This is a genomic window from Flavisolibacter ginsengisoli DSM 18119 (genome assembly GCF_900129295.1).
GTDB lineage: Bacteria > Bacteroidota > Bacteroidia > Chitinophagales > Chitinophagaceae > Flavisolibacter > Flavisolibacter ginsengisoli.
Window position 1 is genome coordinate 57,672 of the sequence record NZ_FQUU01000007.1, and the last position, 57,671, is coordinate 115,342.

Annotated in this window: 60 protein-coding genes (1 of these 60 only partly in view); 24 read left to right on the plus strand and 36 right to left on the minus strand. The window is 40.6% G+C overall.

All coding sequences use genetic code 11. The features are described 5' to 3' along the window. Positions 1–113: 113 nt before the first annotated feature. Complete coding sequence (locus BUA53_RS09635) at positions 114–2,033, plus strand: AAA domain-containing protein (protein WP_072835170.1); 1,920 nt, start codon at positions 114–116, stop codon at positions 2,031–2,033. A 100-nt stretch (positions 2,034–2,133) separates the two neighbouring features. Here the strand turns inward: BUA53_RS09635 and BUA53_RS09640 are convergent, their stop codons facing one another. Further along, positions 2,134–3,477: a serine hydrolase gene (locus BUA53_RS09640; RefSeq protein WP_072835171.1), complete on the minus strand. Its 1,344-nt coding sequence runs from the start codon at positions 3,475–3,477 to the stop codon at positions 2,134–2,136. Between the two features lie 88 nt (positions 3,478–3,565). Further along, positions 3,566–5,074 (minus strand): sensor histidine kinase, encoded by a 1,509-nt coding sequence (locus tag BUA53_RS09645; RefSeq protein WP_139256399.1) that lies wholly within the window; start codon positions 5,072–5,074, stop codon positions 3,566–3,568. Between the two features lie 371 nt (positions 5,075–5,445). Here BUA53_RS09645 and BUA53_RS09650 point away from each other — a divergent pair, with 371 nt between their 5' ends. Further along, positions 5,446–6,837, plus strand: coding sequence for a tryptophanase (locus BUA53_RS09650; protein WP_072835173.1), 1,392 nt, complete (start codon positions 5,446–5,448; stop codon positions 6,835–6,837). An 82-nt stretch (positions 6,838–6,919) separates the two neighbouring features. Here the strand turns inward: BUA53_RS09650 and BUA53_RS09655 are convergent, their stop codons facing one another. Next, on the minus strand, positions 6,920–7,423 hold the full coding sequence (locus BUA53_RS09655) for a YMGG-like glycine zipper-containing protein (protein WP_072835174.1): 504 nt from the start codon (positions 7,421–7,423) through the stop codon (positions 6,920–6,922). 202 nt (positions 7,424–7,625) lie between these two features. On the opposite strand from BUA53_RS09655, the gene BUA53_RS09660 reads away from it, so the two are divergent. After that, complete coding sequence (locus BUA53_RS09660; RefSeq protein ID WP_072835175.1) at positions 7,626–8,174, plus strand: DUF1415 domain-containing protein; 549 nt, start codon at positions 7,626–7,628, stop codon at positions 8,172–8,174. Between the two features lie 52 nt (positions 8,175–8,226). Here BUA53_RS09660 and BUA53_RS09665 read toward each other — a convergent pair whose 3' ends face one another. Then, on the minus strand, positions 8,227–9,228 hold the full coding sequence (locus tag BUA53_RS09665; RefSeq protein ID WP_072835176.1) for an acyl-ACP desaturase: 1,002 nt from the start codon (positions 9,226–9,228) through the stop codon (positions 8,227–8,229). Between the two features lie 270 nt (positions 9,229–9,498). On the opposite strand from BUA53_RS09665, the gene BUA53_RS09670 reads away from it, so the two are divergent. The 4 genes from BUA53_RS09670 (at position 9,499) to BUA53_RS09685 (ending at position 14,270) form a co-directional block, all read left to right on the plus strand. Next, entirely contained in the window at positions 9,499–10,128 is a 630-nt protein-coding gene (locus BUA53_RS09670; protein ID WP_072835177.1) for a pseudouridine synthase, read from the plus strand. Between the two features lie 86 nt (positions 10,129–10,214). Further along, a complete protein-coding gene (locus BUA53_RS09675) occupies positions 10,215–11,963 on the plus strand; it encodes a hypothetical protein (protein ID WP_139256400.1) in 1,749 nt (582 codons plus the stop codon). Positions 11,964–12,037: 74 nt separating this feature from the next. Next, on the plus strand, positions 12,038–13,093 hold the full coding sequence (locus BUA53_RS09680) for a calcium:cation antiporter (protein WP_072835179.1): 1,056 nt from the start codon (positions 12,038–12,040) through the stop codon (positions 13,091–13,093). A gap of 133 nt (positions 13,094–13,226) precedes the next feature. Continuing rightward, the gene (locus BUA53_RS09685) at positions 13,227–14,270 is read left to right on the plus strand and encodes a 3-oxoacyl-ACP synthase III family protein (RefSeq protein WP_072835300.1); all 1,044 of its coding nucleotides are present in this window, start codon (positions 13,227–13,229) and stop codon (positions 14,268–14,270) included. Positions 14,271–14,357: 87 nt separating this feature from the next. Here the strand turns inward: BUA53_RS09685 and BUA53_RS09690 are convergent, their stop codons facing one another. Beyond that, entirely contained in the window at positions 14,358–14,870 is a 513-nt protein-coding gene (locus BUA53_RS09690; RefSeq protein WP_072835180.1) for a PepSY-like domain-containing protein, read from the minus strand. Positions 14,871–15,361: 491 nt separating this feature from the next. Between BUA53_RS09690 and BUA53_RS09695 the strand changes: the two genes are divergently transcribed. From BUA53_RS09695 to BUA53_RS21220, 3 genes are all read left to right on the plus strand, one after another. Continuing rightward, a complete protein-coding gene (locus BUA53_RS09695; RefSeq protein WP_139256401.1) occupies positions 15,362–16,738 on the plus strand; it encodes a vanadium-dependent haloperoxidase in 1,377 nt (458 codons plus the stop codon). A 195-nt stretch (positions 16,739–16,933) separates the two neighbouring features. Continuing rightward, complete coding sequence (locus tag BUA53_RS09700; protein WP_072835182.1) at positions 16,934–17,410, plus strand: hypothetical protein; 477 nt, start codon at positions 16,934–16,936, stop codon at positions 17,408–17,410. Positions 17,411–17,519: 109 nt separating this feature from the next. Beyond that, positions 17,520–17,756 (plus strand): hypothetical protein, encoded by a 237-nt coding sequence (locus BUA53_RS21220; protein WP_072835183.1) that lies wholly within the window; start codon positions 17,520–17,522, stop codon positions 17,754–17,756. Positions 17,757–17,762: 6 nt separating this feature from the next. Here the strand turns inward: BUA53_RS21220 and BUA53_RS09710 are convergent, their stop codons facing one another. From BUA53_RS09710 to BUA53_RS09720, 3 genes are all read right to left on the minus strand, one after another. After that, positions 17,763–19,031, minus strand: a complete 1,269-nt coding sequence (locus tag BUA53_RS09710; protein ID WP_072835184.1) for a glycerophosphodiester phosphodiesterase — start codon at positions 19,029–19,031, stop codon at positions 17,763–17,765. A 58-nt stretch (positions 19,032–19,089) separates the two neighbouring features. Continuing rightward, positions 19,090–20,583, minus strand: a complete 1,494-nt coding sequence (mqo, locus tag BUA53_RS09715) for a malate dehydrogenase (quinone) (RefSeq protein ID WP_072835185.1) — start codon at positions 20,581–20,583, stop codon at positions 19,090–19,092. A gap of 140 nt (positions 20,584–20,723) precedes the next feature. Continuing rightward, on the minus strand, positions 20,724–21,161 hold the full coding sequence (locus BUA53_RS09720; RefSeq protein WP_072835186.1) for an SWIB/MDM2 domain-containing protein: 438 nt from the start codon (positions 21,159–21,161) through the stop codon (positions 20,724–20,726). Positions 21,162–21,260: 99 nt separating this feature from the next. Here BUA53_RS09720 and BUA53_RS09725 point away from each other — a divergent pair, with 99 nt between their 5' ends. Further along, the gene (locus BUA53_RS09725; RefSeq protein ID WP_139256402.1) at positions 21,261–21,479 is read left to right on the plus strand and encodes a hypothetical protein; all 219 of its coding nucleotides are present in this window, start codon (positions 21,261–21,263) and stop codon (positions 21,477–21,479) included. An 11-nt stretch (positions 21,480–21,490) separates the two neighbouring features. Here the strand turns inward: BUA53_RS09725 and BUA53_RS09730 are convergent, their stop codons facing one another. Then, a complete protein-coding gene (locus tag BUA53_RS09730) occupies positions 21,491–22,006 on the minus strand; it encodes a DUF4142 domain-containing protein (RefSeq protein ID WP_072835188.1) in 516 nt (171 codons plus the stop codon). A 261-nt stretch (positions 22,007–22,267) separates the two neighbouring features. Here BUA53_RS09730 and BUA53_RS09735 point away from each other — a divergent pair, with 261 nt between their 5' ends. Both BUA53_RS09735 and BUA53_RS09740 read left to right on the plus strand, forming a co-directional pair. Then, positions 22,268–22,726 carry a YdcF family protein gene (locus tag BUA53_RS09735; protein ID WP_245793081.1) on the plus strand — a complete coding sequence of 153 codons (459 nt, stop codon included), beginning with the start codon at positions 22,268–22,270 and terminating at the stop codon, positions 22,724–22,726. Between the two features lie 311 nt (positions 22,727–23,037). Next, a complete protein-coding gene (locus BUA53_RS09740) occupies positions 23,038–24,897 on the plus strand; it encodes a transketolase (RefSeq protein WP_072835189.1) in 1,860 nt (619 codons plus the stop codon). 90 nt (positions 24,898–24,987) lie between these two features. Here the strand turns inward: BUA53_RS09740 and BUA53_RS09745 are convergent, their stop codons facing one another. The 3 genes from BUA53_RS09745 to BUA53_RS21225 all read right to left on the minus strand — a co-directional run bounded on the left by BUA53_RS09745 (position 24,988) and on the right by BUA53_RS21225 (position 27,371). Further along, entirely contained in the window at positions 24,988–26,448 is a 1,461-nt protein-coding gene (locus BUA53_RS09745; RefSeq protein ID WP_084079963.1) for an FAD-binding oxidoreductase, read from the minus strand. A 301-nt stretch (positions 26,449–26,749) separates the two neighbouring features. Further along, entirely contained in the window at positions 26,750–27,145 is a 396-nt protein-coding gene (locus BUA53_RS09750) for a hypothetical protein (RefSeq protein WP_072835191.1), read from the minus strand. Between the two features lie 76 nt (positions 27,146–27,221). Continuing rightward, entirely contained in the window at positions 27,222–27,371 is a 150-nt protein-coding gene (locus BUA53_RS21225; protein WP_175546051.1) for a hypothetical protein, read from the minus strand. A 146-nt stretch (positions 27,372–27,517) separates the two neighbouring features. Here BUA53_RS21225 and BUA53_RS09755 point away from each other — a divergent pair, with 146 nt between their 5' ends. Beyond that, positions 27,518–28,111 carry an MFS transporter gene (locus BUA53_RS09755; RefSeq protein ID WP_072835192.1) on the plus strand — a complete coding sequence of 198 codons (594 nt, stop codon included), beginning with the start codon at positions 27,518–27,520 and terminating at the stop codon, positions 28,109–28,111. Between the two features lie 23 nt (positions 28,112–28,134). Here BUA53_RS09755 and BUA53_RS21435 read toward each other — a convergent pair whose 3' ends face one another. Continuing rightward, complete coding sequence (locus BUA53_RS21435; protein ID WP_217652971.1) at positions 28,135–28,275, minus strand: hypothetical protein; 141 nt, start codon at positions 28,273–28,275, stop codon at positions 28,135–28,137. A 661-nt stretch (positions 28,276–28,936) separates the two neighbouring features. Further along, positions 28,937–29,617 (minus strand): hypothetical protein, encoded by a 681-nt coding sequence (locus BUA53_RS09765; RefSeq protein WP_072835194.1) that lies wholly within the window; start codon positions 29,615–29,617, stop codon positions 28,937–28,939. A 412-nt stretch (positions 29,618–30,029) separates the two neighbouring features. Here BUA53_RS09765 and BUA53_RS09770 point away from each other — a divergent pair, with 412 nt between their 5' ends. Then, positions 30,030–30,284: a hypothetical protein gene (locus BUA53_RS09770; RefSeq protein WP_072835195.1), complete on the plus strand. Its 255-nt coding sequence runs from the start codon at positions 30,030–30,032 to the stop codon at positions 30,282–30,284. Here the strand turns inward: BUA53_RS09770 and uvrA are convergent. Continuing rightward, the gene (gene uvrA / locus BUA53_RS09775) at positions 30,265–32,847 is read right to left on the minus strand and encodes an excinuclease ABC subunit UvrA (protein WP_072835196.1); all 2,583 of its coding nucleotides are present in this window, start codon (positions 32,845–32,847) and stop codon (positions 30,265–30,267) included. The genes BUA53_RS09770 and uvrA overlap by 20 nt on opposite strands. A 310-nt stretch (positions 32,848–33,157) precedes the next feature. On the opposite strand from uvrA, the gene BUA53_RS09780 reads away from it, so the two are divergent. Then, a complete protein-coding gene (locus tag BUA53_RS09780; protein ID WP_072835197.1) occupies positions 33,158–33,403 on the plus strand; it encodes a hypothetical protein in 246 nt (81 codons plus the stop codon). 25 nt (positions 33,404–33,428) lie between these two features. Then, positions 33,429–33,662, plus strand: coding sequence for a hypothetical protein (locus BUA53_RS09785; protein WP_072835198.1), 234 nt, complete (start codon positions 33,429–33,431; stop codon positions 33,660–33,662). Positions 33,663–33,798: 136 nt separating this feature from the next. Here the strand turns inward: BUA53_RS09785 and pepE are convergent, their stop codons facing one another. Both pepE and BUA53_RS09795 read right to left on the minus strand, forming a co-directional pair. Beyond that, entirely contained in the window at positions 33,799–34,536 is a 738-nt protein-coding gene (gene pepE, locus BUA53_RS09790) for a dipeptidase PepE (protein WP_072835199.1), read from the minus strand. A gap of 75 nt (positions 34,537–34,611) precedes the next feature. Further along, entirely contained in the window at positions 34,612–35,013 is a 402-nt protein-coding gene (locus BUA53_RS09795; RefSeq protein WP_072835200.1) for a hypothetical protein, read from the minus strand. 291 nt (positions 35,014–35,304) lie between these two features. Here BUA53_RS09795 and BUA53_RS09800 point away from each other — a divergent pair, with 291 nt between their 5' ends. Beyond that, a complete protein-coding gene (locus tag BUA53_RS09800; RefSeq protein ID WP_072835201.1) occupies positions 35,305–36,492 on the plus strand; it encodes a hypothetical protein in 1,188 nt (395 codons plus the stop codon). 30 nt (positions 36,493–36,522) lie between these two features. On the opposite strand, the gene BUA53_RS09805 is transcribed toward BUA53_RS09800, so the two are convergent. From BUA53_RS09805 to BUA53_RS09820, 4 genes are all read right to left on the minus strand, one after another. Then, positions 36,523–37,491 (minus strand): ABC transporter ATP-binding protein, encoded by a 969-nt coding sequence (locus tag BUA53_RS09805; protein WP_072835202.1) that lies wholly within the window; start codon positions 37,489–37,491, stop codon positions 36,523–36,525. A 129-nt stretch (positions 37,492–37,620) separates the two neighbouring features. Next, the gene (locus tag BUA53_RS09810) at positions 37,621–38,400 is read right to left on the minus strand and encodes a LytR/AlgR family response regulator transcription factor (RefSeq protein ID WP_072835203.1); all 780 of its coding nucleotides are present in this window, start codon (positions 38,398–38,400) and stop codon (positions 37,621–37,623) included. Next, positions 38,381–39,478: a sensor histidine kinase gene (locus BUA53_RS09815; protein WP_084079964.1), complete on the minus strand. Its 1,098-nt coding sequence runs from the start codon at positions 39,476–39,478 to the stop codon at positions 38,381–38,383. The genes BUA53_RS09810 and BUA53_RS09815 overlap by 20 nt, the downstream gene beginning before the upstream one ends. Continuing rightward, a complete protein-coding gene (locus BUA53_RS09820) occupies positions 39,475–39,900 on the minus strand; it encodes a hypothetical protein (protein WP_072835204.1) in 426 nt (141 codons plus the stop codon). The genes BUA53_RS09815 and BUA53_RS09820 overlap by 4 nt, the downstream gene beginning before the upstream one ends. 202 nt (positions 39,901–40,102) lie before the next feature. Here BUA53_RS09820 and BUA53_RS09825 point away from each other — a divergent pair, with 202 nt between their 5' ends. Both BUA53_RS09825 and BUA53_RS09830 read left to right on the plus strand, forming a co-directional pair. Continuing rightward, entirely contained in the window at positions 40,103–40,672 is a 570-nt protein-coding gene (locus BUA53_RS09825) for a cytochrome b/b6 domain-containing protein (protein WP_072835205.1), read from the plus strand. 688 nt (positions 40,673–41,360) lie between these two features. Then, positions 41,361–42,338, plus strand: a complete 978-nt coding sequence (locus tag BUA53_RS09830; RefSeq protein WP_072835206.1) for an SDR family oxidoreductase — start codon at positions 41,361–41,363, stop codon at positions 42,336–42,338. Between the two features lie 54 nt (positions 42,339–42,392). On the opposite strand, the gene BUA53_RS09835 is transcribed toward BUA53_RS09830, so the two are convergent. The 7 genes from BUA53_RS09835 to BUA53_RS09865 all read right to left on the minus strand — a co-directional run bounded on the left by BUA53_RS09835 (position 42,393) and on the right by BUA53_RS09865 (position 47,064). Continuing rightward, the gene (locus tag BUA53_RS09835) at positions 42,393–43,184 is read right to left on the minus strand and encodes a PRC-barrel domain-containing protein (protein ID WP_175546052.1); all 792 of its coding nucleotides are present in this window, start codon (positions 43,182–43,184) and stop codon (positions 42,393–42,395) included. A 79-nt stretch (positions 43,185–43,263) separates the two neighbouring features. Then, positions 43,264–43,452 carry a hypothetical protein gene (locus tag BUA53_RS09840; RefSeq protein ID WP_072835208.1) on the minus strand — a complete coding sequence of 63 codons (189 nt, stop codon included), beginning with the start codon at positions 43,450–43,452 and terminating at the stop codon, positions 43,264–43,266. Between the two features lie 85 nt (positions 43,453–43,537). Beyond that, a complete protein-coding gene (locus BUA53_RS09845; RefSeq protein WP_139256403.1) occupies positions 43,538–43,768 on the minus strand; it encodes a hypothetical protein in 231 nt (76 codons plus the stop codon). Positions 43,769–43,901: 133 nt separating this feature from the next. Then, positions 43,902–44,228: a hypothetical protein gene (locus BUA53_RS21025; RefSeq protein WP_217652972.1), complete on the minus strand. Its 327-nt coding sequence runs from the start codon at positions 44,226–44,228 to the stop codon at positions 43,902–43,904. A gap of 71 nt (positions 44,229–44,299) precedes the next feature. Further along, positions 44,300–44,890 (minus strand): YceI family protein, encoded by a 591-nt coding sequence (locus tag BUA53_RS09855; RefSeq protein WP_072835211.1) that lies wholly within the window; start codon positions 44,888–44,890, stop codon positions 44,300–44,302. Positions 44,891–44,971: 81 nt separating this feature from the next. Continuing rightward, complete coding sequence (locus BUA53_RS09860; protein WP_072835212.1) at positions 44,972–46,357, minus strand: hypothetical protein; 1,386 nt, start codon at positions 46,355–46,357, stop codon at positions 44,972–44,974. 59 nt (positions 46,358–46,416) lie between these two features. Further along, positions 46,417–47,064, minus strand: coding sequence for a YceI family protein (locus tag BUA53_RS09865; RefSeq protein ID WP_175546053.1), 648 nt, complete (start codon positions 47,062–47,064; stop codon positions 46,417–46,419). 550 nt (positions 47,065–47,614) lie between these two features. On the opposite strand from BUA53_RS09865, the gene BUA53_RS09870 reads away from it, so the two are divergent. After that, entirely contained in the window at positions 47,615–47,914 is a 300-nt protein-coding gene (locus tag BUA53_RS09870; RefSeq protein ID WP_072835213.1) for a hypothetical protein, read from the plus strand. Between the two features lie 80 nt (positions 47,915–47,994). On the opposite strand, the gene BUA53_RS09875 is transcribed toward BUA53_RS09870, so the two are convergent. Continuing rightward, positions 47,995–48,330: a hypothetical protein gene (locus BUA53_RS09875; protein ID WP_072835214.1), complete on the minus strand. Its 336-nt coding sequence runs from the start codon at positions 48,328–48,330 to the stop codon at positions 47,995–47,997. 209 nt (positions 48,331–48,539) lie between these two features. Here BUA53_RS09875 and BUA53_RS09880 point away from each other — a divergent pair, with 209 nt between their 5' ends. Both BUA53_RS09880 and BUA53_RS09885 read left to right on the plus strand, forming a co-directional pair. Then, positions 48,540–49,025 (plus strand): hypothetical protein, encoded by a 486-nt coding sequence (locus tag BUA53_RS09880; RefSeq protein WP_072835215.1) that lies wholly within the window; start codon positions 48,540–48,542, stop codon positions 49,023–49,025. Positions 49,026–49,424: 399 nt separating this feature from the next. Further along, positions 49,425–49,625 carry a hypothetical protein gene (locus BUA53_RS09885; RefSeq protein WP_072835216.1) on the plus strand — a complete coding sequence of 67 codons (201 nt, stop codon included), beginning with the start codon at positions 49,425–49,427 and terminating at the stop codon, positions 49,623–49,625. Positions 49,626–49,670: 45 nt separating this feature from the next. Here BUA53_RS09885 and BUA53_RS09890 read toward each other — a convergent pair whose 3' ends face one another. The 3 genes from BUA53_RS09890 to BUA53_RS09900 all read right to left on the minus strand — a co-directional run bounded on the left by BUA53_RS09890 (position 49,671) and on the right by BUA53_RS09900 (position 53,868). Further along, on the minus strand, positions 49,671–50,069 hold the full coding sequence (locus BUA53_RS09890) for a response regulator (protein WP_072835217.1): 399 nt from the start codon (positions 50,067–50,069) through the stop codon (positions 49,671–49,673). 116 nt (positions 50,070–50,185) lie between these two features. Beyond that, positions 50,186–52,624: an outer membrane beta-barrel family protein gene (locus BUA53_RS09895; RefSeq protein WP_072835218.1), complete on the minus strand. Its 2,439-nt coding sequence runs from the start codon at positions 52,622–52,624 to the stop codon at positions 50,186–50,188. 230 nt (positions 52,625–52,854) lie between these two features. After that, the gene (locus BUA53_RS09900) at positions 52,855–53,868 is read right to left on the minus strand and encodes a metallophosphoesterase family protein (RefSeq protein ID WP_217652973.1); all 1,014 of its coding nucleotides are present in this window, start codon (positions 53,866–53,868) and stop codon (positions 52,855–52,857) included. 386 nt (positions 53,869–54,254) lie between these two features. Between BUA53_RS09900 and BUA53_RS09905 the strand changes: the two genes are divergently transcribed. Further along, complete coding sequence (locus tag BUA53_RS09905; protein ID WP_072835220.1) at positions 54,255–55,031, plus strand: tetratricopeptide repeat protein; 777 nt, start codon at positions 54,255–54,257, stop codon at positions 55,029–55,031. A gap of 90 nt (positions 55,032–55,121) precedes the next feature. Here the strand turns inward: BUA53_RS09905 and BUA53_RS09910 are convergent, their stop codons facing one another. The 4 genes in view from BUA53_RS09910 to BUA53_RS09925 are tightly spaced (at most 58 nt apart) and all read right to left on the minus strand, a layout consistent with a single transcriptional unit that may run on beyond the window. Further along, positions 55,122–55,607 carry a hypothetical protein gene (locus BUA53_RS09910; protein ID WP_072835221.1) on the minus strand — a complete coding sequence of 162 codons (486 nt, stop codon included), beginning with the start codon at positions 55,605–55,607 and terminating at the stop codon, positions 55,122–55,124. Positions 55,608–55,665: 58 nt separating this feature from the next. Further along, positions 55,666–56,277 carry a hypothetical protein gene (locus BUA53_RS09915; RefSeq protein ID WP_072835222.1) on the minus strand — a complete coding sequence of 204 codons (612 nt, stop codon included), beginning with the start codon at positions 56,275–56,277 and terminating at the stop codon, positions 55,666–55,668. Further along, a complete protein-coding gene (locus BUA53_RS09920) occupies positions 56,264–57,529 on the minus strand; it encodes a glycerophosphodiester phosphodiesterase (RefSeq protein ID WP_072835223.1) in 1,266 nt (421 codons plus the stop codon). Before BUA53_RS09920 ends, BUA53_RS09915 begins: the two co-directional genes overlap by 14 nt. After that, a protein-coding gene (locus tag BUA53_RS09925) for a hypothetical protein (protein WP_084079968.1) crosses the window boundary here: on the minus strand, positions 57,526–57,671 show its end. Its footprint extends 586 nt past the window's final position; the window shows 146 of its 732 coding nt (coding positions 587–732); the start codon falls outside the window, past its right edge; its stop codon occupies positions 57,526–57,528. Before BUA53_RS09925 ends, BUA53_RS09920 begins: the two co-directional genes overlap by 4 nt.

Below are 57,671 nucleotides of genomic sequence, written 5' to 3' on the forward strand. Positions count from 1 at the left end.
AAGCTTTTTTTAGATCAACTCACCCAAGAAACTACAAACTACGAACTACAAACTACAAACTGTCGCGGCTCCCGACTCCAGACTCCAGACTCCCGACTTACTATATTTGCCTGATGGACTATTTTAAAAGGCTGCTCCATTTATTGAAGATAGAGAAGGAAGAGGATAAGGTTTCTTACCAGCAGTTAATAGAAAATCAATCGGTGAATGACCGTAGGGAGAATGGAATGACCTGGTATCCTGTAGCCATAAAAGATACTGAACTGGGTCATGGTGATTACCTGAGCGTGGAAGTGGAGCGGACCACACATACTGATATCATTCACCAGTTTCGGTTTGGGATGTCAGTGGCCCTGTTTTCCAATCATGATCCACGCCACGACCGCATTGAAGGCACTGTCACCTACATAAGCGGCAACCGAATGAAGTTCAGCCTGCGCACTGATGAATTGCCGGAATGGTCGCGCAATGGTAAGTTGGGATTGGATGTGGTTTTTGATGCCAACAGTTATTCCGAAATGGAGAATGCGCTGAAACAGGCACCATTAATTGCTGAAAAGCATGAAGAAGGTTTGTTGGTGCGCATTCTTACCGGCGAGAAAAAGCCTGGGTTCCATCCAAAGTTAGAGGCGCATGTACTACAACCTTATTTACAGCAATTAAACAGCACGCAACAACTGGCAGTGGAGAAGATCATTGCTGCGAATGAACTGGCTATTGTACACGGACCTCCCGGCACCGGGAAGACCACTACGCTGGTGCAGGCCATTAAATGCCTGGTGCAGCAGGAACATGAACAGGTGTTGGTGGTAGCACCCAGCAATGCAGCTGTTGACCTGCTCACCGAAAAGCTTTCAGATGAAGGCCTGAACGTAGTGCGTGTGGGCAATCCTGCAAGGGTATCAGAACGGCTCATGTCCATGACACTGGACAATAAAATAGCTTCCCACCCATCTGCCAAAGAGATCAGGCGATTAAAAAAGCAGGCATCGGAGTACAGGGATATGGCGCAAAAGTATAAGCGCAATTTTGGAAAAGAAGAACGTGAACAGCGCAAAGCATTGTTCAATGAGGCAAGGAACATCAATAAAGAAGTGGAACGCACGGAACAATACATCATTGATGATACGCTGGCTAAAGCGCAGGTGATCACCGCTACCCTTGTGGGTGCCAATCATTATACTGTCCGTAACAGGAAATACAAAACCGTGGTGATAGATGAGGCAGGACAGGCTTTGGAACCTGCCTGCTGGATACCGATCCTGAAAGCTAAAAAGCTGGTGATGGCAGGGGACCATTTTCAATTGCCTCCTACCATCAAGTCTGATGAGGCAGCAAAGGAAGGTCTGGCTAATACCCTATTGGAAAAAGCAGTCGCCCTGCATCCTGAAGCCCTGGTGTTGCTGGAAGAGCAATACAGAATGCATGAGACCATTATGGGCTTCTCTTCCAGGGAGTTTTATGAGGGAAGGTTGCAGGCGCACCCTTCGGTTGCCCGGCGGCTCCTTCTTGAAAATGATCAGCCCCTGATATTTATTGATACAGCAGGATGTGGCTTTGAGGAAAAATGGGAAGGGACCAGTATCAGCAATCCTGAAGAAGCAGGGTTTTTATTAAAGCAACTGCTGCAATTGATGGAAAACCTCCAACAGCAGAACCATTTGAGTAACCACCTTTCTATTGGGGTGATCTCGCCGTATAAGCACCAGGTGGAATTGTTGCGCCATACCGTCATGGAAGATTCGGAATGGGAGAACTACCGGGAGTACATAACCGTAAACACCATTGACAGCTTCCAGGGACAGGAAAGGGATGCCATTTTCATCAGTATGACAAGGAGCAATGCAGACAACAATATTGGCTTTCTTTCTGAGATCAGGAGGATGAATGTGGCCATGACAAGGGCACGTAAAAAGCTGGTTGTGGTAGGCGACAGTGCCACCTTATCACAGGCAACTTTTTATGCTGACTTTATTACCTATGCCCAACAAAATAATGCCTATATCAGTGCCTGGGAATTAATGGATTGGTAAGTAACAAAGTCCTGATGAATAGTATAAATGACTGCCCTGAAAGATATAGTAGCCTTATTAAAACTGTTTATGTGTTTGGCTTAATAATGTCAATAAGCAGCTATTTAATCTTTTTAATAGGGTTTATTCTCTTTCCCTGGAACAGTTTAGCTCCGGTCACCTTACCTGAAGCATCTTTTTCAAATACCAGTTCTGCATCTGCTTCTGCAATATAGAATGTATCCTCAGATTCCGGCTGCAATTCGGTTTTAGGCTGCCCGGTAGGTTCAGCCTGGAGTATACCGTTCACCAAACTTATCTTCAACATAAAATTGGGACCTATCTCATATTCGCCTTCATAGGCTTTAAGTTTTTCTACCGGCACCTGCACAAATTTGTGTTCTTTGGGCCATGCTACCGGCTGATTAAAAACGATGGCTGAAAGATTATTGGCGATATCCCCGGTGTGCTGGGAGCTGTTGTTACTCAAAACGATTACCACTACATCATCATCAGGGAAACGCCTGATCATAGAAGTATATCCAAAAATGCCTCCTCCATGCTGTGCCACCAGTTTTCCATATGCACTATCCATACCCCATCCCAGGGCATATTTTGACTGGAAGGGCGTGTATATCTTTTGCCATGAGGCTGGAGATAATAGTGCATGTTTTTGCAGTGACTGGTGCCATGCATACAGATCCTTTACACTTCCATATAAAGAGCCGGCTGAATAGGCAACAGTTGAATCAACTATGCCTGCTGGTTCAAACTTGTCATCCCTAATGAAATTATACCCAATGGTTCGGTCAGGAGAAGTATTGTGTGCGTAATCAAAACCTGCTGTTTTTAATCCCAGGGGTTCAAGTATCACCTGTCGCATGAGCTTTTCATAAGGAACCCCGCTGGCTTTTTCTATGATATAACCAAGCAGGGAATATCCAGAATTGCTGTAGCTGAATTGAGAACCCGGGGCAAATTCTAATGGCCTGTTATTAAATAGTGCAAATATCTTTTCCCTGCTTGCTGTCTTGACAGCCTCTGTTTTCATAAAATCACCATTATTGGTATAATTAAAGATCCCGGAGGTATGTGTAAGCAGGTTATAGATGGTCACACTATCTGCAAATGGTAATTCAGGGAAATATTTACTAAGCTTATCATTGATGTTCAGTTTTCTTTTCTCCTGCAAATACATGATTAGGGCTGAAGTAAATTGTTTGGTTATGGATCCATATTGAAACAGGCTGTTGGCATCAACCTTTGTTTTTTGCGCCACATTTTTATAACCGTAACCCTTCTCCAGTAATATCTTGCCCTTTTGGGCTACCAATACAGATCCATTAAAGCCTTTTTTTTGAGCGTAAACATTTACCAGTGAGTCCAGTGAAGGTGTGATAGACTGCGCAAGGCATGAAAAAGTATAGGAAACAAGTAGCGTGAGCATAAACAGGTGGCGACGCATAAACATATTTTTATAAATAGATAAGACGTAAGAAAATGAATGAGGTTACCTGAACCCTAATAAATATAAATATATTCCCGGGATTGAATCAGGCCATTATTTTTTGTTCCGGAGGAGATGCTGCAACATTTGAACTGATGTTATCAGGGAATAAGATAGTTATCGTCGATCCCTGGTCAATGCGGGAATTGGCCATTATCACACCTTTATGATTCTCAACGATCTTTTTACAGATAGCAAGCCCAATACCCGTGCCTGAGAATTTAGGACCCTGGTGAGCCTTTTTAAATACCTTAAATATGTTTTCTCTATGTTCCGGATCAAACCCAATTCCATTATCCTGGAAACTTATTTTCCAACAAGTACCATGTAGTCTATGAATACATTTGATTTTTTCGGCACTAATGCTGATGACTGGTTCTATATCCTGTCTGGAAAAACTAAGTGAATTGTGTAATAAATTGGTAAACAATTGTTCTATTTGATCAGGAATAGCAATGAGTTTTGGCAGCCTTGAATATTCTATCAGTGCGCCTTGTTTCTGAATATCCTCCTCCAGGTTTTTTAGCACTTTGGTTAAAATCGTATTGAGGTCTACCTCACTGAATTTTTCTTTTATATTCAAAGTAGAATATGCATAAACATCATTGAGCAAATTCTGCATGCGGACAATAGATTCATTGATCTTTTTAAAATATATCCTTGAAGTAGGTGAGAATTCCTCACCTTCTATTTCTTCTATCCTTTCATAAAATATACGGATCTTTCTTAGCGGTTCTTTAAGGTCATGGTTTACGATAAAATTGAAGGAGGAGAGCTCATCATTTCTTTTTTCCAATTCTTCATTTTGTTGAAAAAGTACCATGTTCTTATATTCCACTTCATATGTCCTTTCTTTCACTTTTTCTTCCAGGATCCCGGCAATGCTTTCCGACTTGTGTCTATGGTCACGTTCTTTTAGCATAGTAATGAATGAGGCAATCAGAATGATAAAGGAAAATAAGGATAAGAAGAAATTGATCTGCGATGCATTGGCTTCCTGTTTCTCCCAATTTTTAAATCGCTCTTTTAAAAGCCGGTCCTCGAGCTGCTGCATGTGAAGCACCTGGGCTGTTACTATATCCGAAAGGTATTTACCTCGGATAAGCAATTCATTGAGTTTCTGCTCCGGTATGGAAGGGAAGCTATTAAAGGCAAGATTTAGTTCATTAATTCTTGTGTGAGTAAGAAGGCGAATGCTCTTAAAATATTCCTCTTCTCCACCTTGACCAGATACAAGGGAATGCAGTTCTTGAATATATACAGGTATGGCAATGATTGATTTAAGATACTGCCTGGCGAAAGTGGTGTCCGAAGTAAGAAAATATCCTCTTGCATTTGATTCAGCATCCCTTATCCCGTTAAGCACCTGTTGTAATTTTATTTTAACCTCATAAGTATGAGTTACCCAATTAGATGAATTTTTCTGCACCTGGAATCTATTGGAAGAAAGAAGGCTCAATGCCAGCAATAAACTAGCCGTCACAAAAAAGCTTAACAGGGGCCAATTATATTTACGCTTTTTTTCTACCAGCATTGATGGTTCATTACGCAGCACAGGGAAAAGTTGCCTGCAAGATCAATATTGGTTGCGACCCCTCTGGTAACATTTAATTGCCTTTACTGCAGTTAATAAATAAATTCAAGCTTGATTCACATGTAAGGCGACCCTTCAAAAGGTAAGCAGATAGTATCAGATCAAATTTAGACATGCTGTATTACCAAACATATGATGGTAGTCAGTAAGTTGCTTTTATAAACATGCCCTTAAGCATATTTAAAGGGGCTGTGATCAAAATCATATGCCGGTTCTGAGAGAATAATTAATTTTGTTTATATGAACATATGGAAAAATATCATTAATAAACCCACCTAGGCCGCCTTCCTCTTGGTCAGTATTCCACTTTATTTTTTCATTTAATTTTCTACATGAGAACCATTATTGAACCGTTCCGGATCAAATCCGTTGAACCTATTTATTTCACGTCCCGGGAAGAAAGGGAACGCATTTTAGAAAAAGCTTTTTATAATCCTTTCCTGATAAGATCAAAAGATGTGCTGATTGACCTGCTAACAGACAGCGGCACCAGTGCGATGAGCAGCAACCAGTGGGCAGGCATAATGCAGGGAGATGAGTCCTATGCAGGAAGTCCAAGCTTCTACCGGTTTGAAAAAACAATAAGGGAACTAACGGGCATGCCAATAGTTATTCCAACTCACCAGGGAAGGGCAGCAGAAAAGATCCTTTTCAGCGTAATGGGCGGAGCTGAAAAATATATTGTTAGCAACACCTTGTTTGATACTACAAGAGCAAATATTGAATGCTCCGGGGCTACCGGCATAGACCTGCTTTGTGAAGAGGGGAAATATCCTTCGATACCTGCTCCATTCAAGGGTAATATGGACGTTGAAGCATTAGAGTCATTTATTGATGAAAAAGGTGCCAGTGTCATTTCATTATGTATGCTCACCATTACCAATAATTCTGGGGGAGGACAACCTGTAAGTATGCAAAATATCAGGGAAGTAAAAGCTATTTGCGAAAAAAATGGGATACCCCTATTTATTGATGCTTGTCGGTTTGCGGAGAATGCTTACTTTATTAAGAGCAGGGAAAAAGGATATGAGAATAGAAGCATTGAAAGTATTGCCACAGAAATGTTCTCTTTCGCAGATGGTTGCACAATGAGTGCTAAAAAGGATGCCTTTGCCAATATTGGCGGCTTCATTGCCATGTATGATGAATCATTAGCGCTTAAATGCAGGAACCTTCTGATCATAACTGAAGGTTTTCCCACTTATGGTGGCCTGGCAGGACGTGACCTTGAGGCCATTGCTATAGGCCTTGAAGAGGTGATGGACGAGAATTACCTCGCCTACCGCATACGCAGTATAGAATACCTCACAAACAAACTGGTGGAGGCAGGTGTGCCTGTTATGCAACCAGCAGGTGGCCATGCAGTTTACCTGGATGCCAAGGCTTTTCTCCCCCAAATTCCAGTAGACCAATATCCCGGCCAGGTGCTTGCCTGTGCTCTTTATTTGGAAGGGGGTATCCGAAGCGTGGAAATTGGATCGTTGATGTTTGGTAAATATGACAATTGCGGAGCACTGGTGCCAGCGGCTATGGAATTAGTACGGTTGGCTATTCCACGTAGAGTGTATACCCAAAGTCATATTGATTATGTGGCTGAAGTGATACTGGAAGTATTTAAAAAAAGAAAGGAGTTAAAAGGATTACGTATTGTTGAAGAAGCCCTGGTATTAAGGCATTTCACCGCAAAATTTGAATGGGCGTCAGAAAGCTTTTGCTTTGCCTGACTTTATTTGGAGTAGAAGTTGGTTTAACTCCATAAAAAAAGGCGCAACCTTAGGTTGCGCCTTTTACAATATTTATAGAAGATCAATGACGACCATCTTTTTTATCCATGTCATGACCAATCACAGCGCCTGCGCCTGCACCTACTACTCCACCAATTACAGCGCCGGCAGCCCGGTTCTGCTTATTGATAACGGCACCTGCACCTGCACCAACCACACCGCCAATTACCGCACCTTTAGCTGTTTTACTCCAGCCTTTTTTTGCCGGGGCTGCAGTACCTGTAGATCCAGAAGAACTTGTTCCGGATGAAGCAGTTCCTGAATTAGTGCTACCAGAAGTGGTTCTATGTGTTGATTCTTTAGCTGAAGAGACAGCAGCACTGTGGCTGTTCTCCGTTGCCTGACTCTTATTCGCATCTAACTCATGCTCTGCTTTCCAGGCCTGGTAGGCTGCTAAACCGGTAGTGTCATTAACAAACTTAAGAGAATCTGAAAGACTGTAAGTAGTTCCTGCTGGGGTTTTGGGGCCGTTGTTACAAGCTATCAAAAAAGTGAAGGCACTCAAAAAAATTAAACTGCGTTTCATGGGTTTTCCTTTAGGGTTATTTTAATATTCAACTAAGATACAGGAATTAAAAAGAGCAGGCCAAAGTATTAATCCCTGACTATGCTTAGTATATATACCATGTCTTTTACATATGCATACATATATTATAAGCGATTATTTATTTAATGAAAGTGAAGGTTCTCTTTTGCTAATTACTTTTGCCTATCAATGATAAAGATCAATGACAGAAAAAGAAATAATCATAGCACAAACCAAAAAATGGATTGTGGATGTTGTGGTGGGTTGCAATTTTTGCCCTTTTGCTGCACCTGTAGTTAAAGCCGGTACCATACATTATGAGGTAATTGAAAATGCAAATGCACAAACTACCCTCGAAGCATTGATGAATGCTTTCGCATTTTTGGATGCTAATGAAGATATAGAAACAATGTTCCTTATTTTGCCTCATCGCTTTAGTTCTTTTGATGAGTACCTGGGATTAGTGGAATTATCAGACTCTTTGTTGGCAGACCAGGGAAAAGAGGGCATATACCAGGTTGCATCATTTCACCCCGCATATATATTTGATGGTTCAACGGAAGAAGATCCCTCTAATTATACCAACCGCTCCCCATACCCGATGCTGCATTTATTACGTGAAGAGAGTGTGAGCCGTGCCATTGATTCTTTTCCAGGCACTGAAAAAATACCCCAGCGTAATATCAAATTCGCAAGACAAAAAGGTATTATCTATATGCGCAGCCTATGGGAATCAACTTTCAAAGCATAGAATAAAAAAGCCCGGAGTAAACTCCGGGCTGGTATTTAAAATAAAGTATTGATCATTTTACCAACCAGGCAAGCTTTACAGCTTCCGGTTCTTTCATTCTTTCGGCAATACGCTTATATCTGTCTGCCAGGGTGGACAGATAATCCTGCGCACGGGCAGCATAGTCACTAAGGCCAGTGAGTGATTCCACCTTCCAGAGGTCGGTTAGATGCTTGATGATAGAGGCATAATCGAATGTAGTATAAATGCCTAATTTCTGTGTAATGGCAGAAAACCTTGTAAACAGGTTATCTGTTGTTGCATTATCCATTAATATGGCAGGCATAACGATCTGCTTTTTCATCATTTTCTCAAAAGCAAGCAATGCTCCATCCGGATCAATTTCAAAGATGTGTGACATGAAAGATTTATATGCCTTTTCATGCCTGCCTTCATCGCCAGCGATCGTTTTGCAAATCCTGGATAGAACGATGTCACCGCTTTTATCTGCCAGCTTGCCGGTATTTACATGCGAGATACGTGTAGCTCTTTCCTGGAAAGATGTGTAGATCATGGCCTGGTAGGGGTCACCTTCGGTTTGTGGATCAAATCCATTTCCTATAAGATTATGTATTGTGATCTCCACCTGTTTCATATCCGCACGACCCGAAAGATAGAGGTATTTATTCAGCAGGTCCCCATGGCGGTTTTCCTCTGCTGTCCATGACCTGGACCAGCGCACCCAACCTTGATCACTGGCAATATTACCTTCTTCATTAATACCTTTTACCAGGTTAAAAAAAGTTTGATAGGTAGGAAGCGCTTCTTCAGTGATCATATTGCCCACTAATGAGGTAATTACCTCCGGAGGTAACCCAGCTGCACGCTGCTGTAATGAAGCCACCTGCTCCAGTGCACCATCAGTACTCATATCAGGTAAAAAATCTGAAGGTTGCCAACATGTTTGTGGATCAACTAAAATTGTGTCAACAGCATTTGCAGCAATATCCTGCATACCACTGATCACTTCCATATTTTTTTCCAACTCATTCCTTGTGGGCGTATAATGTAACATAATGTTTTTAAGTTGTTTCTACTGTTTGCTGTTAAAGCGGTTTAAGAACAAGAATAATGCCCGCCCATACCGCTAAATCAATTTGCATTTCCTTTTCTTCCCATCTAAACTTAGTGAACAACCTCAGGTAAAGGTTTCGCTGCGAGACAAAAGATTAAGGCTCGCAAAGGTATTTTAGTTCAAGCTAATGTTTTCCCATTTTTAGCATTTTTATGCAAAAAAAACGCTGTAATTAGCAAGCCGGAATAACAGATCCATTTACTTCGGTTCATGCATAAGCCTTTTCAATACTTTGTTTTGAATAAACCAGTTGGTATGGAATCCCAATTTGTAAGTCCATTCCCTGGGGATCTTCTAGGTTGTCTGTCCTACACATTTCCTGAAGGAACTCATGCTATTGGCCGACTTGATAAAAACTCAGAAGGCTTATTATTGTTAACAACCAATAAAAAGATAACATCTCTTTTATTTCAAAGTAATGTTCCTCATAAGCGCACTTACCTGGTTCAGGTAAAACACAAAATGGGCCAGGAAAGCCTACAAACCTTGATTACAGGACTAGATATCAGGATTAAAGGAGGTGAGAATTACCGCACACCACCCTGTGAGGCTAAAATTGTAAAATATGAGGAATTGAAATTCCATGCTCATGGCAGGCATAAGGCCAGCCTTATTACAACCTGGTTAACAATCACTCTAACAGAAGGTAAGTTTCACCAGGTGCGAAAAATGGTCTTGGCTGCCGGACATAGGTGCATGAGACTTATAAGGATATCTATTGAAGATATGGAGCTTGGTGATCTTAGACCTGGAGAAATACGAATTGTGGAACAAGAGCAATTTTTCAGGCAATTAAATTTAGACACTTCGTCCTTAATTTCTCCCAGTTCTCCCCAATAAGAAAAAACTCCCTGCCTTTTTTAAATTACAATCAAAGAACATTTGAATCAATGGTACTGGTGTAATAATTGAAATTGGTACTGGTGATGAAAAAAATCACCATCATCATTTTATTCATAGGACTGATTGTATTATCAGCCTATATGTACCTGCGCCATTCAGTTGCCACCCCCGGATTTAAACCTGCTGCGGCAAAAACACCTGCTGCAACACCTAAGAAAGCGGAAAGCGTTGCTGACCTGAGGCCTCTTTTTATTTCTAAATTGCAACAATTAGTTAAAGCAGGCACGGGAGGACTTTACAATTTGTCCATCCATGAAGTGGAACCTGATGTGCTTAATGCTTCTATAACAATTAATCATGCAGAATTAATACCTGACTCTGCTGTTTTACTTCAATTAAAGAAATCTGGCCAACTGCCTGCACAAGTATTCCGTGTTATACTAGGCAAGTTAAAAATTGATGGCCTGGGTTTGCAGGATTTTCTTAATTCTAAAAACCTTGATTTGAAATCCATAAAGATCAGTGCACCTTCTATAGATATTTACCCTGGATCAACATCAGAAGCAGGGCAAAAACCACCCACTTTGTACCAGGGATTGAAAGAAAAGCTGGAACACCTTGGTATTGATCATATCATAGTAGATGGAGGTAAACTGGTCATTCATAAACCTAATGGAAGCATCGCTTCCAGTCTGGAGGGTATCCAGGTGCGGTTAGGTGATATTTTAATGGATTCAACAACACAATACGATAAGAAACGCTTCCTTTTTGCAAAGACCGCTGAACTATCCATGAAGAATTACAGGACATCCACCAAAGATGGAATGTATGATATGGCCATAGATGAAATATCAGTACACCCCACGCAATCTACCCTGGCGGCCAGCCATATATCATTTAAGCCCCGATTGGGTAAAAAAGAATTTGCTAAAAAGCAGGGGGTCATGAAAGAACGATACGATTTGTCTATACCTGCCCTGCGCATGCAAGGAATCGATTGGTGGAACCTGGTCAACAAGGAAAAAATATTTGCTGAAGAAGCGGAGATCAGCCAGGCCAGGTTCGCCATTTACTTTGACAGGTCATTGCCCCCGGGAAAGCCTAAGTTAAATTCCTTTCCTTCACAGTTGATCATGAAATTGCCGATACTTGTTCATATTGCAGTATTAAAATGCAAAAACCTTGATCTTCAATATGAAGAATACAATCCATTTTCAGAAAAAACAGGCATTGTACATATCAGTCACCTGGACGGAGAGGTGCGCAACCTCACCAACCTGCCCTCCGCTATTCAAAAAAATAAACAAACTACAGTTAAGGCTAGTGGAATCATATTAGGCAAGGTACCAGCATCCCTTACCCTGCATTTTGATATGGCACGCTATAAAACCGGAGCATTCACTGCAGATATCAATGTTAAAGGTTTTGATGGCAATGTAATCACGCCTGTTTCAGAACCTTTGGGTATGTTCCGGTTAAAGAGTTGTACGGTGCAATCAATTAAGGCACAGGAACAAGGAGACGAGGTTAGCGCTACGGGGAAAACATTGATATTGTATAAGGATCTGAAGATCATTCCGCTGGAAAAAGGCAAAGGAGATGATAGCAGCTTAAACAAAAAACATGTCACTGGTTTCCTGGCCAATGCTTTCGTAATAAAAAACGATAATCCATCTGGTAATGAAGCTGTACGTAATCCTGTCACCTCCTTCAACCGTGACCCGCATGCCAGTTTTTTTAACCTTATCTGGAAAACCGTGCTTACAGGTATATTAAAAACCACAGGTGCGCCGGAAAAACTGGCAAAGCCAAAATATTACAAGACAGAATAAGGCAATATTCATTGATGCTTTATCATGGCTCAATAATTTTAGCGCATTATTGAGATAAACAGGCAGTAAAAACTATGGATAAAAAAGAGAAATGGATCATTATGGCTGCTTCCGCAGCTACTATTCTTGCAGCAGTATTACATTATACGGAAGCATCCCCCCTGCTAGCCTTTATTATCACTGCAGCAGCGCTGTCATTGCTGGCCATGATAGTTGGTGATGCCACAGAGCAATTGGGAAAACGTCTTGGTCCTGGTGCCACAGGCATATTGCAATCGGCACTAGGCAACCTCCCGGAATTGTTTGTATGCATATTTGCATTAAGGGCAGGACTGTCTAAAGTAGTTCAGGCTGCATTAATTGGTTCCATATTGGGTAATTCTTTATTGGTATTTGGATTAGCCTTGTTTTTTGGCGGATTAAAAAACGGCACACAACGTTTTAAATCCGGGCCGCCAAAAATGATCGCCACTTTAATGATCCTGGCATTTGGAGCACTAGCCATTCCTACATTAACCCACATGATGCATACAAAGGCGGAAACACATTTGAATGCACTGGATATATTCGTGGCCATCATTTTATTGATACTCTTTGGTGCCAGCACTTATTTCTTTTTAAAGCAGGATAAGGCTGTGGTGGCACCGCATAAAGAAAATGGAAAACCTTCATGGCCACTGGGTTTGACTATAACTTTATTGGGCCTGGCGGGTGCAGGTGCAGCCTTTGTATCTGACTGGTTTGTTGTCGCTTTACAACCTGCTATGAGCACATTGGGCATCAATGAAACATTTGCAGGCTTGGTCATAGTAGCCATTGCAGGTAATGCAGTTGAAAACCTTGTTGGCATTCAATTGGCCATACGCAACCAGGCTGATTATGCTGTAAGCGTAATACTTACCAGTTCCCTGCAGATAGCTCTCGGATTGTTCCCATTATTAGTTTTACTCTCATTCTTTTTAGGTGGTGCTATTCTTTCCTTTGTGCTGTCGCCCATGTTGCTCGCTGTACTGGCATTGGCAGTTATTGTAACTGCGTTCATTGTCTTTGATGGCGAATCTATCTGGATGGAAGGCCTGGCATTGATCGGTCTCTATTGCCTGATAGCCGCAGCTTTCTGGTGGGGATAAAGAAGAAAGCAAGATCCCTGTTCATTATAAAATTACCACAGGTTCAGCAATAGGGTGATATGAGTAAAGGGCGCACCTCATGTCAAAACCTTGAATCCTCCTGAGAAACACTATTTTTAAATAAATGATTGTTATGCCCAGATCTGTTATCGCCGGAATTGGAATGTACGTACCCTCCCAGGTAGTGACTAATGAGGACCTCACAAAATATATGGAAACAAGTGATGCCTGGATTCAGGAGCGCACAGGTATAAAGGAAAGAAGGTTTGCCCATCGTACAGAAGAAACGACAACAACTATGGGTGTTGAAGCTGCAAAAATGGCCATGAAAAGAGCAGGAGTAAATGCAGAGGATATTGACTTCATTGTTTTTGCTACCCTTTCACCTGATTATTATTTCCCGGGCTGTGGAGTCTTATTACAGAGGGCTATGAAAATGAAAGAAATCGGGGCTTTGGATGTACGCAACCAGTGTAGCGGATTTATATATGCTTTAAGTGTTGCTGACCAGTTTATCAGGTCGGGCATGTATAAAAATATCCTTGTTGTAGGCAGTGAAAAACATTCTTTTGGTCTTGACCTTACTACACGAGGCAGAAATGTATCAGTAATTTTTGGAGATGGCGCCGGCGCGGTTGTATTGCAGCCAACAGAAGAAGATCGCGGTTTGTTAAGCACACATTTACACAGCGATGGATCGGAGGCTGAAGTGTTGGCCATGTATAACCCCGGCACGCATGCCAACCACTGGAAGGAAGGCCTGGCAGATTTTGATGAAGCTGAAGCAGCCCAAATGTTCATGAGCCATAACATGATAGATAAAGCTCAATTATTTCCTAACATGGATGGACAAACAGTATTTAAAAAAGCTGTAGTGAAGTTTCCGGAAGTCATTTTGGAAGCACTTAATCAAAATGGTTATAAGCCCTCAGACCTTTCCTTGCTAGTACCGCACCAGGCTAACCTCCGCATCAGCCAGTTTGTGCAACATAAATTAGGACTTTCTGATGAACAGGTATATAATAATATACAGCGGTATGGAAATACTACTGCCGCTTCTATACCCATTGCTTTATGCGAAGCATGGCAGGAAGGCAGAATTAAAAAAGGAGATCTGGTATGCCTGGCAGCTTTTGGAAGTGGATTTACATGGGCAAGTGCCTTATTGAAATGGTAGCATTTTTTATTATTGCCGATATACAATAGAAAAGCTCATGATAAAACATGAGCTTTTCTATTACCATCAAATTGATACTGTTTGTTGCTATTTTGCTTTTTCTTTCAATACATTACCATTGGCATCTACCAATACTTTTGTTTTTGTATCACCATTTACAAGGATCAACTCATACCCTACCTGGTCTTTCCATGATTCTCTTTGCGCTGATTCAATAGTATAATCTTTATACTTGTCTTTTAACATGGTATTTACTGCATAAGGTAAAGTTGTATAATCTGTTATTGCATAAGTAGTTCCTACCCATGTACCATTTGCAGTATACCATGCATTGTATTTACGTCCACCCATATCAAAGCTTACCGTATAATCGCTGCTGGTCAAAGGTGACCATCCATTTAATTCCCAATCTATAGGTGCATTGGCTGCATCATATTGGGTATAAGTAACATTCGTTGCATCGGGGTATTTCGCTATAAAACCAGTTCTGATATTAGCTGGTAAACCATAGGCGGCATTTGAAGTGGTGCTATTATAAGTAGTGCCACAAGAGAAAAAGAATACAGTTGCCAATACAAGGCTCAGGACTTTCAATTTCATACAATTGTATTTTAAGTTAACGTAGAATATTTCCTATCACCGAGCATATAACCAAACACTTTGCCAGAAGTGTGATATACATGAGTTTGAAGCAGATAAAAATCTTTATTTGACATTATGAAAGCGGGGTCTGCCTTGATATTGGGAATATTTTTTTGTTACTCATCCGTAAATTTTTTTATCAAAGAATTGTAGCTTTAGAATTAATTATCACCCCCTTTTAAACATTGCAGAATATCCATGTAATAGAATTATATGCTTCTTTACACCAGGGGATATATAATTCAACTTCGTGATCCAATTTTTTACTCCACAGTCATTCCTTTTAAAAACCTTACAGTACAGATATACTTTATGTGAACGCAAATACCATGGTTGTAGAAAATATCCATGCTGAGTTTTGCCTGTTACCCTGAACTAAATTCTTTCCGTCCTACTAACATTCCGGCTCTATCAACACACCATTCATTAATCACTTAAACCAGAATTAAATGAAAAAGTATCACTTCCATTGTATGGGTGTTCTGCCCAGGGTATTGAGCTGTGTCCTGCTGCTTATCTTATTCAGCTGCAAAAAAGAATTGCCCAACCAGCCAACAGATGACAACCAGTTATCAGTTAGTAAAGAAAAAACAAACAACAAAGCAGAATCAGAATCTGCAGCAGTAGCCATTGATTGGTACAAACTACAATTGCGTATGATCCTTACTGCCAACCCAACCACCAATGGTGCTATCAATGCTGAGAACTTTGCCTATATAGGCATAGGGCTGTATGAATCCGTACGATATGGCATTAAGAATTCTGTAAGTCTCTCTACACTGTTATACCAGATGCCAACCATGCCAGCCAAAGAAAATAATATGGGCTACTCCTGGTCCGTTGCAGCCAATGCCGCCATGGCCAGCCTGGTTCGTTCACTATATCCAGGCCTGACGCAAGCTAACATGGCAAGTATTGATTCACTCGAAAATGCCTATAACCAGCAACTATCTCCTGCACAGGGATCAGCAAGTTTTGAAAGATCGCAAGCCTATGGCCGCTCCATTGCTACAGCAGTGTATAACTGGTCTAAGAGCGACAACTTTAATGTTGGAAATGCAGGATATGTTTACAAAACAGGCATCGGTTTCTGGGAACCTACACCACCCGCCTATGCCAAAGGAGTCAATCCTTACATAGGGGATGCAAGGCCATTCTTAAGTATTCATGGGTCAGGAGTTTCCCCCGCTCCTCCTTATCCTTATTCTGAAGTGGTGGGCTCTGATTTCTATAATATGGTAAAGGATGTTTACGATGTATCAAAAACATTAACTACCGATCACCGGAACATGGCCTTGTATTGGAATGACCTTGGTTTGAACATAGGCTATACGCCACAGGGTCATATTTTAAATGTTGTCATCCAGGCATTGGAACAATCAGGAGCAAGTCTTTCCGTAGCTGCCCAGGCATTTGCAAAATCAGGTTTGGCCATGCGTGAATCCCAACTGACCGTTTTCAGATCCAAGTATGAATATAGCCAGGTTAGACCTGTAACCTACATCCGGAAGGTTATTGATCCCAGCTGGCTGCCTCTGATCCCTACCCCGCCACATCCCGAGTTTCCTGCAGCTCATGCTTATGTTACGGGAGCTACCATGCAGGCATTGACCGATGTGCTTGGAGACAATTTCACAGTTGTAGATCATACCTATGACTTCAGGGGATTTGCACCAAGAACTTTTTCTTCACTCAATAAGGTAGCTGATGAAAGTGGAGCATCACGGAGATATGGAGGCATTCACTATGCTCCTTCGATAGTTGTAGGACTTTCTGAAGGCAGAACTTTAGGCCATAGCTTTGGAAGCCTCAAACTTACTGAGTAAATAATACTAGCCACATTGGTATTAAGGCTCTATACTGCGGCTATAGAGCCTTTTTTGTAAGCAACTGACAACGGGCATAGACGGTATTGACCACGCTCATTTATTAAAAACTATCAATGAAGGAATTTTAGAAAGGTAATAAGCCTCATCAATAAACAATGAATTATGAACGGATGGGATAATCCAGCGTAGGTATTGGCATTGGTCATTTCGAATATTATAGCCCTGGTCATATATTATTTTGCACGGAAAATACCCCGCATTGCACGGTTATTATTTTTCCTGTTGTTCGCCTGGGCTGCATGTACCAATTTGAATATGGCCATGAATCGTCCGCAGGAATATGTGAGCTTTGCTGATCTTGCATTCCTCGGTATTTATAAAAACTTTATCAATGGCTGGTTCGCCCAACATGGCGCCTTTTTGATAGCAGCCATAGCTATAGGGCAGCTACTCATAGCATTAGCCATGCTATGGAAAGGATGGGTATTTAAAATGGGAACTATTGGCGGCATTATTTTCCTGGTTGCAATTATACCTTTAGGTGTAGGGTCTGGCTTTCCATTCCCCATCATCACCGCAATAGCCTTTTATCATCTGTACAGGCAAAAGAATGTTGACATTTTATGGAAGGGCAACCAGCACCCACTAACGGATGCATATAACCGTTAATGCCAAAGAATATACCGGTGAAACTTGCATGAGACAAGTTAAGCGTACTGCATCGGTATTTATATAAAAAAGAATGCTTTATTAGAATTCTTTTTAGCATAAAAAGCTGTTGAAAAAAGAAGTAAAATTCTATCAATTTCATTTTTGGCACAATTTTCAAAGTACAATAAGAAAATATGTGATCATGGAAATGCGTAAAGAATCCACAGAAAAAAGAAGAAGAAAAATAGTACACAGAGGTGCAGAGTTAGTGCGTTCAGTTAAGCCCGGCCAGGCATCAGTACAGGCATGGGAAAAAGAAACAACACGTTCATTCGACTTTTCTAAACTGTATCCTGCAGCTTAGGTTTTGCTATTCATTAGCAGTAACATTAATTCCCTCCGGCATATAGTAAGTATGAAACGCTACGGGCGGAGCATTGGTAACAATGCCATCGAAACCTCCTTGCTTTACATAAAGATGTATCATGGCTGCATCGTCCAATGACCAGACATAAGCTTTCCGCCCCTGCGTTTGCATCAGTTGTACCTCTTCTGCCTGGAATCCACCAGTATATTGCGGCGCCCACGCATTGGCATTGATAGCTTCTGCTACTTCAGGTTCTAATTCAGTAAGGGATGGCAATTGCAGATGATCTTCCAGGGCCCTGAAACATCCAAGAATAGTTTTATCAGGTATCCCTATGTAAATAGTCAACTTCCGGCCTGCTTCATTTGCCTTCTGCATATATTCCATCTGTAATGCCCTGATCTCTCCGAGGTCGCATTCTTTCTTGATATCCAGCCAAACAATCTCTAAAGGAGTATTATATAGTACAGTATGCAATGCTTCCTGCAGTGTAGGAATATGACCTCCCTTCCTTAATTCTTTTGCTTTTAATTCTGCCAGTGTATGGTTACTTATTAATCCATCATATAGTAAGTTATTAAAGGTATGGATGGATAAGAAGCTATCATGAATGATCACAGGCACTTTATCTTTTGTCAGCCTTACATCTATTTCAATTCCATTTGCTCCAAGCCTTGCAGCCATTTTCATCATTTCAAGAGAGTTCTCTGAAGTAGATAGAAAATCAACATTACGGGCTCCGCCTCTATGTGCAAGTATATCCAGGGGCTTCTTTTCTGGTATTGGTTGGTCGTAAGTAAACCGCAATGATTCCCGTGGCGGCTCCTCTTTCTTTCCATAATAACCTTCTATAGACAGTCCTTTCTTTGGCCCTGCCTCATGCAATGTGCTGCTTCTGATTACCAACTGCACAGTACCCGTATCTGAGGCAGTCAACTGCCGCCATGCACCCTTTAAAAGAATATCGTTACCATCCAGCCTTCCCTCGCAAATAATGAATGCACCTTCTTTTCCACCAAAAAAAGATAAATGATTAACGGGACCTTCCTTTTCAATTGTGTATGTCCATTTTACTATACAGCAATTGCCAAATATTTCCTTTCCCTCAGTAACAGTATAGACACCCTGCAACTCATTGCAGGCGACACTGTCAAGCGGTACTGCTCCCTTTCTTCTGAAACGCTGCCAATCAGTATGAGGCACCTTGGTTTTCCTTGTCTTATACGTAACATATAAAATAAACCCTGCGATAATTACGACCACCTGTATCATAAAATTATTATTACAATTAACAGACCGTGCCTATATTTCTTTGCACCGGCTATATACATTAAATGATTTGAGGAACATCCAGGCCCAGCACCATGCTAGTATAATTCCGAACTTCCCGGCATAATTGTGCATCCTGCCCTAATGGCTTGCCATAGGATGGTATCATTTCTACAAGTTTTGATTTCCATTGCGAAGTATCCATTTCTTTTGGAAAGCATTGCTGCAACAGCCCTAACATTATTGAAACAGCAGTGGAGGCCCCGGGCGAAGCGCCAAGTAAAGCAGCAATACTACCATCAGCCGACCTTACTACCTCTGTACCAAATTCCAATATCCCGCCTTCTTCCTCGTCTTTTTTGATCACCTGCACCCGGTATCCGGCAATGGCTAATTCCCAATCCGGCATAACTGCATTTGGATAATATTCTTTCAATGCTTCCAGCCTTGCCTCGGGTGTCAGGCGCACCTGTTCCACCAGGTATTTGGTCAGGGGCAGGTTATGAATACCCGCTGAGATCATTGGTTTCAGGTTACTTAATTTAATAGAACTGAATAAGTCAAACACTGAACCATGCCGTAAAAACTTTGTAGTGAATCCTGCAAAGGGCCCAAACAGTAATTCTCTTTTTCCTTTTATCCACCTCGAATCAAGGTGTGGTACTGACATAGGGGGCGAACCTACGGCCGCCAGCCCATATACCTTGGCATCATGTCGTTCAATAATAGATTCCTTAGTACAGCGCAACCACTGCCCGCTTACCGGAAACCCGCCATAGCCTTTTGCTTCCGGTATACCTGATTTCAATAGCAAGGGTAAGGATCCGCCACCTGCACCAATAAACACAAACCGGGCGGTAATATTTCTTTTCTCACCCGATTGTTCATCCCTGGTATTAATGGACCAATGGTCTGTATCTCTGGTAATATCATAAACTTCCTGGCCAAAACTGATGCTAACGCCTCTCTTTTCCAGGCTTTCGAACATGTATCTGGTTAGAGAACCAAAGTTAACATCTGTGCCAAGATCCATCCTGGTAGCAGCTACCGGCAATGCATCATCTCTTCCTTCCATCACCAGTGGCATCCAATGTTCCAGGGTTTGAACATCATCCGCATATTGCATGTGATGGAATAAATGGCATTCCTGCAAGGCCTCATAGCGTTTATGAAGGAAGTCCACGTTTTCATGGCCCCAAACAAAACTCATATGGGGAATGGAATGAATAAAGCTACCCTGCAATGCAATTACCTTGTTACTGACTATGTACGACCAAAATTGTTTAGAAACTTCAAAGGACTCCGCGATCTTAACGGCTTTGGTGGTGTCAATAGATCCATCTTTACGCTGCGGTGTATAATTTAATTCGCAAAAGGCAGAATGCCCGGTACCTGCATTATTCCATGCGTCTGAACTTTCAGCTGCGGCAGTGCCAAGGCGCTCTACAACTTCAATAGAAATGCCGGGTTCCAGTTCCTTCAGTAACATGCCCAGCGTAGCGCTCATTATACCTGCACCAATAAGACATACATCAACCTTTTTATCATAAGTCATGTACGATGGCACTAAAATAACATGCCATTTGATAGCTAAACAGAGTGAGGAAAATAGAGAGGAGGAGATAGATAAGCTGTAGCGTTGCCCTGGCAGGCAGAAATACTGCACGCCAGGGCCAGTTAAGCTACAGGTTTGAATTACTTGATATGACTATTAACGATCTTAGCCAGGTCAAACATAGAAATCTGGTCTTTACCAAACAGTGGTTTAAGTTTACCATCTGCATTGATCATCCTGCGGTTTGTTTTATCCTGCAGGTTGTTCTTTTTGATATAGTCCCAGATCTTTTTGACAACTTCAGTTCTCGGAGCTGGTTTGCTACCGATCACATTTGCCAATGTTTCATCTGGAGTCAAAGGAGCCATGAAGGCTGCATTTGGTTTACGTGTTGATTTTTTGGGAGCTGCTTTCTTTGCTGCTGCCTTTTTAGGAGCCGCTTTTGTTGATGCTGCTTTTTTAGGAGCTGCTTTCTTAGCCGCAGCCTTTTTAGGAGCTGCTTTCTTTGGGGCTGCTTTTGTAGCTGCCTTTTTTGGAGCTGCTTTTTTAGGAGCTGCTTTCTTAGAAGCTTTTGCCATAATAATTAGAATTTGAATTGGGTTTAGTAAAACACAAAATTAACGCATACTAATTTACAGTTATCCATTTAATACGCACAAATAGTTTTTCCTTTTTTGGTGGATAACTATACAATCTTCCGGCCATCTTCCAAAAAATGGGCTTTAAGAGGAGAAAAACCAGGGAAAACGGCTATCCCGGAAGACATGTTGCCTATTAAAACACGATTTCCCGGAGTAAGACAGGTTACTTTTTTAAAAAGCACGGATATAACTGTTGCTGGCAAAAAACAAGGCATGCCTCCAAAAGAGGCATGCCCTGCTAATACAATATTCTAATTATAAACTAATTAAAATGTGGTCCTGATGCTGTCTGCCATATTTAAATGCATCTGGATATGCGGTAAATATTTGGAAGCATAATCCTTTACAGACTGGTTAGTACCTGCACTAACTTCAGACTGAAAAAGTGTAACATTTGCCTTGTGATCTTTTACCTGGCTGTTAATATAAACCGTGTCAAACGCCAAACCATTCAAGGTATCCAGGCGCGACATCAACATCTGGTGCATGGCGTCTATAGTATCTTTTACATTCACATTAATACCAGTGGCTACACTGCCCAAATCTGCTTGTGCCTGGCTGTGCTCAGTTACCATCATTTGAGCAAAAGTTTTCACACCAGCATTGGACGACCTACTTAAAGCAAGCTGACCCAAACGGACCTCGGCACTATTACTCAAATTGGCACTTGTCACAAATGATTGGTCTTGCGCATTTGCATTTAAATTGTCTTCAGTATCATCTTTCTTACACGCGGTTAACAACAGGGCTAGGGCACTTCCCATTAGGAATACTTTTTTCATTCACTATTTTTTTATGGTTAAGGAATAATGGGACTGCATTTTCAAATAGCGTGCTAAGAGTTCATAATTAAATGAGATAATTGCTTTTAAGAGGAGAATTCATAAGAGAATTTATGAACATACACGTTGATAATTAGCTATAAGCAACTTCAGGCATTGGAATAATTAGGAGGCCATTTCATATTTATTCTTTTGCAATGCTTGCTACAAATGCATTCAAAAATTGCCTTGAAATATGCTTTCATTACATAGTTTCACTATATGGTCACTGCAGAAACAATACGATTGGCGAAAATATTATGGGATTACCATCATATGCACCAGGAGATACAAAAAGCTGATTGCATACTTGTTTTGTGTAGTCATGATACCAGGGTAGCAGAGAGAGGAGCTACATTATTCCTTGATGGCTGGTCACCATTACTTGTATTTTCCGGCGGTTTAGGTCGCTTAACAAAAGGTTCCTGGAAAATGCCAGAGGCCGATCTGTTTGCACAAATAGCTATAGATATGGGAGTGCCACGGAGTGCAATTTTAATTGAAAACCGTTCCACTAATACAGGTGAAAATATCGTATTTACTAAAGCCTTGCTGGAACAGAAAAATATTCATCCGAATAGCTTCCTGCTTGTTCAAAAGCCATATAGGAAAGAAGAAGCTACGCAACCTTTGAAAATTTCTGGCCAGGCAAATCGGTTAGAGTTACTTCACCTCAATTAAGTTTTGAAGATTATATTACTCCGGAATTCCCCATTGAAAAGGTCATAAATATTATGGTGGGTGATCTCCAGCGAATTAAGGTGTATCCAGCAAGGGGTTTTCAAGTATACCAGGAAATACCAACTCCTGTTTGGGAGGCCTGCCAACAATTAATAGCACTTGGATTTGACAAGCAATTGATCAATGACTGATGTGTTTTGATTATTAATAAAATATACTTCCCTAATAAAAAATCGCAGCCCATGGCGTTATAGTTGCATAAAGAAGAATAATACACTTCCAATAATTTCACTTCTTTTAAATGCAATACTATGTTTGAAGCAAAAGACATCAGGGAAAAAGCCAAACTCGTCCGCAAATGGTGTATGGTGTCCACTACAGAAGCTGGTTCAGGACATCCAACATCCTGCCTTTCCGCCGCAGACCTTACTACGGTTCTGTTTGACCGTTACTTTACTTACGACCTAAAGCAACCTCTAAATATCTATAACGACCGTTTTGTACTTTCAAAAGGTCATGCAGCGCCGTTGTTATATACTTTATTTGGAATGGCAGGTGCCTATCCATTGGAAGATATAAAGTCACTTAGAAAATTGGGCAGCAAATTCGAAGGCCATCCTACGCCAAGGTTTGAATATGCAGAAGCAGCAACCGGCTCCTTAGGCCAGGGACTGTCTGTTGGTGCCGGCCTGGCGCTACTGGGCAAACGGGAAGGGTTGCCATTTAAAACATTTGTTCTCACAGGTGATGGGGAATTGGCAGAAGGCCAGGTATGGGAAGCCGCCAACTTTGCCGCTCATGAAAAACTGGACAACCTGGTGGCGATCCTTGATATCAACCGGCTGGCACAGAGCCAGGAGACCATGTTTGGTCACCATATTGATGAATACGTTAACCGTTTCAGGGCATTTGATTTTGAAGTGATAGCTATAGATGGACATAATTATGAAGAGATAGATCATGCACTTCAGCTAGCCACAAGCAACACTAACGGAAAACCATATGCGATAGTTGCTAAAACAGAAAAAGGGAAAGGTGTATCTTTTATTGAGAATAAAGATGGCTGGCACGGAAAGGCATTAAAAAAAGAAGAACTGGATAAAGCATTGGCTGAACTGGCGCCAATTAATGACAACCTGCGCTTTGAATTAAAAAAACCCGCAAAAGTTCAGCTTACAGAAAAAATAAAAGGGCCCGCAAGCGTTGACCTGTCCTTTGAAAAAGATAAAGAATATGCTACCCGCGAGGTATTCGGAGAAGCATTGGTAAAGCTTGCTGCAGGCAATAAGAATATATATGCCATTGATGGAGATGTCATGAATTCCACCTTCACAGAAGATCTGAAAAAGGCCTACCCTGAACATTTTGTTGAAGGTTATATAGCTGAACAAAATATGGTGTCTGTGGCTGCGGGTTTATCACGCTTAGGCAAGATTCCCTTTGTTGCCACATTTGCAGCATTTTTAACCCGCGCTGCAGATCAGATACGCATGGCAAGGGTATCAGAAGCCAATATAAAGTTCATTGGTTCACATGTAGGTGTTAGTATAGGTGAGGACGGCCCTTCACAGATGGGACTGGAAGACATATCACTTTTTGGGACTGTACCAGGTACCATTGTATTGCAGCCTTGTGATGCTATTTCCACTGCAGCCTTGCTGCCTAAAATGGTAGAGCATAACGGGTTTGCCTACATGCGCACACTAAGGTCTAAAACACCACTGTTGTATAAAAAAGAGGATAGGTTTGAAATAGGTGGTTCAAGCATCCTGAGACAATCAGCCAATGATCTGCTGACGGTGGCAGCAACAGGCATTACCGTTTTTGAAGCACTTAAAGCCGCTGATGAACTTCAAAAAGAAAATATTTCCATTAGGGTAGTAGATATCTATTCCATTCATCCGATAGATAAGGACACCCTCGTTAAATGCCTCCAGGAAACCCAACAAAAGATCATTATTACTGTAGAAGATCATTTCGAACATGGAGGTATGGGCGATTTTGCCCTGTCAGCTCTTGCATCTACTCAAGGGCAGGTAGTGAAAATGGCAGTTACCAAAATTTCGCAATCGGGCACTAAAGATGAACTGCTAAATGATGCAGGCATCAACGCTTCGCATATTGTAAAAAGGGTAAAGGAGCTAATGCAAAACAAAAATAAAAAGATGTAATAATAGTTAACCCCTGGCTTTGACTCTTAAAATATGGGACCTGTTTATAGGATGCTATAGCGTTATTAGCTTGCTAAGGACTGTTTATTCTTATTTAAGTAGCACATTCTGATTGCGGTGAAAAAAACTTTGAGGATCATACGTTTTCTTCAACGATACAAGACGTGGATAGTTTGCACCATAAACAGCTTTTACAGCCTGTTCTCCTTCTGTGCTCATATAATTGGAATATATGCGACCGCCTGAATATTGTTGCAATAGTTCCAGCGTCTTTGCATGCCATGACATACATGCTGCAGTGTTCTTTGGATCCTGCCATTCCAGGCCAAATGACAGGTGTATCGCCCCCGCTTTACGAAGCCCGAATGCAGTAGCATCCGGCGCAACGCGACAAACCTCCCCATGCATGTAGTGATCAAAGACGAAGTCGTAAAATTTAGCCGGAGGAGGCTGTGCAAAGCGATCAAGAATCAGATCAATCACTTCATCAGAAAGTTGTTCGATATATGATCCCTTTTGCGCCTTAAATGGATTAACAATGCCATTGTCAGAATAGGGAGCTAAAGTATATATTTCAGCGTAAGCCCGGCGTTTCATCCAGTCCTGGACAGGATGGCTAAGGCTCCGAAACTTATCGATTAGTTTTTCCCCTGCCGCTAAGTCGCCCGCATAAACAAATACCACGGAAAATTTTTGCTCTGCTGTGAGAAAGCAGCAGCCTTGTAACTCATCAGGTGCGGTGGCTAAGAAGTCACGGTAGAAACGCAGCATGTCGCGGGCTTTACTTACCGGGTAAGAAAACCCGCCGGCCAGCACTTCACCAACAGGGTGTAATTGGTATTCATATGAAGTTGCAATACCGAAGTTGCCGCCGCCGCCCCGGATTGCCCAGAAAAGATCGGGATTGGTGCTTATATCTGCTTTCAATACACGTGCATCTGCGGTAATAATACTTGCTGAAATAAGGTTATCACAGGCAGCTCCGTATTTTCCTGAAAGCCATCCAAGTCCTCCGCCTAAAACGAGTCCGGCGCCAACGCTGCCACATTCACCCAAAACAGGTTCAAGGCCATAGGATGCAGTAGCATCACTAATTTCCTGAGAAATATTGCCAGTGGCCACATTCACAGTTTTCTTAACCGGGTCAATGGTTATATGCTTCATTTTAGACAGGTCGATAACAATCCCCCGGTCGCAGGTTCCCCATCCCATAAAGCTGTGGTTCCCCGATCTCACCGCAACCTCCAGATCATGCTGATTCGCAAGGTCCACACATCGCAGCACATCCTCTTTATTGTTGCATTGCCCGATAATTGCCGGATACCTGTCGGTTTTTGGATTCATCCAGGGTACCCTGCGTACTGTTTCATATTCTTTATCTCCGGGCAAAATAATATTACCACTAAACCTTTTTCTGAATTTTTTTATAGCTTCCGGATCTAATAGTGACCTCCAGGATTTCTGTTCGCATCCACCGATTATTGCAAACATTCCGGTAGCTAGTGCCGTCTGTTTAATAAACTCACGACGGGTTTTAGTAGTTGCTATCATATACTGATGTTGATATTATATTTATTGAAGGTAATTATGGCAATAAAACAGATTTAAAAAATAATGCTGCCTGCAAATTTGTCGAAACGAAAACCTTGGAAAATAATTTAAACTCAGCATCTTGTCCTGCAACACACAAACACTAACAAAAAAATGGCATGTAACGGAAAGGGCTTGCCGATGTACCGGTATTAGCATTCCTTCAGCCTAAATTTATTACAAATGTTGAATAATGTTCGATTGGTTAGCATTTGTTTGTCAGCAGGTATATTGGCAGGCTTCATGTTGTGCGCTTTAGAGTTCAGTTTCGCACTAATACATATTCGCCATTCCAAGCCAAAGGTTCCATCTTCTTATCATCTGTATTGTCGTAGCTAAGGTTTATCCGAACTTTACCGTCCTTTATTATTACATTTCTGATGTATTTGTAATATCCTTGCCGAACTGGTATATCCTTTCCCTCAATTATGCCATTTCCAAGCGACGGAATTTGCAGCAGTAGACTATCCTCATACTTCTTGTTTCCCAGAACAGAGCCAGGGTCGTGTGCAGCTAATTGGCTTTTTCCCTTTAGTTTGATAAATGTTTGTCCATTCACTTCGTAGCCATATGCTTCTTTATAGTTCTCACTTTGAGAACAGGAGACAAATAGAAGACTGAACAATAAAGTAAGCGTGAAACTTAGGCTTTTAAACATTTAGTCTGGTTTGATTCTTTGGAACTATAGTTCCCTTCGCTTCCCCGATGAGTCACCGCAGCAGTACCTTGCGTCTTCAAACTCTCTGGCGGGACTCATCCATTCCTTCATCCCGCTCCTTTTCCTTCAATTCCAGCAACACTCCCATGAACTCCTGGTTATCAGGTGCAACCATTTGAAACATGTAAAAGTGATAAAATAAATGCCTGCTTTTGCGTACTGCCATCAGGAGAAAAGATAATAAAATGGAATAAAAGGAACAAGTGATTGGGACGACGAGTCCAGCGCTACATAGCATAAAGTTTTAGTTGCTGCTGCGGTGACTCATGGGGAAAGGAAAGGATAAAAGGTAATTATATTTAGTATAGTATTATGATTCGCATAATAAAATCTTTACTTCCTTTATTTGTAGTACAGTTCTTTACTTGGCTGGCTTTATTTTCTCTATGGATCTACTCGACTCCTGTAATTACTCGTTATATATTTCATAGCACAGACTCGGAAAGCCCTGCTTTTGAAAATGGGGTAAACTGGGTAGGAATATGTTTTGCCTTCTATGCAACGCTAGCGGCCTTATTAGCTTTTTTTATTCCAAAACTTTTGAGGTACACTACTAAAAAACGATTGCATTCTATTGCTTTGCTGATTGGCAGTATTGGTTTAGGACTGGTTGGGTTTATCAAAAACCAATATCTTTTACTTATATCTTTTGCTTTTATTGGAATTGCCTGGAGTAGTATTTCCAACGTACCATATAGTATAGTTGGGGATAAAGCTCCGGAAAAAGAAATGGCTACCTATTTTACCATATTCAATTTTTCTATAGTGATTCCACAGATAACAGCCGCATTTTTATTGGGATATATCAATAAACATTTTTTCGCAGGCGCAACAATAGATATTATTTTATTAGGTGCTTGCTCTATGTTCCTGGCTGGAGTAACAATGTTATTTACAAAATACTAGATTTCAAGTAAATGATCTTTGGTTTAATACCTGAATGCTAATAGTAAAATTTCCGCTAACGCAACATAGCTTTGCGAAGTGGCAGTAGTCTGTGTCACTATTGTTTGGCTTATGTCCTGTGGTTGATTGTTGTTTACAGATGAAAGATAATTATTAGCTGCCATTTCGTGAAGCTCATGTTAGCCGCTTGCTTTAAGAAATGTCTGTTTATACAATATTTATAAAACGCACCTTATTTAGTTGTTCATTGCAAGTAGTAGCCAAAATATGAAACAGAAATAAGGCTACCGAATTCCTGCTAAAAATGGTAACCTTATTTAAGGATAAAGTGGTTAATAATTTAGTTAGTTAATGATGCTTTTTGTTTTTTTACTGTGAATACAACACCCAAAATTAAGAAAGTCAAAAATATTGGATACATAACATAGAATGTTGCATGAACTGTCGTCAAAGTCAGCATTAATGATAAAAACATATGCAGGATTGCTGTAAGAATCATTCCTACTGTTCCAATAACGAAAAAAGGGTGAAATTTTGTCATTTTGTTTATTTTAAAATTTACTTTTTCATTAATTCATGAACTCTTTGTCTCTTTTGTTGGTCGCAAATAGTTGCGGCTAACGCTTAGTATTTACGCAATTTATATTTTTTTAATTAGTTGACTATTATCACTTTTACAGTGCGCTATTTTTATTGCGCATTGCGTCAATCACCTACTCCCTCTTATTTACCCTTGCTTCAAAAGACTGTTCAAAGAAAAACCTCCTACCTACAAGATTACACTTCGCCAATTAACAATTGAACATTTACAATAAACAACATTCCCTATTCCACCTTCACCCATTCATCTATGATCTTTTCTTTTGGTTTGGTAAGCATAGTTTGCAAGCCAAGTTTCTTTACCTTATCTACCAGGTGCCCCCCAAAGCAAATGGGGATCTTGTAATCCTTTGCAAAGGCGCCATCAAAAACTGCCTTCCAGTTATAGTCGTCCATATAATGCATAAGGTACTCTTCATCTTCCTCACTGGGCTTTGCTTCAATGATCACCAAAAAGTTATCCTTATCCGGCTTTGGCTTTTTTTCTCTTTTCTGCGCCTTCCGCTTATCTGCTTCCCTGATCATTCCCGGCAGGTATAGCTCCAGGTCTTCTGCAGTTATGGGTAGGCAGTGCCGGGAAGTAAGGAACTCATATAATGATCTGAGCACCTGCTCATCCTCTATACCCTGGTTTTTTAAAGCAATGGCCTTTTTCTTACAAAGGTTATATAACGTATTGCACCTCCGGTGGGTATATACATACCGGTATATAAGGGAAGCAAGGGTATTGGCTCTTCCAAAGAAACCGGACGTTATCCTGGCTCCTTCAAAAACAGGATCTGTATGAAAACGGTGCGTGTCCACTCCAGGCTTGAGACGTACGCGGTACTCCCCTTCGGAGCGATAAAAATTTAAATTACCATCAATGGTGCCCAGGCCTTTGATATAACCAACTTGTTTTGGCATAGGATAGGATTTTAGGATTTGAGCACTCAAAATACTAAATTATTTAGTAATCAAAAAGGGTTTCTCCCCCTTTATTTTTCCACCCCCTTTAATAACAACCAGGTGTAAAAGTAAGCGTTGAATAGCTCCGCCCATGCAAAGCCCATGCTCCTCCCTACCTGCAGTATGGATACTCCGTGCGAACACGGAGTATCCATACCAGAGCTATGGCTTATCTATATAGTAGAGGGGAAGGAGATAGGAAGGAACCATACGCAACACCTGAACAAAGTATGTAGCAGGATGAAGGAGTTTACGAGCATGAATAGAAGAGAATGTAGTTTACCCATATATTTAATCTTACCTATAACAAACCTATAGTTTACCGGCTTAATACGACGAACAATGGTACCTTACATGGAAATTCAATTGTATGCTCCTTAACCTTTCCAAGGCCTTTAGTTTCAATAATGATGCTGACGTTTTTAAAATAGATTATATTTTTCTGAAGAATACACCTGCTGCAGGTACAGCAGATCCACAAATATGGCTTGTTTTCAATGTTTCAATGAATGATGAAGCCAAGAAAGAGTACAAGCTTGGCATGAACCAATCTACGCTGTATCAAACCAATGATACTATAGAAGCCATGATCAAAAAAGAAACACTTATGATGCAGCCTGCTTAATACCTGATTCATCCAAACTTTTCAGAGGCTTATGGCTGCCCATGAATCGCGACAGGTATATGGCTGTGCGGCTTTCCTTTGATCTTTTTAATTTTTCCGGTGGTCCGCAGGCAACAACATGGCCCCCTTCTTCACCCGCACCTGGACCCATATCTATAATCCAATCGCTGGCGGCTACAACAGCCATATCATGTTCTACTACAATTACCGTATTACCAGCATCAACCAGCCGCTTCAACTGGATGATCAATTTTTCAACATCAGAAGGATGCAAGCCCGTGGTAGGTTCGTCGAGGATATAAAGAGTATTACCCCTGCCAGCCCTTTGCAGTTCAGTGGCCAGTTTGATGCGTTGCGCTTCACCGCCCGATAATTCAGTTGCAGGTTGGCCCAGTCGCAGGTATCCAAGGCCCACTTCGTGCAACACAGATAACGACCTGCTGACCTGTGCATCTTCAGCAAAAAATTCTACTGCTTCATCCACTGTAAGACCCAGTACTTCCGCAATATTCTTATCCCTGTATTTGATCTCCAGGGTTTTTGCATTGTACCTGGTGCCGCTGCATACCGGGCAGGGTGCATATACACTGGGAAGAAACAGCAATTCCACCATTACAAATCCCTCGCCTTCGCAATTCTCACACCTTCCTTTACCCACATTGAATGAAAAGCGCCCTGCATCATAATGACGCGCTTTGGCTGATTTAGTAGAGGCAAAAAGTTTGCGTACATGATCAAACAGCCCTGTATAGGTGGCAAGGTTTGACCTGGGGGTGCGCCCAATCGGTTTCTGGTCTACACGTACGAGGCGCTTAATGCTTTCCATGCCTGAAATAATATGCCCGCCTGTTGTAATAGATTCAACAGCCAGGGGCAGTTCTTCTTCCTCTTCTTCAGCAGGCAATTCATGACCAAGGTATTCAGCCACCAGCTCCACCAACACCTGGCTTACCAGGGTTGATTTTCCAGAGCCTGAGACACCGGTTATGGCCGTGAGAACACCCAATGGAAAAGAGGCATCAAGGTTATTAAGGTTATTGCGGGTTACATCACCAAGTTTCAACCATCCTGCAGGTTCTTTTGTTTCTGTAACTGGTAAACTATTGTATTGAAATAAATGGCGTCTTGTTTGGGAAAATTCGACCTTCTCCAATCCTGCCGGAGGTCCACTGTACAGGATTTCTCCGCCCTTTTCACCAGCAGCAGGACCAACATCAACGATCCAGTCGGCATGCCTGATAACATCGATTTCGTGCTCTACTACAAAAAGCGAATTGCCTGAAGCCTTTAAACGGTCCAATGCCCTCAATAAAGCCTCGGTATCTGCAGGATGCAGCCCTGCTGATGGTTCATCCAGCACATACACCACTCCAAATAAATTGGAGCGTACCTGCGTAGCAAGCCGAAGGCGTTGCAATTCTCCGGGGGAGAGGGTTGGCGTACTTCTTTCGAGAGAAAGATAGCCCAGGCCCAGGTCAAGCAGGATATTCAACCGAGCCACCAGGTCTTCAGCAATACGTTGGGTCACCATTACTTTTTCCTGGTGATCTTTTGCCAGCTTAGCCAATACAGGTGCAGTGCCCTGTGCATAAGGCAGAAAGATCTTCAGCAATCGGGCAAGTGGCAGGCGTGAAAGCTCTGTGATATCAAAGCCTGCAAAATTCACTGAAAGAGATTCCTGCCTTAGCCTCTTACCTCCGCAAGTAGGACATTCACTGCTTAACATGTATTGTGCTACCCTTTTTTTCATGAGGGCACTTTGGGTATTGGCAAAAGTGTGCATCACATACCTGCGTGCACCAGTAAATGTTCCCATATAACTGGGCTCTTCCTTTCTTTTGATGGCTCTTTTCACTTCTTCCCTTGAGAAGCCGGCATATACAGGCACCGTGGGTTGTTCATCTGTGAATAAGATCCAATCCCTGTCTTTTTTAGGCATGTCTTTCCATGGCGTGTCCACATCATATCCCAGCGTGGTAAGTATATCCCTCAGGTTTTGACCCTGCCATGCCGATGGCCAGGCAGCAACAGCCCGTTCCCTGATAGTTAATGTATCGTCAGGCACCATCGACTTTTCTGTCACCTCGTATACCTTTCCCAATCCATGGCATTGAGGACAAGCACCTTCAGGTGTATTGGCAGAAAAAGATTCCGCATATAACAATGGCTGATTTTTAGGATAATTACCTGCCCTTGAATACAACATCCTCAAAAGATTTGATAATGTAGTAACACTGCCCACTGAAGAACGGGTGGTGGGTGACCCACGCTGTTGCTGCAATGCCACAGCTGGCGGCAGGCCATCAATTTCATCCACCACAGGTACGGGCATCTGGTGAAAGAGGCGACGCGCATAGGGCGACACAGACTCAAGATACCTTCTTTGCGCTTCAGCATACAAGGTACCGAAAGCAAGGGACGACTTTCCCGATCCGGATACACCTGTAAACACTACCAAAGCATCACGGGGAATCTCTAAACTGACATTTTTTAAATTATGTTCCCTGGCTCCCCTTACCTGGACAAATCCTTCCTTGTTTCCTTGCTTTCCTTGCTGCGACATAGCAATGCAGATTCAAACTCTATGCCCTGACTGGCTGGAATATTTCTCCTGCTGATATATTATTAACTTTAAAATGCTGATCAGCAAGGTAATTATGCGTTTATATGGCAATAATCGGCTGAATATAACAGAACATTGCAGCGAGTTGTGTTTATTGAGATAAAATAAACCTATCTTCACAGCGTACGTTGAGCTCCGCATTTAGTTAAGTCAATTAATCTGTTAAGTTATCTTTTACTGTTAGTTCCCTTCTCTTTTATTGCCTGCTTAAATATTCTGATGGTACGAAAAACCACTATAATTACAAACCATGGAGAGATTTAATAAAGAAATCGTAGTTGGTACCGAAAACAAAAGGTTCCAGTTTACCAGGATAGATAACATTGATGGGGTAAAATTTTTCATTACCACCATTGATGAAAATGGCAAGCCTATATCATTTAGCATGAAAAAGAATAAATTAGGAGATTGGGCATTAACACCAGGTTCTTCACGATGGTTATACACGATTACTGATGAACTTTCGGAAGCCATTATTGAAACAAGGCCAGTATAGAAATTCCATTATAACAATTACACCAATGAACGATTTTAAAAAGACCATAGACCGTATAGACTTCAATTTCAAATTTATCAGGGAAGGTGCCGATGAGGTTTTCATGGTTACTTATGATAACCAAAGCTTCCGAATGATCACCGACCAGGATGGCGTTTGGGGCATCTGGCAACAAGTACCCGGATGGATCAAAGGCATGGAAGAAAGTCTTGCCAGTGCTATTGAAGAAAATTACAAAGCAGATAAGGTAACAGGATAAAACCTACACCTTGCAAAACCCAAATAGGGTTTTATTTCCTTTTCCTCTACTACAGCATTATGTAAATTATTTATGATTGCCAGGAATAATTGTACTGACACAAACAGTAGGATTATTCCTGGCCATAGTATACCCTTTATTTTTCTCCGCTCACTGATGAGGGCTTTAATAAATAATTTATATCCATTCCAGGGGTTAACGAGCTTTTATTATTATCTCCACCTGTGAAAAGTACTCCATTGTTTTCACCAATGTATTGAAGCTGATTATTTTCAAGCCATAGAGCACTGCCTTCCGGCAAACCTACTACAGGTATACCCGGGTTAAGCGTTATGAATTCTATTAAACGCATATCCCTTGTTTCTCCATTAAACCCTTCCTTTATTTCATTGAGATAATGAGGGTTGAGTTGAAAAGGCAGGAATTGCAATGCGGTAAAACTTTCTGGCTGAATGACAGGCATGTCATTAGTGGTGCAAATGGTTGGCCCGGCAATATTAGCACCTGCACTCCACCCAATATAGGGACTACCCTGCTGCACTTTTTTCCTGATCAAATCCAAAAGATCCAGCTCATACAAATCATGAAGAAGCTTGAATGTATTGCCACCTCCCACCATGATAGCTGAAGATGCTTCAATGACATCTTGAGCATTTTGAGGCTCCACCACATTAATTGTCAAAGAAAGTTTGGCTAAGGCTTCGCTAACCATTGTTCCATATGCCTGGTAATCCTTGGACACTGATGCAAAAGGGATAAAGGCAATGGGGCCTTTAGAACCCTGTAGAAATTTACTTATCAATGGCAGGGCAGATTCTAAAAATGCACCCTTGCCAACCCGCGAACTACTTAAGGCCAATAATTTTATACTCATAAGAAATGCTATACTGTATAAGTTGCAAAGGTTATACTGATTTGAATAATAAAGAATGAAATATTGAAAGTGCTGTTAACTGCTCTTTTCAAGCTTCTTTTCCACTGCTTTTTTTCTTAGCGTCCATCGGGGAATGGGTTCCGGATAAGAAGTATAACTGGTTTTTTTAGCACTACCCGTAACAGATTTTAACAGCGCTTTACTCAACTGCCCAACCTTTGTATTGGAAGTATAGGGCTTCAGCTTTTTATCATAGAAAGCAGTATAAACTTCAAGCGCTTTTTTGATCACCCTTAATTCATTTTTGGGCTGCTTGAATTTACGGTAAATGATCATCAGCCTGTTATAGGGAAATTCATCCATTGGGTGTTGCCTGATGGCTTGTTCATAAATAGATGCAGCTTTTTCAAGCTCCCCGTCAGCTTCTACATTCCTGGCCTCTTCAATCAATTCCGTATAATGTTTGGTTACCGGCATGCAGAAAAGATAATGAGAAAATTATGCCATGGCCGGAACTATCCAGAGTTCAGATTACAAGTTGTTTTAATTGAGAATCCAATTACCACAGTTCCTGAATAATCATTCCCGGGGTAAAATCTCCAGGTTATAAAGTACAACATTACCCCTTGTTATAGTTCCTTGCCGGTCATACAGTTTCACAAAAGTATACTGCCAATTGAATTAACTTTAAGAGACTGATATAAATAAAGTGCAAAACCAGTGAAACGTTATTATTCAAGCTTTAGAATAAATTGTTTAAAAGGCTTTTTGTTCATTACCTTTTTTCTTACTGGTCTTTCACTGCAAGCGCAGCAGGGCGATTGTATTTTAAAAGATCCCCCTGTTTTTCATATGCATTTTGGAAGCGGACAGGTGAAGGATGTCAATGCCACGCCACCTCCCAATTATACCAGGGCTGAAGGTGATTGTCCAAGAGATGGAGAATATACCTATAGCTCCTCCACACCCGGGTGCAATAATGGAGACTGGTTTGTATTGACAGAGGATCATACGCCGGGAGACAGCCAGGGAAATATGATGCTGGTGAATGCTTACCCGGGTGGAGGTGTTTTCCTCAAGTATCCAATTACAGGCTTAAAAGAAAACACAAGCTATGAATTTGCCCTATGGCTGATCAATGTATGCCGGCTTTATGTTTGTTGCTCTAACCTTTCACCCAATATACTTGTTGACCTGAGGACTGTTTCAGGAAAGAGCATAGCCAAATTTCTTGTCAATAATCTTAACCAGAATGAAACAGCTCAATGGGTGAGACAGAAAGCATTCTTTACCATGCCTGCAGGTGAAACGGGATTGATCATGACAATGGAAGATATTACCATTGGTGGTTGTGGTAATGATTTTGCCCTGGACGATATCACCTTCAGGGAATGTATAAAACCCCAACCACCTGTCACACAAAATCCACCCCCTGCACCCGTAACTAATAAAAAGCAAACCACTAAAACAAAACCCATTATCAAAAGTGATGTGCCCAAAGTAATAAGTACACCCCCTGTTCAAAAAACTATCATAACAACCGAGCAAAAAACCGCCTCCCAACCATCAGTAACAGTTACTGCTGTTCACACACCTATACCACTTGTGCTGCGGACAAGAGAAAATCCATTGGTGAAGCAGATTCAAACTGCAGAGGGAGAATTAAGAATTGATTTGTATGACAATGGCGAGATTGACGGTGATACGGTTACCATCTACCATAATAATGAACTGGTGGTATCTAAAGCAAGGCTTTCACAAAAACCTGTAACTATCCAAATCAAAGTTGATGCAGCACATCCGCATCATGAATTAATAATGGTGGCAGACAACCTGGGTTCTATTCCACCCAATACATCGCTGATGATCGTAACGGCTAAGGATAAACGTTACGAAGTATTTATTTCTTCTACCGAACAAAAGAATGCAAAGGTGAATATTGACCTTAAAGAATAATGAAAATGCTTACAATGGGAAGTAATTATGTTAAGCTTCTCCTTCTAATGAAACATAAATCACATCTCCTTTTGAAGGTACATCATGATGCAATAACATAGTTATGGATTTCGATTGTACACGCACCATTACTTCATAAGCATGGCCACAAAAGCGGGCTGATTCCACCATGGCTTCAACACCCTTTCCTTTTTCCGTTCTTTTAAATTCTTCCGGCCTGATAAAGCTGTTGATACGATTGAGCTCAAGGTCATTATATTCAGAAAAGGCAATCGCCAATGCCGGGGTTAAAATGTTGTACTTACCAAAAAGTGCTGCAACATACTCATTTATAGGCTGCCTATAGATGTTGACAGGTGTACCCTGTTGAACAATACTTCCTGCTTTTAAAACATAGATCATATCGGCCCATGAAAGTGTATCCAATGGATCATGAGAAATGAGCAGGCAGGTAGTATCCAGGTGTTGGCCTATGTCTTCGACCACTGATTTCAGAATATTTTTATGAATACCATCGAGGTTGGAATAGGGCTCGTCCAACAATAAAAGAGAGGGGGCTGCTACTAACACAATTGCGAGGGCTATACGTTGTTTCTCTCCACCTGAAAGTTGGTGGGTCCACCTGTGTAACAAATGATCCACACGGCATACTTCAGCAATGGTCCTTACTTCTTCTGTACCAAGATGGCTGGACATAGCCAATAATTCTTCTACCCTGTAATGATTTCTAAGTTTAAAGTATTGTGATAAGTAACCAATGCCCGGGTGCCCTGGTATTAACTTCTCTTCCGGGCCTTGTACTCTTATACCTTCAAATATTACTTCGCCTGAAGTTGGTTGCAAAAGGCCTGCGATCATTTTCAACAGGGAGGTCTTTCCGGACCCTGTAGCACCGGATATGGCAATTTTCTGATTGTGTTCCTGACTAAAGCTTATATTGTTTACAATCAAACTACCTTCCTCTACCCTGCTAAGACCTGACACTGTAAGTAAACTCATTGAAATCCTGTTGTTCTACAATTATTGCCTGTTGCTTGCCAGGCCAGAAACAGTGACAAAAATAGAGAAGGAAAATGGAAAGGGATCAGGATAGCCTTTTAGGCCGGGATGAATATTATTAAGTTCCGGCTACTTTCCTACCCATTCCTTAAAGCTTGCAGCCCGCTCCCTGCTGACGATGATATCAGAATACTGAGTTTGGGGATGAATTTGAAGTTTAAGCTTACCATTAAAATATGCATGTATTTCATCGATACTTTTCACATGAATGATGCTGCTGCGATTGGCGCGAAAGAATAACCGTGGATCCAATTGTGTTTCCAGTTCTTCCAGTGTATAGTCAACGATATATTTATGCTTATCCCAGGTAATGATATAAGATACTCTTCCTTCGGCTACCATATAAGCCAACTGGTTGATCTCAAGTGATATCAATCGTTGGCCCTGCTTAACTAAAAACCGGTCCCTGTAAGCGTTATGTTTTAGTTGTTCCTTCAAATCATTCACAAGGCTTTTCATATCCAATGCCGGGAGAACAATATTGGGATTCCTGTCTGCATATTTATGGAATTTCTCCAGGGCAAGCTTTAGGTCTTCTTTTTCCACTGGCTTCAGCAGGTAATCAATACTATTAACTTTAAAAGCCCTGATGGCGTAAGCATCATATGATGTTGTAAATATTACAGGACATTTTACCTCTGTTCGATTAAAGATCTCAAAGCTTAATCCATCTGTAAGTTCAATATCCATTAATACAATATCAGGCTGAGGATTTGCTTCCAACCACCTGACTGTACTTTGAATGCTATGAGTGATACCAACAATGATAGCCTTTTCTTCAACTTCCATAACAGTGGCTTTTAACTTATCGATAGCCAGGTCCTCATCTTCAACTATTAGTATGTTCATACATTTTACTTTGAATGAGTGGAATGGTAACTGTAAATTCATTTTCCGTTTGCAAAACAATGACTTCAGGCTGTCCCAGGAGTTTATACTTTGCAATGATATTAGCAAGACCTATGCGCGTTGATACAACATCCGTTAGCTTTTTCTGCAGATTATTGCGGACGGTCAATTGTCCTTTTCCTGAAATCATTGAAATCACCAGCGGAGTTTCTTTCTCCACTATATTATGCTTGATCGCATTTTCAATGAGCAATTGCAGGGTAAGGGCTGGAACCTGGCATTGGAGTACATCATCTTCAATTTGCAGATCAAGAAAAAGACCATCTGTAAATCTCGTCTTCAGCAAATGAAAATAAGAATTGATAAACTTTAGTTCAGTTTCCAGTGTCACCAGTTCCTCTTCATTACTTTGAAGTAGATACCTGTACACCTTACTCATTTCTGAAAGAAATTTCTGAGCCCTTACCGGATCTTTTGTAATAAGTGATGATACTGTGTTGATGCTATTGAAAAGAAAATGAGGGTTCACCTGTTGTTTCAATGCATCATACTGGCCCTGTAGATTGATTCTAAGTAACTCCTCTTTTTCTGCTTCCAGCATGCCCAGGCGCCGTGAATATTCCATGGCCTCATAAATACCAGCATGCACCATTGCCAGCACTATACTACATATTATTATAACAGTTATGGCTTTGTAGGAATCTCCAACATGTAAACCTCTAACAAGGTGAAATCCATAAAAGCTAATAAGGAACAGGAATGTTGTAGAAGTAAAACAGGCTAGTACAGCCTTCCAGAACCTTTTCCTTTTTTTAACTGCGGCATCCTGTTGATGGATTTTACGGATCAGGTAGCGATTAAATTCCAGGATGAGTACAATGCTTACCAAATAATAAAACACAAAGAACCAGGTGCCATTCACACCTGTACCATGCCTGTCCAGGTTCAACAGCATATTGATGGACAATAGGGCAATACCACCGATCCGAACCCATTTGTCATTGATCTGTGATGACTGCTTTTGCATATAGTTGAACTCTTTCAGAACTCCTTTTACCCTAATTGTAAAATACATCATTTTTTTATTTGGTAGCTATCTGCCTTGATCCTGATCTTCTGGTCCATGCCTTCTATGGCTATTGTAATAAACAAGTCGCCCCCCACACCTTCAATGGTAAAGTCTGCGCCTCTTTGTTCGCCATTTCCTTTTGTGAGCACAGAAGAAAAACTTGTTTTACCATTTTTAAAACTTGTTGTCCATTGGCAATTCCAGCCTATTACAGTACCAGTTACTTCATCCGCACCATTACCATTCTTTTGCAATACCACCTGTGTAGGAGAGATCTGAAGAGTTGACTCTTCTGCAACTGTATTTTCTACAACATCTTTTGAATTTAGGTATTCGGTTTTGGAGGCTTTATACAATACGGTATTTTGACACTGCGCATTGGCAACAATGGCTGATGCTATAAAAAGGAAGATTAAAAGTATTTTATTCATGATAGAATGTTTAGAGTTCAAATCTCATTCTATAAAACCTGATTGAAAACATCTGCGGTCATGAAGCGTCGGATTAATGATGTGAAGCAACAAGCGTTGTTACTTCATAACGGCTTATATACACCTTACTTCAAAATCTGTCAACCTCATTACTTCCTCCATTGCCAGGTAAAATTTTCCATTGCAGCTTTATCAAAAAAATATGGCAAACGAAATAGCAACACTCTATACTTCTTATTCCAAAGCCTTACGTCTTTGGCACTGGAGTAGCTTTATCATTACATGCTTATTGTTGATAACAATCCTGGTAAGCAAATCCTTTTTAAACTGGTTATTCGTCAATAATATTATTTATGAAGGTATGGCAAGAGAAGGCATTCATCTTCAACCTGGCCAAACAGCCGGTACTGCAAGTCTGTTGAGAGAAAGAATCTGGGCCTGGCATACCTACCTGGGTTATATTTTGGGTATTCTTTTTACTTTCAGAATAGTATTAGAATTTTTTCAACCGCGCGATGAACAAATGGCAACTAAAGTCAGGAGGGCCTGGTTACAAAATAGAAATGGCAACCGGACGGCCAGGAAGTTCTTAATAGCCAATATCATATACCTACTTTTTTATATACTATTAGGTACAATAGCCGGAACAGGCACCTGGATGGCCTTTCATAAGCAACCACAATATTTCGAAACCTTCCATGCTGTGAACAAATACACGAGAATTGCTTGCTTCTGCTGCTTTTATTTATCATCATTCACCTGGCTGGTGTGATCAGGTTTGAAAGAAAAAACCGTTCTAATCTTATTTCCGCTATGGTACATGGAGGAACAAAAGGTGATCATAAAAACCCTTAATCTTAAAATACAGGTAGTTTTACTATTGTTTTCAACCAATTCTACCCCTACCTTTGACTCGGTTTTTCATAGGATATTGGATTTTACACGAGGCAGGATTTCTATCCAGCCTTTTTCTTTTTATAACCCTCCGGTTTTTTAATCCTTTATTCTTTAAATAGTAGTTTTTCTATCATCAATTTCGTTGATCTACGACCTTCTAAGTAATTACCATAAACAAAAATTAGGGCATTATTGCCATTGCACAGGCCGCTAAATGCGGTTAGTTTTGTGTCAGAAGTTGATTGATAATAAAATCAATCCTAATCCAAAGTCCAGAAAGATCGTCCATAACATAACTAATCCTGATCCTGGAAAAACCAAAACAAAATCCAATATCAGTCAACTTCTTTCTTTATCCTTTTGAAAGCCCGTTTATAATCCGTATCCCAACATTGTCCTGAATCCTTTGAAAACCGAAAGGCGTACCGTTCCGAAAACAAACAAAATTTACAAAACCAACGCCTGATAATCTTAATCCCCTCAGTTGAGGGGATTTTTATTGAACACTATTCCCCTCTTCCGCGTGGCGTATTTGTTGATGCCTTTTAATAAAATTCTTATTTATGTCTAGCAAGCAAATATCCGGCGGTGCCACTGGAAAGGTAGTGGTTGTAACCGGCGCCTCCAGCGGAGCTGGAAGAGCCATTGCAGTAGAACTGGCAAAGCAGGGAGCCAGGCTGATACTGGCCGCCAGGCGGGAAGAGGCATTAAATGAAGTTGTAGAAGAATGTAATTCTTTAGGTGGAACTGCTATTGCAGTAACGGCAGACACCCGTTTCACAGATAATATGCAGGAACTGGCGAGGGCAGCTTATCGCACAGGCGGACGCATTGATATGTGGGTGAACAATGCAGGCGTGCTGGCAGCAGGGGAATTTGATAGGTTAACGGCACAGGTAAATGAGGAAGTGATACGGACAAACCTGGTAGGCTATATGAACGGAGCATATGCAGTTCTTCCTTACTTTAAAAATCAGGGCTATGGCATACTTGTGAATAATATATCTGTAGGAGGATGGATAGTAACTCCTTTTGCAGCGGCCTATACAGCAAGCAAGTTTGGGTTGCGTGGGTTTTTCGAGTCTTTAAAAGGAGAATTAAAGAACTATCCTAATATACATGTATGTGATTTATATCCTGGATTTTTAGATACTCCTGGCATTCAGCATGCAGCAAATTATACCGGGAAATCCCTGAAACCGGCACCCCCGGTATATGACCCCCGAAGGGTGGGCAAGGCCGTCGTCCACCTTTTCTATCTGCCACAAGCTACTGTGACCATAGGCGCAGCTGCCGGGTTACTAAAGCTGGCCTATGCAACATTTCCTGTGCTTAGCAGGAATATTACAGCCTCGGTAATTCGTGGCTACCTTAAAAAGGCAGAACCTATCGAAAATACTGAGGGAAATGTGATTGAACCAGTTGCGTATGGATATAATATTGATGGGGGCTGGAGCAATGTTCCATCCAAGCATTTATTGGGCAAAGCCTTATTGGCAATTTCAATTATTGCAGGCCTGGTGTTGTTTCAAAGGAAATAATTAGCAGGTAATTGTAAAAAAATAAAGGCGGAAGTATTTACTTCCGCCTTTATTTTATTGTTCGTCCGGGTCTCTTAATCCTTCTTCACTTATCCTTCTTTCTACCGAACGATTGTTCCCATATGAACTTCCCCTGTTCTTTTCCATGCCACCTATTTGTCTTCTTTGTTCATATTGATCCCTCCTGTTCCTGATTCTTTCCATTCTGTCTTCTTCATTCATGCTGCTTTGTCCCCTGTACGATTCTTCACTTCTAACATTATTGCGGGAATTATTGTTCCTGTCTGTTCCGGTTTCAACAATACCACCTTTGCTTCTTGCTTCCCAAAGTCTTAAACCTCGCTCATAATCGTTATTGACAGGTTGCGCCCCAGCCATTCGGCCTGACCTGTTCTTGTATAAATTATCATCATTAAAGTAGTCATGCCTGTAGAATTCCGGATTAGGTTCAGCATTGCTGGCGATCTGCATTTTTTCGCCAGTTCTACCGAGTGTTGAACATATGCGACCTTCCACTTCTGCATCAAGGTGATCCTTATCATAGACAGGAAGGCTACGTAACTGTTCCGTTTGAATGCGGGGTATTAAAACATCGTCTTCTTTAGTATCCAGTTCTGCAAGGCCAATTGGTAATAATATTTTTCTATCATCAAGATTAAGGTCATTGTGTCCCAGGTCAACAACCATGTACCTTACTTTTTTCTGCGCTGCATCCACTATGAGGTCCTCTACCTCTCCTATTTTTTGACCGGTTGCATTTTTTACATCCCAACCCCGAATATCAGGTTCACCATCAACAATTTCAAAATCGCTATGATCAAGTTCCTGTAAACGTCTGTGTTTCATGTTATCCATATTGCGCTTATTTTGGAAGCTGTGCTTCAGTTAAGAATAAATTTGCAGTGATTGTAAACCAAAACAAGGCTTATACACTCACCGGCAAAGCTTTATTTAGATAGATATAAGATGTTGTGTTTTGATTCACTTCCTTATTATCATTGTTGTTTTTATTCCTGGTAATAAAATAAATTACTGCCGCAATGATCAGTACAAGAAGTATCCACAACCAGACTGGAGTTGTATTCTTTTTTGTTTGTACATGTATGTCCGCCATAATTATAGATTTAAGTGATAAATACTATGGTTGACGCTTCACAAACCGTGCCTGATGAAGCAGGCAGAACTACTAGAGTAGTGATTTATAGATTGTTATGTTGTAGCAATTCCTGAAATTTTTCAATGGCTTCATTTTGCCATTCATTAAACCTGGTCTCATAGCTTTCTTCAATTCTTCCGTTGATCCACATGAAATTATGGCGTTCACTATTTAATCGGGTAAGGAAGAAATCATAGTTATTCTCTTCTTTTTTATGCACTATAACATGAGTTCCATCTTTCAACCGAAAATCAACAGGATAATTAAGGTTCATACAGTTTATTTGCATCTTCATGTATGCAAATACCATACAAGCATTATAAACAAATTGTATCATTAAGATAACTGCAGTAATCTAATTGCTAATTCATTAAGAGAAAAACAAATGGAAATAGAGAGTAGTAAATTTATGATCTTTTACTTCTTGTAGAATATTCAGCAGGGTTAGAGAAATGTTGGGGATTTAATTTCTTATAAATGATAGTAGATAATTGTGCGACTCTCTTTCTATGCTCAAATACTTCATCCCAGGGAGTACCATTCAACAGCTTTTGTTGTAATTCCTCAGACTCCTGTTCATATAATTGATTAAGTCTTTCTATATCCAATGCCCACAAGTCTTTCATAACACTATGCATTAAAATAGAAATCTCACAAAAACCAAGCCTCTCAAGGAATTTTATGGAAGTTGTTTCGTTTTTATTTTTCAACACAAGCTCTTCAATAAAATTCATGGTGTTGTCATCCATCTATAAATAGAAAAGGCCCTACCAGGACCTTACCATTTTTCATAGGATGATATTTTTCAGGGAACAATGTTCACTTTTAGTTTAAAATCTACAAGGAATTCATCCTTCACCTGGACTATACCAGCCAGTTTCCGTGGGGGAGATAATTTAAAATCCGAGAAGTTGAAAATCTTAGTGCCATTTAATAAATAACCCGTTTTACCATTATTGATAAATACATAAGGGATCTGGAGCACCTTCCGCTCGCCTGCCAGCTCCACTTCTACCATTCCTTTAATGCATTGTGCTGTAAACTGGCCATCGGGTAACCGTTCCAATGTTAAAAACCGAATCTTTAATTTAGGATACTGGTCAGCTTTTAATGTTTTTCTAAGGTCTTTTGTGATCATTTTACTGTGACAATCAAATTTGAATACATCAACCTCAAGGTCACCGGAAAGTCTTACATCTTTACCGCTAGAGAGTTGTGAAACAAATATGGTATCTGTCTGGTAGTAGCCTGGCACCTGGCAATTGAACTCGTTTACATTACTTTTACCTGTTACAGTAATAGTGCTGCTTTTTTCGATCGTCCACTTTGCAGGAGGGGTAACAGTTTTACTAGAAATAAAAAGGGCCAGTACGGGTAATAACTTTAGAGAGAACATACAACTATTTTAATAGGAATCAGAAAAAAAGGATGGGCCATTATATGACCCATCCTTTACCTTATTGATGAAGGTCAGAGGTTAGAAACCTACTACTGCCTCAACTACATAACCATTGAATTTACCACCACTACGATAATCAGATGTTGGGAAATCTTTGTATTTCTGTTGAACCAATTCTGCTTTCAATAGAACGTTTCTTGTTAAGAACCAGCCAGCTGCACCAGCAATGCGGTCAACTTTCACATCGTTGCTGATACCAGCTAATTCTGCTTTTACAGTGTTGTAACGGCCACCGATGAACAGGTTCTCATTAACTCCGAATCTGTAGATCACTTCACCAGCTAATTGATTCATTGTCCTGTTTGAAGTTTCTGTTTTAGTGCGGCCTTTTGCTGTTTCATAAGTACCGAATAGCTCAAGTCCTTTCACTTTCAGGAATCCGTTCAACATGATGGCATCAACTTTTTTGCTGAATCCTGGATTTAACCTACCAGAGAAAGCTGCTGCTGTAGAAGCTACTGCTGCACCATTAGCAACCCATTTTTCCATTACGTTTTGATAGTTAGAACCGGTACGGTCGCCACCATATAATGTCAAACCACTTCCGGCATTGCTTGAGTTATGATAATAGCTACCAGCTAAGCGGATTCTTGCAACATCACCGATTGATTTATCGATACCACCTTTCAGGTAAATAGAAGGAGACCTGTTGGTGTTTGCATCTACTACTGTACCATTTACTTTACCTTCTGTGGCAGAGTCAATATTTCCTTTGATCATACCATTGGTAATACCCAGCATTCCAAACAATCCGTTCTTTTGCAGGTAAACTTCACCACCGATCTCTGTTGCGAAGGCATCAGCAATGTAACCGTCCATGAAAGGGTTGTACAATGTTTGACCACCATCTGAGCGGCGGAAATGCTCATCCCCATAGTTGATTTCCATGTGACCAACTTTAATGGTAGCTATTTTCATCAGGTTTGTCCAGAACTCACCTTTGAATGGAAGTTTATCAAATTGTATGTATCCACCTTTTACCCATGCTTCATTGTGGTGACGGGCAGAAAGATAGGTTACCACGTTCAAACGAATACCATCAGCCAGTTGCACATCCAGGTTCAGGTTAGCCTGTGCAGTCATAAAACCGGGAGCTAAAGGATACAGTTTGTTGGCACCTGCAGTCTGAACAGTGTTTCCACCATTATTCACTGCGTTGTTTTCGTGTTTCAGATTTTGGAATTGCTGAGTGAAACCAGCTCCAAAACGTACCCTTGGCCCTTCAAAAGGAATACTATCTGGTACTTTAGTAGTTTCGAAAACATTGATACCTCTTTGATCGTAAGGACGCCAATAGGATGGTCTGAGATAATACTCTTTATCCTGGGCTTTAGATGTTAGTGGCAATAATCCGATAAGAACAACCAGCACTTGTAGGATGTATTGCAGATTTGACTTTTTCATAAATTTTAATTTTTGTAGTTAGTGGTTGGATAGTAGTTACTTAGAAATTGTTTTAGATCTTATTTGGTGATTTTGGCATTGTATGTAATTGATATAGCGTTTCCGGTTTTAATGGTACCGAACAAAGCTGTTGGAGGTTCTACATTATAATCCGTCATATTCATCTTCTTAACTCCAGTTAATGTAAAGCTTTGATCAGCGGCATTATACTTAACAGTGCCCAGGATCTCTGTTTCTTTAGTAGTTCCGGCAATTGATAATTTACCAACGGCTTTCACTTTATAAGTCACAGCATCAACCGGGGTAACAGTACCTGATGTTAATGTAAACGTGATGTTTTTATAATTTTTAGATTTTAAGGCTTTGAATGTATTGTTATCCATTGCGCCATGACCACTTTTTAAAGTTTCAACAGGAACAGAAAAATTAAGAGAAGTTATTCCGGTTAATTTATCACCTGTTAATACGAGGTTCATATCACATTGGCCTTTTTCTGATTTTACAGTCCAGTCGTGCAGTGAAGAAGTACCATCAACAGCAATACTTAAGTTGTTGGTACGATATAGTAATGAGTTATTGCTTTCTTTTACGGTGAAAGAAAACATGGTCGTTAAAATTAGTACCAGAGCGGGAAGAACGCTAAAGCGTCGAATAGAAGTCATTGTTACAAGATTTTTCAGTGTTATAAAATTTGCTTTGTTTTTCATTAATAGCATGACACAAAAGTATTCCCGGGTGAAATGGTTATAGCTGACCCTTATAAGTTTGCTACATGATTATACTCACCTTTGATTTGGGTATAGGTTAGGTTTTATAATAAAGGACAACGAAGTATTATTTGCTTTACTTGTTTTATGGTTATTCTATTATATATAGGTACTGTAACTCATTGTGAAGTATGCTTGATTAACATCAACATATATGAACATATAGGGATGTTGACTAAACAACAATCCATCATTTATTGAAAAACTTTGCCTTCATTAACTATGGCCGATGCGACCTGGTTGAATAGCATAAAACGACATCTGTATATTTTTATGTAGCTCGGTAGAATAAAAAAGACATGGTAATAAATGAAAACTAAGAGGCTGTGTTTCTTATAATGGTCACAATCGAGTGTGTAAAAATGTTATTTTGTCAACCATTCCCTTTATTAATTTTATGATATCTGCGAGAACTGATGAAAGTCATAAAGCAAACTTAATTACATCATGAATTTTCAATTCTATTATAGCTTGTTTTGCATTCATAGATATGAATGAAGAAAATGCGAATGCTATGGAATTGAAATTACAATACGAAAAAACGATCAGTGAGGTAAAGAAAGAATTCACCCAGGTATTTCCACAGTTGAAAGTTGAATTCTGTACTACAGAAGAACAAAACACGGTAGCCACCCACGCCATACCTGATACAACTGCACTGGGCGATATTACCGGAGTTTTGAAAGAAGGTACAGTGGAATTAACTTCAACTACGCCTTTAAAAGAAATAGAAAAAGTACTTCAACAACAATATTGCCTGCCTGTACAGATTTGTTACATGCCAGCATAATGATTTTGGTCTTAGCAGAGTGTCGATGAAGGGGAACTTAAGCAGTGGGTTCCCCTTTCAATTTATAATAACTCCTGGAATTATTTTTTTGCTCCTGCCCTCTGGCCTTTACATTTTTCAGCCAGGTTTGCCACATACTTCACATCCATCAGTGCAGGCGCAGCACTATCCATATTAGGAAAATTTGATTTTAGCTGCTCCAATATACACTTGCATTGGGCATAGGCAGCTGGTTCACCAATCTTCATCTTAGCACTGTCAACACACCCCGACATGAATTCATTTTCTTCTTGTGCCGGCCAGGTATATGCCTTTGCACTTGAATTGTCCTTCTCATTATTTGCAGATGTCTTTGGGCCATTCTTGCAGGATACTAACAATGATAAGGCAATGAAGGGAAGTATTAACTTTTTCATATTGCTGATTTAGGTAGGAAGGACTAAGTTTTTATGAAAGTATCGAAAATTAAGAAACTAATCCACTTTGCAGTACCCCTTTCATTGCTTTAATAATAAGCTCATGCATTTCTGGCATTTTTTATGCTTATGAGTTCCGACCTCAAAATTTAAAGGAATCAACGAACCTTCTTCCTTGTATTTATTCTATAACCTATTTAAAAAACACTATGACCAGCACCATCTCCTATCCATGGACAAAAGAAAAATCTGCCCAATTAGGCGTTTCAGAAGCAGTTCTTACCTGCGCGCTTGATATTCTTTTCCAAAACCGTAACCTGGTCAATGCCATTGACAATAAGGTTGAAATGGACGACTATATATACAGAGCTATATTAAAACAAGCCTTTTCGAAATATAAACAAGAGGCTCAAACGGCTTTAGAGGAAGGCCTGTTATCTGAAAGACTAAAGGCTGAAAAAGACTTATCAGTCATCAGCAGGGAAGAAATTGTAACTGATCCTTTTTACAGGGCTGTCCTGCCTCTTTTAATCAAGGTGGTAAGTCCTGACCCCATATTAAGGATGCATGCCGAATTAACCTCTACCATTGTGCTAGACCTGGCAGATTTTAAACGAAAGCATAGATCAACCTCAGTTACCGAGATCTTTGTACGCCATTGTGCAGCTGAGTTGCAAAGCTCTACGATAAATTGATCTTAATTACTTTATAGAAATACATTTATAACATACAACCTATAACTATCATTTCCCGTCTTAGAGGTATAGGATGTAGGACTTTAAACAAAACTCAGGGGCTGGATTTTTATCCGGCCCCTTTTTTTGCTCTAACCTTAAGTTTTAAAAAAATTCTTTATGCCATTAAACCTTGGGATTGTTTTATGGTCTCAGGTTAACGAACAAAAGATCCGTTTTTAATTGTTCGGCCCGTTGACTAGTACCCTGGAACGTTGTTAACCCATATGAAAACTCCCTAAGGAAAACACCACACCCTATCTATGTGAAACCGGTATCTATATACCGGTTTTTTCTTTTTCTCCCTTTTAATGGCATAAAAATTTCAGCATTACTCTTACAAACCTTCAATTTAAAATTATGGCACCTAAAAACGGTCCAAAGAACAAAGGCACAAACAAGGCTACTGAAGAAGAAGGAGAAATATCAAAAGTTAATAGAAAGGAAACCAGGGAAGAACAGGAAAATGTCACTATAGATAAAGATGCCCAACACTATTTTGATGCGCAGGACGAAGACCAGGAATTGAATACTGATGACAACAGGGAAATTCCTTTATGATGAAAAGAAGCTTTTAACTTACGCTTTATAGGCTATAGTAAGGGTTCACGCATACAGACCGAGCATTTTATCTGTCAGTTCTTCAAGTTCACGCATACTATTTGGCTTAACAAAGTATTCTGTTGCCCCATTTTTAATACACTCCTGCATATGTATGTAAGCATTGGAAGTGCTGAGGATAAGTTTAGGTATAAACTTGTATCGGGGTTGTTCTGACATCTGGGAAAGCACTTCAGAACCTGTAAGTTCCGGCATATTATAATCAAGTATGATCAGGCCAGGCAAAGACTCATCCGTACAGGAGGCCAGGTATTCCATTACCTGTTTTCCATTTGATACGGAATGCACATTTACTTCTGGCTCCTTACTCAGGATCACTTCCTGCAGTAATTCTACATCTTCAATGTCATCATCAGCCAAAAGGATAGTACGTTTATCAGGCATATTTTATTCTATTCCACAAGCGAATTCTAATGCCGGGAACGGCGTCAAAAGTAATATAAGAATATTATAGTTGACCTTAATTAACAACTGAAACAAAAAGAAATAGTATATCCGGATTATCCGTTGCCTACTCTTTGAATTTCTTCAACAGCTGCTCTTTCGGCAGGTTTTGCAGATTTAAAAGATTTTCCAAATCGGTAAGAAAATGACAGCGTCATCACTCTTGTATCCCTGGTGAGTTTAAATGTTTCTGTGGCCCTGTAAAATGAAGTAAATCCTTTCATCCATTGGGTATAGAACAGGTCCCGTGCAGCCAGTTTCAGGTTGCCCTTGTTTTTCAATACAGATCTGGAAACACCTATGGAAAGCTGCCCTGCCGGATCTACCACTTCCTGTATATCGTTCTTGCTTTTGGAAGTATAAAATCCTGACAGTTCACCACCCCATCCATTTTTAAAACGGAATTGCTGGTTCATATTCAAGCTCCATTGTGTGAACCGGGTATCATAATTTTTACCGATGACACCTTGCATATTTCGCCTGTTCACTACACCCTGTACATTTATGCTCCACCATGAACTAACAGGTAATTGCAATGAAACTGAAAGTCCGAGGTTTTGCAAACGGGTAAGGTTGCCTTCGGTATAGATCACGAGCCCATTGCTATCAACAGGAAATACCTGAGAGAAATAATCCGTAGTGGTGCTATAACTGAGAGAGGTGATCAACAAATTTTTATAGCTATGCGATAAGTTGACGTTCCAGGTGTATTGTGGTCTGAAATAAGGATTACCCTGCTGGTAGGTGTACTTATTAATGATAAAAACAAATGGGTTAAGTTTTTGAAAGGCTGGCCTGTCAATCCTTCTGCCAGCACTTAATGAAAAGCTATTCGCAGAATCCGCATCAATCGATAATGAGAAATTAGGGAACAGGCTGTTATAGCTTCTTGAGAAAGAGGAATCTTTTACCATTGCATTCCCTAATTGGTTGGCTACATAAGCAGTTCTTTCAAAACGCAAACCAGCCATAATATGTAAAGCTGCCAGGTCCCTTTTCCCCGAAAGATACAGGGCATGTATATCTTCCGTATACAAAAAATGATTGCTTTTCCCTTCATCAGGGTACCAGTTATTACCATCAAGCCATTCATAAGCTGCCAGATTATCTGTTGTGATATGTGCTGTTTTAATACCTGTCTCCCATTTCAATCCCTTCCAGGCATCAGCATAATCAGCCCTGCCTGAAATTATTTTAATAGTGGAAGGCAGGGAAGCCCTGGTGGTTTCCCGGTAAACAGCAGGGTAAACACCACTATTATTAAAATGTTGAAAGGCCCTGATCTTATATCCTGCCAGGTCAATAGCACTGCTGAAAGTTCGGGATGCGGAAGCATTATGGTTAAAACTTAAACTGGCTCCCGCACTTTCCCAGTGGTTGTTGTTATTACTATTGGTTTGTATGATCGAGTCCATACGTCCACCGGGAGCCAGCCACCGGGCTTCATTATTGCCGCCACTTTTTCTATTTAAAACCAATCCCGTAAATACCAACCCAATGGTTGATCGGGTATTAAGGTTGTAATCAAGCCCTGTCCTCAGGTTATGAACCGCCCCCCGCCCATCAAGGTAACTTGGTTGTTCCAGGCTTGAAATAAGGGTTATATCATCTTCCTTGTAATACCTGCGTGTCGCTTCTATTCTTGTAAAATTCCGGTTATTGTTTAAACTGTAATTAAAGAAGGTATTTAAGGATCCTGACCTATAGTTCAACTGCACATTGTTGTTGTACTTGGCATAACGGCCCTGGGAAAAAGAAGTGGTCAGCGAACTATTGAACCCTTTTTGATTGGACTTTTTGGTTTTAATATTGATCACTCCTGCATTACCAGCTGCATCAAATGAGGCCGGGGGTGCGTCCATGATCTCCACCTGGCTGATCTGGGAGGCGCTCATTCCGCCAAGCAGCGTGGAAAGTTGGGCTCCATCAAGGTAGGTTTGCTTTCCATCTACCAGTATGGTCACGCCACTTCTTCCCTTTAAAAGCACATTTCCCTCCTTATCAATGGTAATACCCGGAAGCTTTTCCAAAGCTTCCATTGCTGTTGTTCCAGCAGATGAAAAACCAGCCTCCATGTTAACAACTGTTTTACCAGGCTTTATTTCTATAAATGGCTTACTTGCAATAACGGTAACTGCAGTCAACGCCTTATTCGCTTGATGAAGTTGAACCTCTGGTAACTCCACCTTCTCATGCTCTGTCAAAATAAATGCCTTACCTGAATGCTTAATAAAACCAACTCTGCTCATCCTGGAAAAGTAAGTTCCTGCCTTGATGTTGTCGAATAAGACCACTCCTGCAGAATCTGTTAGTCTGGCCATTACAAAGGAGGAATCCCGGGACATTAACAATTCGACAGTCACATCACTTATAGGCTGGCCTTCTTCATTAATTACTCTTTGTTTAAAACCGGTTGTTGATTGTGCTAATGCCTGCGACATACTACCTAAGACAAAGGCAAACCCTACGATCAATTTTCTTTTATTCTTTCTCATTTTAGGTTCTCAATATAAGAAAGCACATTAAGGCCAGGTTTCAATTTTATGAGAATGGCAAAATAATGAGATAAAGAATAAAGCTTAATGCAAACGACCCAGTAATAATTAGTTTAATCTAGCTAACAAGGGCTTGTCGCATTCTTACATGAAATAGAATAATTTGGAATGTACCACAAACAAAAAGCTCCTTTCATATGAAAGGAGCATCTATTAAAATATAAGATTACTTAATCAACGAGTTGGGGCTCTCTAACCACTGTTTTCGCGTATTGCACCGAAGGTTTATTTGGATTTTGAATATCAAACTGAAGGCCTACATCAAAATTGCTAAAGTCCTTTTTTAGTTCATAGGAAGTGACCTGTAGTCCTTCTGAAGAGCGACGCACTGTGAGGTAATGGAACAGAGGCTTATAATTTTTACATAGGTCGGGCAGGCAATTCCCATCTTGCCTTAAAGGCTGGTGCAATCCTCCACCTCCACCAATAACCATAAAGTCCTTGCCTTTAATATTGTAATGCTCGAATCCGTGGCAATGCCCCGACAGGAACAGTTTGCTCTTTTTGGATACAAGGAATGGATTCACAAACCTGTTTTGAACAGCGGTTGAAGGGCCAACTATCTTACTGTTTGTATAGGGTGAATGATGACAGGTAGTAATGATATATTGAATTGAACTGTCAGCATCAAGTTGTTGCAGGGTGCTTTTGTACCAGTTTACCTGTTCTGAATCTTCTGAAGGAGTGAGGGAATTAAAATTTGAATTCAATAATACTATTGCTACTGAATCACGTACCTGGAGGTAACCTGTTCTCTTATGCTCCGGGAACCGCGCCTGGAACTTTGCCTGTCCTTTTTTTGAAAAACCCATTACTTCGTGATTACCTAAAATAGCATATACATCTATTTTACGGCTGCGGAGCTCGTTAAGGTAGTTATCGATGGGCTTCCATTGACGGTTGCTGTAACCCAGGTTCACTACATCACCGAGAAGGAAAAGCGAGCCTGGCCGGCGCGAACCAATATCAGAAAAGATATCCCTGGTAGCTTGCCTGTTGTTATTTGCTTTTAACCATAACGTTTCCACCCACATGGGAGCCTGTGTATCACTTGCAAAGGCAATTAAAGTACTGTCATTAGGTTGTACTGGTTGCTCAAATAAAATTGGTTTCTCAGTTGGTTGACTGTTTAAAAATCCGCCCTGGAGGTTTAACATACAGAAAATAATGAGTTTTAAATACATACTTTTTAAGGAGCTGTTTGCCGATAAATTGGGAAATATATATTAATGGTTGGAGGTTTTCTTAAAGTCGGAATAATTCAAATAAGAGAAAAAAAAACAGTAAAATATAACCCCGGCCTGTTAACTAACGTCGTCTGTAATTCTTAAGTAAATATCGGATTGTTTGAGCCAAATCAATCCCAATGGATTGCTATAAATTTCATAATATCAAAGAACTGCACCGGTCTTATGTATTGATTTAATCAGATAGGATAAAACACCAAATCAATAAGCGATCTCATTAAATTGATGTAACTTTTAGATAGTTATTCCTTGAACTTGTATCCTCGGATTCTACACCTTCCGCACCCTGGATTCTTTATTATTCACACTTAACTTAAAATTTTATGAAAAAGATCACTGCTGGTTTATTCAGCTTGTTATTCCTTATTGGCAGTTTGCAGGGTATTGCTCAGAAAAAAGACGGTGGAAAAAAAACCATGACCTGGACAACCAAATCAGAAGAGGCTAAAAAACTAGCCTCCCAGGGAGTAGATCATTTTTTAAATATTGAATTTCCACAAGCCTACCAGGAATTTACCGCTGCTTTAAAACTGGACCCTGAATTTACCATTCCCTTAGTCTTTATGGCGAATCTTAGCACAGGTGATGTTAAAAAAATGTATATCCAGAAAGCCATAAAAAGTGCAGCGAATAAAACCGAAGGAGAAAAATTATTTGCTTCTGTGGTGGCAGAAGGGAATACTCCTGCCGAAAACAGGGAAACCTGGGCTAAACTCCATAAAATGTTTCCTGATGGCGGCATGATAGGTGCCTTTTATGTCAATACCAGGGAAACACCCGATGAACGCTTTGCCGCCGCAGAAGAATACATACAGCAATTCCCCGACAATGGGTTTATGTATAATACCATCGCCTATATGTATATGTTGGATAAGAAAGACATGGCAATGGCTAAAAAGAACTTTGAGAAATATATTGAGTTGTATCCCGAAGGATCTAACCCATATGATTCTATGGGTGAATATTATTTGACTGTTGGAGATAAAGAAAATGCAAAAAAATATTATTCTATGTCCCTCGAAAAATATCCATTTACAAATAGTTCTATCACCGCACTTCAAAAATTAAATGAAGAGGGAAAAACACAGGTTAAAAATTAAGGGCTTGCAGTTTTCATAAAAAAACAGGATCTGCAGATCCTGTTTTTTATTTCCCAACATCATTGAGCCTTGAATTGAATGCTGCAAGTTTTAGAAACTGGCCTGGTAAGTAATACTGAAATTTACATTTTGGTGGCCACCATTATAAATAACCGGGTTGATTCCCCCTTGTCCGTCTGAAATATTAGTATATAACTTTCCATCTTCCAAAACTACCATTGTATATTTTCCCGGAGTCAGTGCTACCTGGAAAAATCCCTTATCATCAGTTTCAATTTCTTTTACCAGGCTTGTTGAGAAGCTGGTGAAAAAATCATTATACACACCTGCTTTAACTGCCTGGCTCATTAGTGTATACTCATAAAAACGAACTGTTCTCCTGGCGGGACAGTTGCTGCATCCTGAAGAACCCGGCATGCAATTTCCTTTCATAAATGAAACGGTACCCCACACACCTTCAGTAATAGTTACTTTATCAGCATTAGTTTTATAAACCTTTTCAAGATTACAATCGGAAAAAGGATTTCTGCTACAAGAAGCCGAAAATAGCACGAGGAGGATTATGCAATATTTCATGCTCAATAGGACAAATCATTCTAAGACAATGTTGCACGTGCCGCAAACTTTTATTGGGCTACCATTTTAAAAACCGCCATACCCATTGCAGCTGCAGGCAAATAGTCCCATCCCTTGACTCGGCGGCATCCAGCCATTTGAGTTCTGCGCCAATGCCCATGTTTTTGGTTACCGGCTGAATATAGGAGGCTGCCGCCATCCAGCCTACACTTATCTTTTTAGACCTTGTTTTGCCTTTATAATCCAGGTTAGTGGTTAAAAAATACACACCCGACCCTGCAAACACATTGAATCGCTTTGTCAATGCCATTGTCCATTCTACCAGTAAAGGGGTGGCGTTCAACAGCACTTTTCCTCTTTGTCCTGCAGAATCTGTAAGTGTATAATTGAGAAAGGTCAAATAACCCGTTTCCAGGCCCACCTTTACCAGGTGGTCGGGATGCCACATGATCCTGATGGTTGAAACCGGGTTGACATTTTGTATTTTAGGATCCAGGTAGGCAAGATCTTTTGAATAAGCAGGGTAATGTCCAAGGCCCCCACTCACATATACCACGAAAGAATAATCACCTCTTTTCACCGGTTGGGAGGTAAAACCTCCCTGCTGCGCATATGCGCAATAGCTCCATATACAAGCGGCCAGCAATAATATTTTTTTACTGTTTTGCATAATAGTAATAAGCAACAATGGAAGGATAGTTTGACAATATGCCATCGAAATCTCCCTGGTTCATATATTCAAATACGTTTTCCGGCACATCAAGTGTCCATACAAAAGCCCTTCTGCCCTGTGCATGCACTTGTTGTACCTGTTCATTCTGCAGTCCCAGGGTCCAGCGGGGTGCCCAGATCCTTGAATTGGCTGCAACCACATCATCAGGCGTCAATTCACAAACGGAAGGAATATTGTTATGATCTGGCAAAGCCAGGAAATTTTTTAATACCTGCTGATCAGGGATACCAATGGTTATTTCCAGTTTCCTTCCAATAGCTGCTGCTTCCTGCATGTATTGCCGCTGGATCTTAACCAATTCATCTATGGGTCCTGTGAATTTTGTATCCAGCCATACATATTCAAGCGCCGTATTATAAACTACTGTATGCAGTGCCTCTTTCAGCGTAGGTATCCGCTCACCTTGTTTTAACCTTACCAGTGTATACAACTGGTCATAACTATAATTTTCTATTGGTCCCAGTAAGCCATTCTTTCGAATTAGCCGTTCATTCAGTGTCGCATCATGAAATAATACAAACACTTTATCACTGGTAGAGCGCACATCTATTTCAATTCCAGTAGCACCAAACCTGGTAGCCAGGTTGATCATAGCCACGGAATTTTCTGATGCCGGAAGCAGATCCGCTGTACTGCCCCCACCGCGGTGAGCTACTATCTGTAATGGCTTTGCTTTGTATAAAGGCCTGTTATACTTCAGGCGAAGAGGCTGATCTGGCATTGCTGGTCCATTACCATACTTTCCATCAAGCACAAGGCTATCAGCAGCCCCCATGGGGATTCCATTTAATAGATTACGTGCTCCATTTACAGCGGCAATGGTAAATCGTGCTATACCTGTTTCGGTATTTACCATCTTTCTCCAATACCCATTCAACAGAATACTGTCACCGCTTTTCTTCCCTTCAAGTATAAAGTAGGATACCTCTTTTTCACAAAACAGGGATAGATGATAAATAGTATCATTACCATTGGCACTATAACTCCATTTGGCTGCAGCAGCTGCTCCAAATACATCACTTCCTACCTTGAAATTATAAATCCCTTCTACACCAGGCCTGGCCATTGAAGGCAATTTTTCCGCGGATTCAAAAAGATTCCAGTGCGTATCCGGTACGGGCGCTTCAAAATTCCTTTTACAGGAAAAAATAATAAGACATACAAAGAGTATAGTGATACTAATTTTCATAAAATGATACCAACAATAATCTGTGGAAAAAATAAGTTACGATCATAAGGTTCAAATAGCGTCCATGTTTGCCAATAGAAATTGGTATAGATGGCACGGAATGCCAATGTCAGACTTTTCTTTCCATAAAAGGGTTGCTCAA

Bases quoted from the DNA above. Each gene is read 5' to 3' on its own strand.
- BUA53_RS09635 (WP_072835170.1), top strand. From the start codon at position 114: ATGGACTATTTTAAAAGGCTGCTCCATTTATTGAAGATAGAGAAGGAA.
- BUA53_RS09640 (WP_072835171.1), bottom strand. From the start codon at position 3,477: ATGCGTCGCCACCTGTTTATGCTCACGCTACTTGTTTCCTATACTTTT.
- BUA53_RS09650 (WP_072835173.1), top strand. From the start codon at position 5,446: ATGAGAACCATTATTGAACCGTTCCGGATCAAATCCGTTGAACCTATT.
- BUA53_RS09655 (WP_072835174.1), bottom strand. From the start codon at position 7,423: ATGAAACGCAGTTTAATTTTTTTGAGTGCCTTCACTTTTTTGATAGCT.
- BUA53_RS09660 (WP_072835175.1), top strand. From the start codon at position 7,626: ATGACAGAAAAAGAAATAATCATAGCACAAACCAAAAAATGGATTGTG.
- BUA53_RS09665 (WP_072835176.1), bottom strand. From the start codon at position 9,228: ATGTTACATTATACGCCCACAAGGAATGAGTTGGAAAAAAATATGGAA.
- BUA53_RS09670 (WP_072835177.1), top strand. From the start codon at position 9,499: ATGCATAAGCCTTTTCAATACTTTGTTTTGAATAAACCAGTTGGTATG.
- BUA53_RS09675 (WP_139256400.1), top strand. From the start codon at position 10,215: ATGAAAAAAATCACCATCATCATTTTATTCATAGGACTGATTGTATTA.
- BUA53_RS09680 (WP_072835179.1), top strand. From the start codon at position 12,038: ATGGATAAAAAAGAGAAATGGATCATTATGGCTGCTTCCGCAGCTACT.
- BUA53_RS09685 (WP_072835300.1), top strand. From the start codon at position 13,227: ATGCCCAGATCTGTTATCGCCGGAATTGGAATGTACGTACCCTCCCAG.
- BUA53_RS09690 (WP_072835180.1), bottom strand. From the start codon at position 14,870: ATGAAATTGAAAGTCCTGAGCCTTGTATTGGCAACTGTATTCTTTTTC.
- BUA53_RS09695 (WP_139256401.1), top strand. From the start codon at position 15,362: ATGAAAAAGTATCACTTCCATTGTATGGGTGTTCTGCCCAGGGTATTG.
- BUA53_RS09710 (WP_072835184.1), bottom strand. From the start codon at position 19,031: ATGATACAGGTGGTCGTAATTATCGCAGGGTTTATTTTATATGTTACG.
- mqo (WP_072835185.1), bottom strand. From the start codon at position 20,583: ATGACTTATGATAAAAAGGTTGATGTATGTCTTATTGGTGCAGGTATA.
- BUA53_RS09720 (WP_072835186.1), bottom strand. From the start codon at position 21,161: ATGGCAAAAGCTTCTAAGAAAGCAGCTCCTAAAAAAGCAGCTCCAAAA.
- BUA53_RS09730 (WP_072835188.1), bottom strand. From the start codon at position 22,006: ATGAAAAAAGTATTCCTAATGGGAAGTGCCCTAGCCCTGTTGTTAACC.
- BUA53_RS09735 (WP_245793081.1), top strand. From the start codon at position 22,268: ATGGTCACTGCAGAAACAATACGATTGGCGAAAATATTATGGGATTAC.
- BUA53_RS09740 (WP_072835189.1), top strand. From the start codon at position 23,038: ATGTTTGAAGCAAAAGACATCAGGGAAAAAGCCAAACTCGTCCGCAAA.
- BUA53_RS09745 (WP_084079963.1), bottom strand. From the start codon at position 26,448: ATGATAGCAACTACTAAAACCCGTCGTGAGTTTATTAAACAGACGGCA.
- BUA53_RS09750 (WP_072835191.1), bottom strand. From the start codon at position 27,145: ATGTTTAAAAGCCTAAGTTTCACGCTTACTTTATTGTTCAGTCTTCTA.
- BUA53_RS21225 (WP_175546051.1), bottom strand. From the start codon at position 27,371: ATGGCAGTACGCAAAAGCAGGCATTTATTTTATCACTTTTACATGTTT.
- BUA53_RS09755 (WP_072835192.1), top strand. From the start codon at position 27,518: ATGATTCGCATAATAAAATCTTTACTTCCTTTATTTGTAGTACAGTTC.
- BUA53_RS21435 (WP_217652971.1), bottom strand. From the start codon at position 28,275: ATGGCAGCTAATAATTATCTTTCATCTGTAAACAACAATCAACCACAG.
- BUA53_RS09765 (WP_072835194.1), bottom strand. From the start codon at position 29,617: ATGCCAAAACAAGTTGGTTATATCAAAGGCCTGGGCACCATTGATGGT.
- BUA53_RS09770 (WP_072835195.1), top strand. From the start codon at position 30,030: ATGCTCCTTAACCTTTCCAAGGCCTTTAGTTTCAATAATGATGCTGAC.
- uvrA (WP_072835196.1), bottom strand. From the start codon at position 32,847: ATGTCGCAGCAAGGAAAGCAAGGAAACAAGGAAGGATTTGTCCAGGTA.
- BUA53_RS09780 (WP_072835197.1), top strand. From the start codon at position 33,158: ATGGAGAGATTTAATAAAGAAATCGTAGTTGGTACCGAAAACAAAAGG.
- BUA53_RS09785 (WP_072835198.1), top strand. From the start codon at position 33,429: ATGAACGATTTTAAAAAGACCATAGACCGTATAGACTTCAATTTCAAA.
- pepE (WP_072835199.1), bottom strand. From the start codon at position 34,536: ATGAGTATAAAATTATTGGCCTTAAGTAGTTCGCGGGTTGGCAAGGGT.
- BUA53_RS09795 (WP_072835200.1), bottom strand. From the start codon at position 35,013: ATGCCGGTAACCAAACATTATACGGAATTGATTGAAGAGGCCAGGAAT.
- BUA53_RS09805 (WP_072835202.1), bottom strand. From the start codon at position 37,491: ATGAGTTTACTTACAGTGTCAGGTCTTAGCAGGGTAGAGGAAGGTAGT.
- BUA53_RS09810 (WP_072835203.1), bottom strand. From the start codon at position 38,400: ATGAACATACTAATAGTTGAAGATGAGGACCTGGCTATCGATAAGTTA.
- BUA53_RS09815 (WP_084079964.1), bottom strand. From the start codon at position 39,478: ATGATGTATTTTACAATTAGGGTAAAAGGAGTTCTGAAAGAGTTCAAC.
- BUA53_RS09820 (WP_072835204.1), bottom strand. From the start codon at position 39,900: ATGAATAAAATACTTTTAATCTTCCTTTTTATAGCATCAGCCATTGTT.
- BUA53_RS09825 (WP_072835205.1), top strand. From the start codon at position 40,103: ATGGCAAACGAAATAGCAACACTCTATACTTCTTATTCCAAAGCCTTA.
- BUA53_RS09830 (WP_072835206.1), top strand. From the start codon at position 41,361: ATGTCTAGCAAGCAAATATCCGGCGGTGCCACTGGAAAGGTAGTGGTT.
- BUA53_RS09835 (WP_175546052.1), bottom strand. From the start codon at position 43,184: ATGAAACACAGACGTTTACAGGAACTTGATCATAGCGATTTTGAAATT.
- BUA53_RS09840 (WP_072835208.1), bottom strand. From the start codon at position 43,452: ATGGCGGACATACATGTACAAACAAAAAAGAATACAACTCCAGTCTGG.
- BUA53_RS09845 (WP_139256403.1), bottom strand. From the start codon at position 43,768: ATGAACCTTAATTATCCTGTTGATTTTCGGTTGAAAGATGGAACTCAT.
- BUA53_RS21025 (WP_217652972.1), bottom strand. From the start codon at position 44,228: ATGAATTTTATTGAAGAGCTTGTGTTGAAAAATAAAAACGAAACAACT.
- BUA53_RS09855 (WP_072835211.1), bottom strand. From the start codon at position 44,890: ATGTTCTCTCTAAAGTTATTACCCGTACTGGCCCTTTTTATTTCTAGT.
- BUA53_RS09860 (WP_072835212.1), bottom strand. From the start codon at position 46,357: ATGAAAAAGTCAAATCTGCAATACATCCTACAAGTGCTGGTTGTTCTT.
- BUA53_RS09865 (WP_175546053.1), bottom strand. From the start codon at position 47,064: ATGAAAAACAAAGCAAATTTTATAACACTGAAAAATCTTGTAACAATG.
- BUA53_RS09870 (WP_072835213.1), top strand. From the start codon at position 47,615: ATGAATGAAGAAAATGCGAATGCTATGGAATTGAAATTACAATACGAA.
- BUA53_RS09875 (WP_072835214.1), bottom strand. From the start codon at position 48,330: ATGAAAAAGTTAATACTTCCCTTCATTGCCTTATCATTGTTAGTATCC.
- BUA53_RS09880 (WP_072835215.1), top strand. From the start codon at position 48,540: ATGACCAGCACCATCTCCTATCCATGGACAAAAGAAAAATCTGCCCAA.
- BUA53_RS09885 (WP_072835216.1), top strand. From the start codon at position 49,425: ATGGCACCTAAAAACGGTCCAAAGAACAAAGGCACAAACAAGGCTACT.
- BUA53_RS09890 (WP_072835217.1), bottom strand. From the start codon at position 50,069: ATGCCTGATAAACGTACTATCCTTTTGGCTGATGATGACATTGAAGAT.
- BUA53_RS09895 (WP_072835218.1), bottom strand. From the start codon at position 52,624: ATGAGAAAGAATAAAAGAAAATTGATCGTAGGGTTTGCCTTTGTCTTA.
- BUA53_RS09900 (WP_217652973.1), bottom strand. From the start codon at position 53,868: ATGTATTTAAAACTCATTATTTTCTGTATGTTAAACCTCCAGGGCGGA.
- BUA53_RS09905 (WP_072835220.1), top strand. From the start codon at position 54,255: ATGAAAAAGATCACTGCTGGTTTATTCAGCTTGTTATTCCTTATTGGC.
- BUA53_RS09910 (WP_072835221.1), bottom strand. From the start codon at position 55,607: ATGAAATATTGCATAATCCTCCTCGTGCTATTTTCGGCTTCTTGTAGC.
- BUA53_RS09915 (WP_072835222.1), bottom strand. From the start codon at position 56,277: ATGCAAAACAGTAAAAAAATATTATTGCTGGCCGCTTGTATATGGAGC.
- BUA53_RS09920 (WP_072835223.1), bottom strand. From the start codon at position 57,529: ATGAAAATTAGTATCACTATACTCTTTGTATGTCTTATTATTTTTTCC.